The 55,930-nt window shown below is 55.5% G+C and carries 56 protein-coding genes, 1 pseudogene and 1 riboswitch (1 of these 58 cut by a window edge); of the genes and pseudogenes, 45 read left to right on the top strand and 12 right to left on the bottom strand.

What is annotated here, in order from left to right; genetic code table 11:
- The 6 genes from NQZ67_RS02660 to NQZ67_RS02635 all read left to right on the top strand — a co-directional run.
- Positions 1–112, top strand: the final stretch of a protein-coding gene (locus NQZ67_RS02660) for a VanW family protein (protein ID WP_257442495.1). It extends 722 nt beyond the left edge of the window; 112 of the gene's 834 nt are visible here — the last part of the coding sequence; the start codon falls outside the window, past its left edge; the stop codon is at positions 110–112.
- An 11-nt stretch (positions 113–123) separates the two neighbouring features.
- A complete protein-coding gene (locus NQZ67_RS02655; protein ID WP_257442494.1) occupies positions 124–621 on the top strand; it encodes a GNAT family N-acetyltransferase in 498 nt (165 codons plus the stop codon).
- A gap of 18 nt (positions 622–639) precedes the next feature.
- Entirely contained in the window at positions 640–1,155 is a 516-nt protein-coding gene (locus tag NQZ67_RS02650; protein WP_257442493.1) for a GNAT family N-acetyltransferase, read from the top strand.
- A gap of 15 nt (positions 1,156–1,170) precedes the next feature.
- Complete coding sequence (locus tag NQZ67_RS02645; RefSeq protein WP_257442492.1) at positions 1,171–1,764, top strand: AAA family ATPase; 594 nt, start codon at positions 1,171–1,173, stop codon at positions 1,762–1,764.
- A gap of 17 nt (positions 1,765–1,781) precedes the next feature.
- A complete protein-coding gene (locus tag NQZ67_RS02640; protein ID WP_257442490.1) occupies positions 1,782–2,528 on the top strand; it encodes a class I SAM-dependent methyltransferase in 747 nt (248 codons plus the stop codon).
- 90 nt (positions 2,529–2,618) lie between these two features.
- Positions 2,619–3,182, top strand: coding sequence for a CBO0543 family protein (locus tag NQZ67_RS02635; protein WP_257442489.1), 564 nt, complete (start codon positions 2,619–2,621; stop codon positions 3,180–3,182).
- Positions 3,183–3,246: 64 nt separating this feature from the next.
- Here the strand turns inward: NQZ67_RS02635 and NQZ67_RS02630 are convergent, their stop codons facing one another.
- Positions 3,247–5,061 carry a stalk domain-containing protein gene (locus tag NQZ67_RS02630; protein ID WP_257442488.1) on the bottom strand — a complete coding sequence of 605 codons (1,815 nt, stop codon included), beginning with the start codon at positions 5,059–5,061 and terminating at the stop codon, positions 3,247–3,249.
- A 135-nt stretch (positions 5,062–5,196) separates the two neighbouring features.
- On the opposite strand from NQZ67_RS02630, the gene NQZ67_RS02625 reads away from it, so the two are divergent.
- The 6 genes from NQZ67_RS02625 to NQZ67_RS02600 all read left to right on the top strand — a co-directional run bounded on the left by NQZ67_RS02625 (position 5,197) and on the right by NQZ67_RS02600 (position 10,187).
- A complete protein-coding gene (locus NQZ67_RS02625) occupies positions 5,197–5,640 on the top strand; it encodes an organic hydroperoxide resistance protein (RefSeq protein ID WP_257442487.1) in 444 nt (147 codons plus the stop codon).
- 172 nt (positions 5,641–5,812) lie between these two features.
- Positions 5,813–6,532 carry a YebC/PmpR family DNA-binding transcriptional regulator gene (locus NQZ67_RS02620; RefSeq protein WP_257442485.1) on the top strand — a complete coding sequence of 240 codons (720 nt, stop codon included), beginning with the start codon at positions 5,813–5,815 and terminating at the stop codon, positions 6,530–6,532.
- 80 nt (positions 6,533–6,612) lie between these two features.
- Complete coding sequence (locus NQZ67_RS02615) at positions 6,613–7,581, top strand: NAD(P)H-quinone oxidoreductase (protein WP_257442483.1); 969 nt, start codon at positions 6,613–6,615, stop codon at positions 7,579–7,581.
- A gap of 78 nt (positions 7,582–7,659) precedes the next feature.
- Positions 7,660–8,604 (top strand): helix-turn-helix transcriptional regulator, encoded by a 945-nt coding sequence (locus NQZ67_RS02610; protein ID WP_257442481.1) that lies wholly within the window; start codon positions 7,660–7,662, stop codon positions 8,602–8,604.
- 22 nt (positions 8,605–8,626) lie between these two features.
- Positions 8,627–9,511: a hypothetical protein gene (locus NQZ67_RS02605; RefSeq protein ID WP_257442480.1), complete on the top strand. Its 885-nt coding sequence runs from the start codon at positions 8,627–8,629 to the stop codon at positions 9,509–9,511.
- A gap of 148 nt (positions 9,512–9,659) precedes the next feature.
- The gene (locus tag NQZ67_RS02600; protein WP_257442477.1) at positions 9,660–10,187 is read left to right on the top strand and encodes a YfiT family bacillithiol transferase; all 528 of its coding nucleotides are present in this window, start codon (positions 9,660–9,662) and stop codon (positions 10,185–10,187) included.
- 109 nt (positions 10,188–10,296) lie between these two features.
- On the opposite strand, the gene NQZ67_RS02595 is transcribed toward NQZ67_RS02600, so the two are convergent.
- A complete protein-coding gene (locus tag NQZ67_RS02595; RefSeq protein ID WP_257442476.1) occupies positions 10,297–10,656 on the bottom strand; it encodes a c-type cytochrome in 360 nt (119 codons plus the stop codon).
- Positions 10,657–10,868: 212 nt separating this feature from the next.
- Here NQZ67_RS02595 and NQZ67_RS02590 point away from each other — a divergent pair, with 212 nt between their 5' ends.
- Genes NQZ67_RS02590 through NQZ67_RS02570 form a run of 5 tightly spaced genes read left to right on the top strand, consistent with a single transcriptional unit; the run spans position 10,869 to position 14,736 of the window.
- Positions 10,869–11,258, top strand: coding sequence for a hypothetical protein (locus NQZ67_RS02590; protein WP_257442475.1), 390 nt, complete (start codon positions 10,869–10,871; stop codon positions 11,256–11,258).
- Positions 11,255–12,604: a right-handed parallel beta-helix repeat-containing protein gene (locus NQZ67_RS02585; protein ID WP_257442474.1), complete on the top strand. Its 1,350-nt coding sequence runs from the start codon at positions 11,255–11,257 to the stop codon at positions 12,602–12,604. The genes NQZ67_RS02590 and NQZ67_RS02585 overlap by 4 nt, the downstream gene beginning before the upstream one ends.
- Positions 12,601–13,200 (top strand): nitrous oxide reductase accessory protein NosL, encoded by a 600-nt coding sequence (locus tag NQZ67_RS02580; RefSeq protein WP_257442473.1) that lies wholly within the window; start codon positions 12,601–12,603, stop codon positions 13,198–13,200. Before NQZ67_RS02585 ends, NQZ67_RS02580 begins: the two co-directional genes overlap by 4 nt.
- Entirely contained in the window at positions 13,197–14,018 is an 822-nt protein-coding gene (locus NQZ67_RS02575) for an ABC transporter permease (protein WP_257442471.1), read from the top strand. Before NQZ67_RS02580 ends, NQZ67_RS02575 begins: the two co-directional genes overlap by 4 nt.
- Entirely contained in the window at positions 14,011–14,736 is a 726-nt protein-coding gene (locus tag NQZ67_RS02570; RefSeq protein WP_257442469.1) for an ABC transporter ATP-binding protein, read from the top strand. Before NQZ67_RS02575 ends, NQZ67_RS02570 begins: the two co-directional genes overlap by 8 nt.
- A gap of 100 nt (positions 14,737–14,836) precedes the next feature.
- Here NQZ67_RS02570 and NQZ67_RS02565 read toward each other — a convergent pair whose 3' ends face one another.
- Positions 14,837–15,340: a FixH family protein gene (locus tag NQZ67_RS02565; protein ID WP_257442468.1), complete on the bottom strand. Its 504-nt coding sequence runs from the start codon at positions 15,338–15,340 to the stop codon at positions 14,837–14,839.
- 16 nt (positions 15,341–15,356) lie between these two features.
- Positions 15,357–16,766, bottom strand: coding sequence for a PepSY-associated TM helix domain-containing protein (locus tag NQZ67_RS02560; protein ID WP_306812674.1), 1,410 nt, complete (start codon positions 16,764–16,766; stop codon positions 15,357–15,359).
- 215 nt (positions 16,767–16,981) lie between these two features.
- Between NQZ67_RS02560 and NQZ67_RS02555 the strand changes: the two genes are divergently transcribed.
- The 3 genes from NQZ67_RS02555 (at position 16,982) to NQZ67_RS02545 (ending at position 20,096) form a co-directional block, all read left to right on the top strand.
- Entirely contained in the window at positions 16,982–18,157 is a 1,176-nt protein-coding gene (locus tag NQZ67_RS02555) for a serine hydrolase domain-containing protein (protein WP_257442466.1), read from the top strand.
- Between the two features lie 151 nt (positions 18,158–18,308).
- Positions 18,309–18,755, top strand: coding sequence for a DUF6376 family protein (locus NQZ67_RS02550; RefSeq protein ID WP_257442464.1), 447 nt, complete (start codon positions 18,309–18,311; stop codon positions 18,753–18,755).
- Positions 18,756–18,917: 162 nt separating this feature from the next.
- Positions 18,918–20,096, top strand: coding sequence for an MFS transporter (locus NQZ67_RS02545; RefSeq protein WP_257442462.1), 1,179 nt, complete (start codon positions 18,918–18,920; stop codon positions 20,094–20,096).
- 57 nt (positions 20,097–20,153) lie between these two features.
- Here NQZ67_RS02545 and NQZ67_RS02540 read toward each other — a convergent pair whose 3' ends face one another.
- Both NQZ67_RS02540 and NQZ67_RS02535 read right to left on the bottom strand, forming a co-directional pair.
- Positions 20,154–20,693: an NADPH-dependent FMN reductase gene (locus NQZ67_RS02540; protein WP_257442461.1), complete on the bottom strand. Its 540-nt coding sequence runs from the start codon at positions 20,691–20,693 to the stop codon at positions 20,154–20,156.
- A gap of 103 nt (positions 20,694–20,796) precedes the next feature.
- A complete protein-coding gene (locus NQZ67_RS02535; protein WP_257442459.1) occupies positions 20,797–21,915 on the bottom strand; it encodes a mandelate racemase/muconate lactonizing enzyme family protein in 1,119 nt (372 codons plus the stop codon).
- A 99-nt stretch (positions 21,916–22,014) separates the two neighbouring features.
- Here NQZ67_RS02535 and NQZ67_RS02530 point away from each other — a divergent pair, with 99 nt between their 5' ends.
- Positions 22,015–22,233, top strand: a complete 219-nt coding sequence (locus NQZ67_RS02530) for a hypothetical protein (RefSeq protein ID WP_257442458.1) — start codon at positions 22,015–22,017, stop codon at positions 22,231–22,233.
- Between the two features lie 63 nt (positions 22,234–22,296).
- Here the strand turns inward: NQZ67_RS02530 and NQZ67_RS02525 are convergent, their stop codons facing one another.
- Positions 22,297–23,592, bottom strand: a complete 1,296-nt coding sequence (locus NQZ67_RS02525; protein WP_257442457.1) for an MFS transporter — start codon at positions 23,590–23,592, stop codon at positions 22,297–22,299.
- A 285-nt stretch (positions 23,593–23,877) separates the two neighbouring features.
- Here NQZ67_RS02525 and NQZ67_RS02520 point away from each other — a divergent pair, with 285 nt between their 5' ends.
- The 9 genes and pseudogenes from NQZ67_RS02520 (at position 23,878) to metE (ending at position 32,095) form a co-directional block, all read left to right on the top strand.
- The gene (locus NQZ67_RS02520; RefSeq protein ID WP_257442456.1) at positions 23,878–24,261 is read left to right on the top strand and encodes a hypothetical protein; all 384 of its coding nucleotides are present in this window, start codon (positions 23,878–23,880) and stop codon (positions 24,259–24,261) included.
- Positions 24,262–24,471: 210 nt separating this feature from the next.
- Positions 24,472–25,722 (top strand): MFS transporter, encoded by a 1,251-nt coding sequence (locus NQZ67_RS02515; RefSeq protein WP_257443342.1) that lies wholly within the window; start codon positions 24,472–24,474, stop codon positions 25,720–25,722.
- Between the two features lie 16 nt (positions 25,723–25,738).
- Positions 25,739–26,209, top strand: coding sequence for a GNAT family N-acetyltransferase (locus NQZ67_RS02510; RefSeq protein ID WP_257442454.1), 471 nt, complete (start codon positions 25,739–25,741; stop codon positions 26,207–26,209).
- 33 nt (positions 26,210–26,242) lie between these two features.
- A pseudogene (locus tag NQZ67_RS02505) lies at positions 26,243–26,374 on the top strand (polyketide cyclase); the annotation flags it as partial.
- A 57-nt stretch (positions 26,375–26,431) separates the two neighbouring features.
- Positions 26,432–26,872, top strand: coding sequence for a hypothetical protein (locus NQZ67_RS02500; RefSeq protein WP_257442451.1), 441 nt, complete (start codon positions 26,432–26,434; stop codon positions 26,870–26,872).
- A 147-nt stretch (positions 26,873–27,019) separates the two neighbouring features.
- Entirely contained in the window at positions 27,020–28,078 is a 1,059-nt protein-coding gene (gene spoIIP, locus NQZ67_RS02495) for a stage II sporulation protein P (RefSeq protein ID WP_257442450.1), read from the top strand.
- Positions 28,079–28,190: 112 nt separating this feature from the next.
- Positions 28,191–28,775 (top strand): rhomboid family intramembrane serine protease, encoded by a 585-nt coding sequence (locus NQZ67_RS02490; protein WP_257442449.1) that lies wholly within the window; start codon positions 28,191–28,193, stop codon positions 28,773–28,775.
- A 15-nt stretch (positions 28,776–28,790) separates the two neighbouring features.
- Positions 28,791–29,696, top strand: coding sequence for a LysR family transcriptional regulator (locus tag NQZ67_RS02485; RefSeq protein ID WP_257442448.1), 906 nt, complete (start codon positions 28,791–28,793; stop codon positions 29,694–29,696).
- A gap of 107 nt (positions 29,697–29,803) precedes the next feature.
- Positions 29,804–32,095 carry a 5-methyltetrahydropteroyltriglutamate--homocysteine S-methyltransferase gene (metE, locus tag NQZ67_RS02480; protein WP_257442447.1) on the top strand — a complete coding sequence of 764 codons (2,292 nt, stop codon included), beginning with the start codon at positions 29,804–29,806 and terminating at the stop codon, positions 32,093–32,095.
- 94 nt (positions 32,096–32,189) lie between these two features.
- On the opposite strand, the gene NQZ67_RS02475 is transcribed toward metE, so the two are convergent.
- Positions 32,190–32,999 carry a helix-turn-helix domain-containing protein gene (locus tag NQZ67_RS02475; protein WP_257442446.1) on the bottom strand — a complete coding sequence of 270 codons (810 nt, stop codon included), beginning with the start codon at positions 32,997–32,999 and terminating at the stop codon, positions 32,190–32,192.
- A gap of 167 nt (positions 33,000–33,166) precedes the next feature.
- Between NQZ67_RS02475 and NQZ67_RS02470 the strand changes: the two genes are divergently transcribed.
- The 7 genes from NQZ67_RS02470 (at position 33,167) to NQZ67_RS02440 (ending at position 42,651) form a co-directional block, all read left to right on the top strand.
- The gene (locus NQZ67_RS02470; protein ID WP_257442444.1) at positions 33,167–33,976 is read left to right on the top strand and encodes a phytanoyl-CoA dioxygenase family protein; all 810 of its coding nucleotides are present in this window, start codon (positions 33,167–33,169) and stop codon (positions 33,974–33,976) included.
- A 206-nt stretch (positions 33,977–34,182) separates the two neighbouring features.
- Positions 34,183–35,619, top strand: coding sequence for an SWIM zinc finger family protein (locus tag NQZ67_RS02465; protein WP_257442443.1), 1,437 nt, complete (start codon positions 34,183–34,185; stop codon positions 35,617–35,619).
- A gap of 32 nt (positions 35,620–35,651) precedes the next feature.
- Complete coding sequence (locus NQZ67_RS02460; protein ID WP_257442442.1) at positions 35,652–37,454, top strand: HEAT repeat domain-containing protein; 1,803 nt, start codon at positions 35,652–35,654, stop codon at positions 37,452–37,454.
- Entirely contained in the window at positions 37,430–38,521 is a 1,092-nt protein-coding gene (locus tag NQZ67_RS02455) for an ATP-binding protein (protein ID WP_257442440.1), read from the top strand. Before NQZ67_RS02460 ends, NQZ67_RS02455 begins: the two co-directional genes overlap by 25 nt.
- On the top strand, positions 38,479–40,851 hold the full coding sequence (locus NQZ67_RS02450) for a DUF5682 family protein (RefSeq protein ID WP_257442438.1): 2,373 nt from the start codon (positions 38,479–38,481) through the stop codon (positions 40,849–40,851). Before NQZ67_RS02455 ends, NQZ67_RS02450 begins: the two co-directional genes overlap by 43 nt.
- Before the next feature lie 3 nt (positions 40,852–40,854).
- On the top strand, positions 40,855–42,063 hold the full coding sequence (locus tag NQZ67_RS02445; RefSeq protein WP_257442437.1) for a VWA domain-containing protein: 1,209 nt from the start codon (positions 40,855–40,857) through the stop codon (positions 42,061–42,063).
- A 6-nt stretch (positions 42,064–42,069) separates the two neighbouring features.
- The gene (locus NQZ67_RS02440; RefSeq protein ID WP_257442435.1) at positions 42,070–42,651 is read left to right on the top strand and encodes an RNA 2'-phosphotransferase; all 582 of its coding nucleotides are present in this window, start codon (positions 42,070–42,072) and stop codon (positions 42,649–42,651) included.
- A gap of 42 nt (positions 42,652–42,693) precedes the next feature.
- On the opposite strand, the gene pdxR is transcribed toward NQZ67_RS02440, so the two are convergent.
- Positions 42,694–44,121, bottom strand: coding sequence for a MocR-like pyridoxine biosynthesis transcription factor PdxR (gene pdxR / locus NQZ67_RS02435; RefSeq protein WP_257442434.1), 1,428 nt, complete (start codon positions 44,119–44,121; stop codon positions 42,694–42,696).
- 146 nt (positions 44,122–44,267) lie between these two features.
- Between pdxR and NQZ67_RS02430 the strand changes: the two genes are divergently transcribed.
- Genes NQZ67_RS02430 through NQZ67_RS30570 form a run of 3 tightly spaced genes read left to right on the top strand, consistent with a single transcriptional unit; the run spans position 44,268 to position 45,661 of the window.
- The gene (locus NQZ67_RS02430; RefSeq protein ID WP_257442433.1) at positions 44,268–45,254 is read left to right on the top strand and encodes an aldo/keto reductase; all 987 of its coding nucleotides are present in this window, start codon (positions 44,268–44,270) and stop codon (positions 45,252–45,254) included.
- Positions 45,255–45,291: 37 nt separating this feature from the next.
- Positions 45,292–45,501: a GTP-binding protein gene (locus tag NQZ67_RS30285; protein WP_371825265.1), complete on the top strand. Its 210-nt coding sequence runs from the start codon at positions 45,292–45,294 to the stop codon at positions 45,499–45,501.
- A 28-nt stretch (positions 45,502–45,529) separates the two neighbouring features.
- Complete coding sequence (locus NQZ67_RS30570) at positions 45,530–45,661, top strand: hypothetical protein (protein ID WP_371825264.1); 132 nt, start codon at positions 45,530–45,532, stop codon at positions 45,659–45,661.
- 68 nt (positions 45,662–45,729) lie between these two features.
- Here NQZ67_RS30570 and kimA read toward each other — a convergent pair whose 3' ends face one another.
- On the bottom strand, positions 45,730–47,553 hold the full coding sequence (kimA, locus tag NQZ67_RS02420; protein ID WP_257442432.1) for a potassium transporter KimA: 1,824 nt from the start codon (positions 47,551–47,553) through the stop codon (positions 45,730–45,732).
- A gap of 135 nt (positions 47,554–47,688) precedes the next feature.
- Positions 47,689–47,841: riboswitch (cyclic di-AMP (ydaO/yuaA leader) on the bottom strand.
- 225 nt (positions 47,842–48,066) lie between these two features.
- Complete coding sequence (locus NQZ67_RS02415; RefSeq protein ID WP_257442430.1) at positions 48,067–48,324, bottom strand: excalibur calcium-binding domain-containing protein; 258 nt, start codon at positions 48,322–48,324, stop codon at positions 48,067–48,069.
- A 143-nt stretch (positions 48,325–48,467) separates the two neighbouring features.
- On the opposite strand from NQZ67_RS02415, the gene NQZ67_RS02410 reads away from it, so the two are divergent.
- The 3 genes from NQZ67_RS02410 to NQZ67_RS02400 all read left to right on the top strand — a co-directional run bounded on the left by NQZ67_RS02410 (position 48,468) and on the right by NQZ67_RS02400 (position 51,589).
- The gene (locus NQZ67_RS02410) at positions 48,468–49,733 is read left to right on the top strand and encodes an erythromycin esterase family protein (protein WP_257442429.1); all 1,266 of its coding nucleotides are present in this window, start codon (positions 48,468–48,470) and stop codon (positions 49,731–49,733) included.
- A gap of 138 nt (positions 49,734–49,871) precedes the next feature.
- On the top strand, positions 49,872–50,972 hold the full coding sequence (locus tag NQZ67_RS02405; RefSeq protein ID WP_257442427.1) for a glycosyltransferase: 1,101 nt from the start codon (positions 49,872–49,874) through the stop codon (positions 50,970–50,972).
- Positions 50,969–51,589 (top strand): glycerol-3-phosphate acyltransferase, encoded by a 621-nt coding sequence (locus tag NQZ67_RS02400; protein WP_257442426.1) that lies wholly within the window; start codon positions 50,969–50,971, stop codon positions 51,587–51,589. Before NQZ67_RS02405 ends, NQZ67_RS02400 begins: the two co-directional genes overlap by 4 nt.
- 3 nt (positions 51,590–51,592) lie before the next feature.
- On the opposite strand, the gene NQZ67_RS02395 is transcribed toward NQZ67_RS02400, so the two are convergent.
- Positions 51,593–52,687: a CapA family protein gene (locus NQZ67_RS02395; protein ID WP_257442424.1), complete on the bottom strand. Its 1,095-nt coding sequence runs from the start codon at positions 52,685–52,687 to the stop codon at positions 51,593–51,595.
- 214 nt (positions 52,688–52,901) lie between these two features.
- Here NQZ67_RS02395 and NQZ67_RS02390 point away from each other — a divergent pair, with 214 nt between their 5' ends.
- Both NQZ67_RS02390 and NQZ67_RS02385 read left to right on the top strand, forming a co-directional pair.
- Positions 52,902–55,292, top strand: coding sequence for a polyprenyl synthetase family protein (locus tag NQZ67_RS02390; RefSeq protein ID WP_257443340.1), 2,391 nt, complete (start codon positions 52,902–52,904; stop codon positions 55,290–55,292).
- A 118-nt stretch (positions 55,293–55,410) separates the two neighbouring features.
- Entirely contained in the window at positions 55,411–55,905 is a 495-nt protein-coding gene (locus tag NQZ67_RS02385) for a sigma-70 family RNA polymerase sigma factor (RefSeq protein WP_257443339.1), read from the top strand.
- Positions 55,906–55,930 lie beyond the last annotated feature (25 nt).

Below are 55,930 nucleotides of genomic sequence, written 5' to 3'. Positions count from 1 at the left end.
GAATGAAATCATTGCGGACGAGTTTATTGCCGAAAATCACGCGTTAATGATGTATGAGCCTTTGCTTGCAGAGCCGATGGCGGACAAACGATATGCTACTCGGAATAAATAGGAGTGGATGAAGTGAACTATCAAATTAGAGAAGCTACTAAAGAGGATATCTCCTTTCTGTGGGATATGCTCTTCGAATCCTTATACGCGCCGGAGGGACAGGAGCCTTTCACAAGAGACATCCTGAACGATCCCTATTTGGCCAAATACGTCGAGGGATGGGGCAGAACGGGGGATATTGGTTATCTCGCGATCGACGAGGCAGGCAATCCGATGGGTTCCATTACGGCAAGGCTGTTCGATTCGTCGAACAAAGGATTTGGTTACGTTGCCGACGACGTGCCGGAGCTTGGGATGGCCATTCTGCCAAGTTATCGGGGCAAGGGGCTTGGCAACGCGCTGATCCGGCAGCTCATGAACGGACTTAAGGAGCGGGGCTTCCGCAAAGTTTCGCTTAGCGTAGACCCGGGGAATACGGCTGCCGTCAAATTATACGAGAAGTTTGGCTTTGCCGAAGTTGGCGTCGTAGGCACGTCGATTACCATGGTCGCCGACGTCGAACAATCCTAATCCAGATAGGAGATTGCCATGACGATTATCCGCACGATAACGATGGAGGAAGCCGAGCCGTTCTGGCGTCTGAGGCTAGAGGCGCTGCAGACAAATCCGGAAGCTTTCGGCAGAACCTACGAGGAAGCCTCCCGATTGACCAACGATGCCATAAGAGGCAGATTAGCTGCCAATGAGAACCAGTTCGTGCTGGGAGCGTATGACGACGATGGCAGCCTGGTCGGAATGGCGGGACTAAAGAGGGAGACCGCGGTCAAAATGTCCCACAAAGCCATGATTTGGGGAATGTACGTCTCGCCGGGCTGCCGCAAGCAGAAAATAGGGCATCGTTTGCTGCAAGAGATCATGAGCCGGGCTAAAGAAATGGCAGGCCTTGAGCAAGTGACGCTGGCGGTCGTAACGGGCAACGAACAAGCGCGTAACCTTTATTTATCGATGGGCTTCGAGGTTTATGGACGGGAGCGGAATGCTTTGAAGCATAACGGGATTTCCTATGACGAGGAGCTTATGGTTTATTTTATCCAGAACTCATAATTAGCGAGGTAACAGATGATCATTTGGATTAATGGCGCTTTCGGGGCAGGCAAGACGCAATCGTCACATGAGCTGCATCGCCGGCTTCCGGGCTCCTTCTTGTATGACCCGGAGAACGTCGGGTATTTCTTGAGGAATAATACACCGAAATCCTTGCGTGAAGGCGATTTCCAAGATTTATCGGCGTGGCGCGAATGCAATCTCTCCATTCTCCGAATGCTCCATGCCAAACATGACGGGCCGATTATCGTACCGATGACGCTTGTTCATCCGGCGTATTTTGATGAAATAATTGGAGAATTGCGCCAATCCGGCGTAGAAGTCAAACATTTTGCCTTGCTTGCCTCGAAGCCGATCATTCTGGAAAGGCTGCGAAAGCGGAGGGAGGGGCCGAATTCCTGGGCTGCCCGGCAAATTGATCGCTGTATGGCTGCGCTGTCAACGGAAAAATTCGCGCAGCATATCGAGTCGGATCATCTGTCCATCGATCAGGTTGTCGAAAAGATCGGGGAGCTCGCCGGCCTGAAGCTTACGCCGGATCACCGCGGCGCCTTCCGGAAGAGAGTAGATCGCATCCGAACGCAGTTGAAGCATATTCGCTGGCTGTAAGGTTTCGGAGCGGTATCATGTATAGAGGGGAGATCGGCATGACGGACGTAAGCAGGCTCGAGAGAATTCGGGCCGAAGAGAGGGCTTATCATGATGAGTGCTACGCGCGGAACGAATTGTTCGCGCCGGGCTCTTGGCTGCAGAAGCCCGTGGCCACGGTTATGAATTTGCTGCCTCGGCTTGATCGGCGCTCCAGTCTGCAGATGCTGGATTTAGGCTGCGGAGTAGGGAGAAACACGATCCCTATGGCGCAATATATTCAGAAACAAGGCAAGAGCGGTCAGGTTGCTGCCGTGGATTTGCTGGAATCGGCGATTAATGGTTTGGGGCGATATGCGCAGCAATACGAGGTGGCTTCTTCTATTCGGCCCGTTCTTTCCGATATCGAATCGTATAAGTTCGAACCGCATTCTTTCGATTTGATCGTGGCGGTCTCGACGCTCGAGCATCTCCGTTCCATTCCTATCTTGAAGCATAAGCTGAACGAAATGGCCGCTGGAACAAAACCCGGAGGAATCGTCTGCATCGTGATGAGCTCGAATATTCAGGAGAAGCGGGTGGCAACGGGGGAAAGCCTCGATCCCATGTTCGAAATCAATCTCAATACGGAAGCTCTAATCCAGATGCTTGACGACGCCTTTACAGGCTGGACGTTGTTGGACAGGCAAGTGAAGGCCTTGCAATTCAAGATTGAGCGAAGAGGCGAGCCTGTCTGGCTGGGCTCGGATTGTTTGACTTATGTGGTTCAAAATCCTGATCTATGAACATGGATCAGGTTTTTTGTATGTTTTTTACATTTCGGGAGAAGCCTACGGCATATATGGTATGTTTGCGCTAGGGGAGGCAGCGGCTGGATGGGCATTCTCTTTCAAAGCAATCCGAGGACGCAAGAAATCTATAAGATGGTTCATGAAACCTATGAGCTCAAGAAAGCTATGTGGCTCGAGGACGTCTTTCTGACATGGCAGTGGTGGCTGGGCGTGGCGTTAACGGTTTTGCCTTGGATCTTCTGGTTGTTCGTAAGGAAAAAAGAGCATACGCACCGCTTTCTCTATGCGGCCTTCTTCGTCATGGTAATCGCGATCTGGCTCGACAGCTTCGGCGTGCAGCTCGGGCTATGGCATTATAATTACGAGGTATCACCGTTTTCTCCGAACTATAAGCCCTGGGACATTACGTTAATACCTGTCATGACCATGCTGACCATTCAGTGGTTCCCGAAAGCGAAGGCCTGGATCAAAGGCGCGATCTATGCCGCCTTGATCGCTTTTGTCTTCGAGCCGCTATTCGTCTGGATCGGCTTTGTTCACTATCCGCAATGGGAGTTCATCTTCTCCTATCCCGTTTATTTCCTGATGTATGTCATTGCCTCTTATCTGTACCGCGCCAAAACGTTTAACGCGAGGATGCCCGAGTGAGGCATCGAACACAAAAAAACGGGATGCGGAGCAAGCAAATCCGGCATCCCGTCATGTCCATTCATTACGGCAAAAGCTTCTCGAGTTCCGCGATCATCGCCTTGTACGTCTCCGACTTCTGGAGCTTGTTGATATAGGCGTTCCACTCTTCCAGGCTCATCTCGCCAGTAATGAACTGCACTTTATTTCTCATAAGCTCTTGATTCAGTTCATCGTATGTCCACGAACTCCGTAAGACGCCGGCTTCGGGCAGGAGGCTGTCTTCGTAGGATATTGTCCTCCATTCCTTGACCGCCGCCTCGTATTGGTCCCGTACCTTTGTAGGGAGCTGCTCCAGCGACATGTTGTTCTGAAGCATATCGGGCTTGCCGAACAGGCTGTCCACCGCTTCCTGATCTGCGCGCTGCCAGCCTTCCAGCTCGGACCATTTGTTCTCCAACGTCATCTCGATGTCGTAATCCAACCACTTCAGCAGTTCCGCCGGATCGTCTTTCGTCATGGCTGACACGATATAGGCGCCTGAGCCATTCGTCAGCCAAGGTGCAATCGGTTTGCTAGTCGAGGCGGCTTTTAGCGTGCCGAGCGGCAGCCAAGCTGCTTTATCGCCGGTTAGGCGCGCGGCTTCGTCGATCGTCATGGCGGCAAGGCCTGCTTGATTATTCGTCAATCGCTGTTCGGTCTGACCGGCCGACATGACGGCGAAGTCTTCGTCGAGCAGACCGTCCGCATACGCTTTGGCCAGCCATTGCAAAGCTTCGGTCAGCTGAGCGGTGACCGCATGGTCGATCAGCTTGCCGTCCTGGACGCTGAAGCGTTCGGGGCTTCCCGTGAACGCGTGCTCGACCCATCCGAGGGAATAGGCTCCGCTCATCGTTCCGGTTAATCCCCTCGTATTATTTTTCTCATCGCCGTCTGGATCCTGCTCGGTGAACGCTTTCATAACCGCATAAACTTCGTCCATCGTCCGCGGCGCGGACAGCCCGAGATTATCCAGCCAATCCTGTCTCACGGCAGGGAAGGCGGCATGATGCGGATCGCTCAGGCGGGGGATCGTATAAATTTGTCCGTCGATCTGGCGCGTATGTCGGTTATCTTCCGCGTATTTCCGCAGACGATCCAGCTTGTCCAGATGCGGCTCGAGATCGAGCGAGAAGCTGCTTGTCAATTCGTCGTCGAGGAAATACGGATCCGGGAATAACATCAGATCGGCCATATCTCCCGCCGCGATCATCACCTTCGCTTTCTGCTCGTAATGCTCCGGTTCGACCCAGGTCAACTCCACATCGGCTTGCCATTCGCTCTTCAGGTGCTCGAGCAGAACGGAAGGCGTAAGGGCGGTGGAAGCGCGCGGAACCTGCGTCATGACCCGGAACCTTGGAATCGCCTGCGGATCCGTTACGAAGGCGACTCTGCTGGGAGCGTCCCACTTGACGTGTAGCCCTGCGGCTTCCGCCGCCGCGCGAAGCGGAATCCACATCGATCCTTCCTCAATGAACGGCGCCGATTGCAGCGGGAGCGGCGTCGTTCCGCCCAGCTCCCACTGAAGGGACTGATCGGTGAAGAGAAGCCCGGGCCGGTTCTTATGTATGGCCGTAATGCTGCGGCTGCCTTGGTTCCACTGCAGGGAGTAGCCTAGGCCTTCGAGCATGTTCCTGGCTTGTACCATCATAACGCCGTCAACAAGCCGCGGAGGGGCCGTGAGCGAGACCGGCAAATCTTCAAAGCTGACATAGACCATGCTCCGAAGCATTTCCTCCCATTCGGACAGCGGAGGCGGCGCATCATTCGCGTGTACGCCGGCACTTCCCATAAGAGCGGAAGTCAGAGTAACGGCGGCCATGCCGGAAAGGGCGGATCGGCGAAGCTTCTTTTTTCCCATTGTTTGTCCTCGCTTTCTAATCGATTTCTATTTATCCTAACGTCAAACGTTGGAAAGGAGTTGCAATTGACGCGCATATTTCCATCCATTTGAAACCATCCTTTAATTGTTCAACATTGAAAGGAGAGAACAAGGATGAGCGTACTATATACGGCTTCCGTCACCGTGACGGGAGGAAGAGAAGGGCAAGTCGCGTCCAACGACGGGGCGATTCATTTGAAGCTGTCCATGCCGGAATCGCTCGGGGGCAAAGGGGGCAGCGGCACGAATCCGGAGCAGTTGTTCGCGGCGGGTTACGCTTCCTGCTTCGACAGCGCCTTGCAGCTTGTCATTCAGCGCCAGAAGGTCAGCGACGTGAAGGGAACCGAGGTGACGGCTCATGTCTCCCTGTTGAAGGACGAGAGCGACAGCGGTTATAAGCTCGGCGTTAAGCTGAATGTGAAGGTTGCCGGCGTCGATCAGGCGACGGCGAGCAAGCTAGTGGAAGCCGCGCATCAAGTATGTCCTTACTCCAAAGCGACCCGAGGCAACATCGAGGTCGAGACGGTAAGCGCCGTGGAGGCCGCGGCAGGAGTTTAACGGTAGCGGAATAACCCGTCGCGCTATAGGCGCGCGCGGGTTATTTTCATTGTAAGGCATGATTCGATTTCATACATTCCTTCCGCGAGTGCCTGTCCAAAATCAAGTAAAATCGGTTATAATGGTTGAGGTATGCAAGATTCGAATCCTTATAGACGAAAGTGGGAGCAGTATGGGACGTAAATGGAATAACATCAAAGAAAAGAAAGCGTCCAAAGACGCGAATACGAGCCGAATATACGCCAAGTTCGGCGTTGAAATTTATGTGGCCGCCAAGAAGGGCGAGCCCGATCCGGAATCCAACCGCGCGCTGAAGGTGGTTCTGGAGCGTGCCAAGACGTATAACGTGCCGAAAGCGATCATCGACCGCGCGCTCGACAAAGCGAAGGGCAGCAACGACGAGAACTACCAGGAGCTCCGCTACGAGGGCTTCGGGCCGAACGGCTCCATGGTCATCGTGGACACGCTGACGAATAACGTCAACCGCACGGCGCCGGCCGTACGCGCCGCATTCAACAAGTGCGGCGGAAGCATGGGCGTAAGCGGGTCCGTCGCTTATATGTTCGATGCGACGGCCGTCATCGGCATCTCCGGCAAATCGCTGGACGAGGTGATAGAGCTCATGCTGGAAGCGGACGTCGACGTTCGCGACATCGTGGAGGAAGAGGAGTCGGTTATCGTCTACGCGGAGCCGGATCAATTCCATGCCGTTCAGGAAGCGTTCAAGCAAGCTGGCGTTACGGAGTTCGATATTGCCGAGCTGACGATGCTCGCGCAAAACTACGTCACGCTGCCGGCCGACGGCCAAGCGCAGTTCGAGAAGCTGATCGATCTGCTCGAAGATCTCGAGGACGTGCAGCAAGTGTATCATAACGTGGAGCTGGAAGACTAAACCGACAGCGACCAGCCAGAGGAGCCGCGACGAGTCGCGGCTCTCTTTTATTAAAAGGTAGGATGGGAGGGGGAGCATGCATGAAGGCGATTCAAGTTCACGAAGAGACGCGCAGGCTGTATATTGACGAAGTCGACGGGCCGAGCCTTACGGACGGCGAGCTTCTGGTCCGTGTGCGGGCTACGGCGCTCAACCGGGCCGATTTGCTCCAGAAGCGCGGCTTGTACCCGCCTCCGCCAGGCGCAACGGACATACTCGGACTGGAGATGGCGGGCGTCGTCGAGGAAGGGGCGGGGGAATGGAAGAAAGGGGACCTCGTCATGGCGCTGCTGCCCGGCGGCGGTTACGCGGAGCGCGTTCGGATCCCCGCGAATATGGCCATGTCGGTCCCGGAAGGTTTCACCTTCGCGGAAGCGGCCGCGATACCGGAGGTGTTCCTCACGGCGTACCTCAACCTCATCCGGCTAGGAGCATTGACATCCGGGCAAACGGTGTTGATTCACGCCGGGGCGAGCGGAGTGGGGACGGCCGCGATCCAGCTTGCGAAAGCGCGCGGGGCAACCGTGATCGTCACCGCGGGTTCACAAGCGAAACGGGAGGCTTGTCTCGGGCTAGGGGCCGATCTTGCGCTGGACTATCATGAAGGGCCGTTTCTGCCTGCCGTTCGGGAATATACGCAAGGCCGCGGGGTCAACGTGGTCATGGATTTCGCCGGCGCGTCTTATTGGGAGCAGAATGTATCGGCGCTCGCGCTGGACGGGAAGCTCATTCTCGTAGGTTTGCTGGGCGGCTCCAAAGCGAAGGATATCGACTTGGGCGTGCTGCTGTCGAGAAGGCTGCAGGTGATCGGCTCGTCGCTTCGCACGCTCAGCGCAGAGCGCAAAGCGGAGCTGACCGCAGCCTTCGCTTCCGATGTGCTGCCGTTATTCCGGGATGGGCGGATGAAGCCCGTCATCGACTCGGAATGGGATTGGAGCCGCGCCCAGGAAGCGCATGAGCATATGGAGCAGAACCGCAATATCGGCAAAATCATTTTAAACATTTCGTAGCTGCCGCTTGGATTGATGACACGCAAGCTGTCACCGAAGCTATGGTAAGCTAATCGTGCATGAGGAGGGATTCGGTTCATGAAGCGGTCGGATCGGTTAATGGCCATCCTGGTGGCGCTGCAGCAGAGGTCCGAGACGGCTCAGGCGTTGGCCGATAAGCTGGAGGTATCGAAGCGGACCATTCTGCGGGATATGCAGGCGCTGTCCGAAATCGGAATTCCCCTCTACGCGGTCTCGGGTCCGAACGGCGGCTTCCGGTTAATGGACGGTTATAAGCTGCCGCCTCTTCACTTCGATGAGAAGGAGGCGCTCACGATTCTCTTCGCGCTGGAGACGGTTACGAAGCTGAAGGATTCGCCGTTCCGTCAAGCCCGCTATACGGCTATGGACAAGATCAGGGCAACGCTCCCAGCCGCGGTGCTGGAGCAAGTAGAGCCCGTGCTCGGGCATCTTGCGATCGAGATACCGGAACGTCCGCAGCGCGCGCCGCATCTCGAGTCTCTGCTAGAGTATGCCGCCGCATCCGCTTGGGTCGTTGCGGAATATCGTTCGGAGCGCCGCCAAAGCCGGCTTAGAATTCGGCCAACAAAGGTTTACAGCGCGCACGGCTTCTGGTATTGCGAAGCTTACTCGATGGAGCATGGAGAACACAGGACGTTCCGCGTGGACCGGTTCGTTCAATTGGAGGAGTCGGCGCCTCCGGAGGAGAAGGGCTTCGCGAAGGCAGCCGATACGCCGGTCCTTCAAGCGCCGCCTATACGAATCGCGGCCAGACTGACCTACAGAGGAGCGCTGCTCGCCGAACAGGATACGCATGTCGGACATCAAGTCAGACAGATCGACGACGAAGTATGGGAGCTGGAATTCGACTGTCCGGCGAGCGAATGGGGCTGGGCAGCCCGATTCTTCTATTCCATGGGCCCGGACGCGACCGTTCTTGAGCCGGTCATGCTTCGCCGAACGCTTCATGACATGGGACGTGAGCTTAGGGATAAGTATGCCGAATCCGTCCGTCATTCATGATCCCGATTAAGGAGGACTTACGATGATGCAATCAACAGTTTTCGAGAAGGCCAGGACGTTTGTATACCAGAATGCGCGGCTGCTTGACCACAAGCGGTTTGCTTACTTCTTCGAGGGCGGCTCGAAGCAGGACGTGCTTGAGGCGCTGAAGGCTTATCAGAACGAGGATGGGGGCTTCGGCCATGCGCTGGAGCCCGACATTCGGTGTCCTCATAGTCAGCCCGTCCCTACGGAGTATGCGCTCCATGTCATGGACGAGCTGGAAGCGTTCGACGAGTCGCTATTGAAAGGGGTTATCCGGTATGTGCGCGGTATATCGCTCCCGAATGGGGGTGTGCCCCTCGCCTTCAAGAGCTTGATGGAGTACCCGCATGCGCCTTGGTGGAAGACGGAAGACGACACGATTGCGAACATCAATCCAACAGGTCAGATCATGGGCTACTTGTTGAAGCAGAATACGATCACAGGCTTGGAGCGGGAAGAGTGGTTCGGGCGCAATCTGGACTTCATCTGGCGAGCGATCGGGGAGGGCGAGCCGGAAGGCTACCATGACGGTGTTCAATGGATCACATTTCTTGAGCATGCCCCGGTGATGGAACGCTCGGAGGCAGCTCGACGCCGCTTGGACAAGTGGCTGGCCAAGCCCGGCGTTATCGAAAGGAATCCCGAAGCGCAAGGCTACGTGCACAAAGTGCTGGATTGGATCGCGAGTCCGCGCAGCTACGCATCCAAGTTCGTTGCCGAATCGGATGTCGAGCTCCACTTGGACGCGATGCTTGAACAGCAGCGGGAAGACGGGGGATGGGCTATCACCTTCCCCGCGGTAAGCCCGATGGGAGAGCTGGAATGGCGCGGCTCCTTGACCGTGGATCGGCTTCGGACGCTTCAGGCGTTCGGAAGGCTGTAGTAGCGGAGCTTCGCGAAGCGAAGATGGACCTCAATCAGCCACTTTCTGCAAACTTTCTTCCGCTTCCTTCATTGGCGTCGCGAACGCGCTGGGATACAATGAGGACATCGCGACGGAACGAAAATCAAAAGCTGAAGGAGATGCGGACATGGACCTCAAATATCCGATTGGAACGTTCGAGCACATCGGAGACATATCGTTGGAACAGCGGGAGGCTTGGATACGCGATATTACGGAGCTGCCCTCGCTTATGAGGCAAGCCGTGCAAGGCTTGACGGAGGAGCAGCTGCGAATCCCGTACCGTGAAGGCGGCTGGACGATCCGTCAGGTCGTTCATCACGTGGCGGACAGCCATATGAACAGCTATATTCGCTTCAAGCTGGCTCTGACGGAGGACAACCCGACGATCCGGCCCTATCACGAAGACCGCTGGGCCGAGCTTCCCGATACCGAGCTGGAGCCGATCGAAACCTCGCTGCAGCTGCTCGATTCCCTCCACCGCAGATGGGTCCGGCTGCTGGCAGTCATGACGGACGAGCAATTCGCTCGGACGTTCTACCATCCGGGCTCGCAGGAGACGATGAGACTCGATATGACCGTCGGCAGCTATTCGTGGCACGGCCGTCATCATTTGGCGCATATTACGATGCTTAAAGAGCGATTGAATGGATTTTAACCAAGCTTAATCCTAAGGTCTGCACACCTGCAAAACGAATGTAAGCCCCGCCAACGCAGCCGCACGTGCTGCCCGGCAGGGCTTTTTTTCGACTCTTTTTTCACCGGGGTTACTTAAAGTCCTCCAGCCAGTTGGCGAGCCCCACAATTTCATCTTCGGACAGCCGCCCCTCGAATGCAGGCATTCCGCCGCCGCCTTTCGCGATTTTGGCATAAAGACGCTCACGGTCGAGCGCCGAACCGACCTGACTAAGCGCCGGTCCCATCGCTCCTTGATAGTCGCTTCCGTGACAGCCCATGCAGTTGCTTTTGTAGATCGTCTCCATGCTTGCCGCGTCCACCTCTACTTCCGGCACGGATGCCGAAGGCTGCTCCGGGGCGGCCGCTTCCTTCTCCGGAAGCTGGAACAATAAGAGCCACGCTGCCAGCAAGCCAGCAAGTCCAACCCCGGCTGCCATTATCCATTTCATGAGATCCTCTCCTCTGCACAACGTTGACTCTATCTTACCCTTACAACGCTTGTCCCAGAATGACTCTTTCGAGTCATTATTGTGGCGAAAGGCGGACATCGATTAGTTGCATCCGACAACTTTTGTTCACGATAATAGCTCTTTCGAGTCATCCTGACAGACGAACCGTATGGCTACAATAAGTAGAGTGCAAAAGAAAGGGGGGATCTAGCATGCTCAAAAAAATATTCGTCTACGCAGCGCTGGCCACGAGCCTAATTATACTGTCCGCGTGCTCCGGCGCGACAGCGGAGCCCGTCGAACGACTGGACCCGCTTGCGCTGGAAGCAGCCGTGCAGACGGTACCGGACGCGCCTGTGGCTGGGAGTCCCGTTAAGCTCTCGGCGATTTTCTCAGGCGGAGGGCAGCTTCCGGATTCCGCCCGGATGGAGTTCGAAATCCGGCAGGAGGATCAATCCGTGCGAGTCCAGGGCGAGAATGCCGGCAACAACACGTTCGAGGGCATCCATTCGTTCTCGGCGCCGGGAGAGTTCGAAGTCTATGTGCATCTGTACGGAGGCGATTTTCACGTGACGAAAATGCAGAAGGTGACCGTGCAATGAAAGTTGCCGCATCTCTTGCCGTGATGCTCATCGCGCTTCTCTGCTCGAATGCCGGAATTCTGAATAGCGTCGAGGCGGCAAAACAAAACGAAACGGATTCGGACCTGCAAGCGCGCATCGATCAAGCGAAGGCTGGCGACATCATTACGCTTGCCAGCGGCGAGTATGAAGGACCGTTGACGATTTCGAAGCCGCTGACTCTGGAAGCGGAGCCTGGCGCCGAGGTTACGATCGCGAACAAGTCGGAGCAGCCCGCCGTTACGGTTGCATCCCATGATGTCACCTTAACCGGATTTCGAATTAATGACGCTGCCATGAAGGAGCAGCCTTCGATTCTCATTAACCGGTCGCAATCGTTCCGCCTTGCCAATCTCGAAATTGAGACCGGCTCGTACGGCATCCGAATGGCGGATTCCAACCAAGGCGAAATACGAAACACTCTAATTGAATGGGCTGGAGAACGAGCGGACGCACCGGTCAAACTGTCGGAGAAAGGAAACGGAATCGACCTGTATCAATCGCATGATAATGTTTTGGAGGGCAATACGATCATCGCCATGCATGACGGCATTTATATGGAGAACAGCGACCGCAATACCGTAGCGGCGAACCGCTTTGAGCGACTGCGTTACGGCGTTCACTGCATGTACACGGTCGGCACCGTCATCCGGGACAATGCGGGCGAGTACAATATCACCGGCGCCATGATCATGGCGGTTCGCGAGGTAGAAGTCAGCTCCAATCGATTCGCCAAACAGAACGAAAACGTAAACTCGCAAGGAATTCTGCTGTTCGACGCGGAGTCCAGCGTCATTCGCGACAACGTGACGGAAGGCAACCGGGTAGGGCTGTACGTGGAGCAATCGGCCCGGAATACTATAACGGGCAATCGCGTCATCGGCAATTACATAGGGCTCCAGCTGCTCAAGGCGGAAGACAACCAGATCACCGATAACTTGTTTGTCGGCAACGTCGTGCAGGCCGAAGCCAAACAAAGCGTCCGGAACGAGCTTAGCGCCAACTACTGGGATGCGTTTCAAGGCATCGATACGGACGGAGACGGAGGGAGCGACATCCGTTATGCGATCAGCCCGTTCTTCCAGAGCGTGGTCAAAGCGAAGCCGGCGTTCCAGCTGTTCTTCCAAGCTCCAAGCTTTCAGTTCCTGGAGCAGTTGTTCCAATCGGATAAGGAGGCGTGGACGAAGGATGCCGAACCATTGATGGCTCCGAGCGGAGCAACAGCTGTTCAAGCGGCAGGCGAAGATCATGGGCTAAGCATGGCCGTCAGCATTATGCTGCTGTGCGCGGCCGTCGCGATTCTAATAAAGACGGGGGTAAAGAAATGATGAAAACAAAATCCAGCTTACTATATGGGACGGTTCTCCTATTGGCCTTGCTGCTCAGCGCATGCGGGAGCAAGGAATACAAGCCGGAGCCGATTAACGAAGACGTGGACAAATGCGTCATGTGCAACATGGCGGTGAAGGACGATCCGTACGCGACTCAGATCATTACGGTTGACGGTCAATCTCTCAAATTCGATGATATCGGCTGCATGAACGAATGGAAGACCGAGAACGGCACGGATGCGATCGGAGCCGAATTCGTCCGGGATCATAACCATGGCGACTGGGTGAAATACGAGACGGCTTATTACGCGTATCATAAGGACTTCAAAACGCCGATGGCTTATGGCATCATCTCGTTCGCAAGCAAAGCCTCCGCGGAAGCGTACGTGCAGGAGCAGGGCAAAGGCGTCGTGCTTTCTTCGGGGCAGCTGGCCGACCATACATGGGAGGTTAACCGGGACATGATGGATATGGAAATGATGAAGATGCACGAAGAGCAGCACCATTCCGCGGAAGGCGGCGGCTCCGAAGAGGAAAGCGGCGCTCATGGCGAGTCGGATTCCCATTCCAGCGAGGCGGGGTCCCATTCGTGAGACACTTGATCCAAGTTGCGGCAAGGGAGACCAGACTAGGGTTCCGTAATCCTTGGGCTTATTCCTTCATGGCCTTGTTCGCCTTGTTCATGCTGGGACTTCTTCTTATAAATGCTCAAGGGTACGTGCAGGGATATTCCGGAACGACCGGCACGCTTCTTAACCTGAGCGTTTATTTGCTGCCGCTCATGGCGCTCTTGCTCGGCTCGTTTTCGCTCGCTACGGAGAAGGAGGAAGGGAGCTGGGAGCTGCTTTCCGTGTATCCGCTAAGCACGGCATCCTTTATCGTTGGCAAATACGGCGGGCTCGCTCTCGTCTTAATCGTGATCGTGTCCGTCGGCTTCGGGCTATCCGGGTTAATCGGCTCGCTGGCGGGCGCAAGCTTCGGATTTCAGACATACGTTCAGCTTCTTGTTTTTTCCGTCAGCGTTTCGCTGCTTTATCTGGCCGTCGCGATGCTCGTCGGAACGATTGCCAAGAACCGCTGGCAGGCGCTGACGATCGGAGTTTCCATCTGGTTTTTTACCGTCATCGGCTGGGCGCCGATCTTGCTCGCGGCGCTTGGTTTCCTGCCTTATCCTTTAATTAAGCCCGTATTGTCCGTATTGACATTGCTCAACCCTGCCGAGCTGGCCCGATTGTTCACGGTGGTCAAATTAGGCGGGGGATCGATCATGGGGCCGGAGTATTACGAGTGGATGCTGTGGGTGAAACGCCCGACCGGCACCATAGCCTATATCGCGGCGGTCACCGTGTGGATCGGTGCTGCCGTTGGAGCATCGCAGTTGATCTGGGAGAGGAGGCGTTCCCGTGGCTGAGCCATTCGTAGAGTTAGCGGGTGTCAACAAACGAATGAAGCGACAAACGGTTATCGAAGGGCTTCGCTTGAATATCCGGCAAGGAAGCATCGTTGCTCTGTGCGGGGGCAATGGAGCAGGGAAGAGCACGATTCTGAAGATGATCGCGGGTATTCTGCAGCCGGACAGCGGAACCATCACGATTGGAGGCGTCAGCTGGAGAGGCGAACGGAGGCGTTATGCGGAGCTCATCGGTTATATGCCGGATGACTTCCGCTTCTCACCAGGCTTGACGGCATTCGAGACGCTGTCGTTCTGGGCCTCGCTGCGAGGGCTGCCGAAAAGCACGGCGCAGGAGGCGCTTGAGAGGGTAGGTCTAGCGGATACCGGCAGCAAACCGGTCGCCTCTTTCTCGAAGGGGATGCGGCAACGCGTCTTGTTCGCGCAAGCGATATTGGCAAAGCCGCCGCTGGTGCTGATGGATGAGCCGACGAACGGACTCGATCCGTATTGGATCGATACGTTCGTCCGCCAAGTGAAGGAGCTGTCCGCCGCCGGGCAGACGGTCATCTTCTCGACGCATCAGCTGCAGGTAGCCGAAGCGCTTGCCGATCATATCGCGCTGCTGCGCGGCGGCCGTATCGAGCTGGAAGGCGATGCCACGGAGATCAGGCAGAGATTGGGCGCCGCCGGACTGCAGGCTGCTTTTTCGGAATGGTTCGGTATTTCATCCGGTTGATAAGCATAGCGTTAATCCATAAAAATGGCGGTACAGGTGATCCCTGTACCGCCATTTTTGCAAGAGATGAGTTTGCACTTACTTGCAGATTAAGTATCCGTTAGTGGTGATGTCCGCCTCCCGCTGCTGCCGGCGCGTCGTTCTTCTGAGCTTCTTCCAGCTGGATCAATAGATCGACGGCTTCGGGACCGATCGCGAACCGCTTGGCGGGCATTATGATTTCGCCTGCCGAGCGCAAGCGGGACTGTACGACGTAGACTCCTTCCTCCCGGACAGTGTACGAGGCTGCATATTCGCCAGGCGATATTTCTTCGGCAGGCACAATGACGGCAGCATCCTTATGGCCCTCCGGCCAGAACACAAACTCGGCGCTGTCGGCGTTCGCCAGAAGCTCGCCGTTCTTCTTCGCCTCAAGCGTGAACTTCGCGTCCCGACCAATCTCGAACGTCTCCGGCAGCGACATTTCCACCGTCACATGAGGATGAAGCCCGTTCTCGTCGGCTCCGGAAGGGGTACGGGCCGTGCAACCGCAGAGCAAGCCAAGAAGGAGCAGGCTGGCGGTTCCTGCTAGGATAATCGTTTGGTTTCGTTTTCGCTTTATCATGTGCAAACTCCTAACGTTACACCGAGAACCAGGCCTGAAGCGGCTTGATCCGGCGCAAAATGAATAGATCCAGAACAAGAACAACAAGGATCGAGATGCCGACGAGCGGCATAATCGCCCCGCACAGCATCATGATAAGGAGCACGCCTATTGTCGCTTTGCGGTTCTTCGCTTTGGCCGGGGCGCCAAGCTTGCCTTCGGGCTTCCGCTTCTTCCACATGACATAGGAGCTGCAGGTGACCAGGATTAGTCCCAGACAAGCGACGAGACCAAGGATTTGATTCGGAAGTCCGAACAACCGGCCTTCGTGGAAGGCAATGCCGAGCGTAATCGCCTTTGCAAGAATACCATAGTCATCGTATCGCACATCGGTAAGCACGGCCCCGCTGTATGCATCGAGATGAAGCGTGGCGTTGTCGCCCGGCTTCACATGGGACGTCGCTACCGTGTAGACGCCTTTCTCGCCGCTCGGCATCGTGATCGTATAGGGTTTGCCGATTTGCTTATAATCGGCAATCCGCGCGATATCGTCTACGCCGAGCCGCATATAGCCGCCAGGCGCCGACTCGGGGACGGGGAGGCTCTCTGCCGCCCATGGCAAGTCCTCGGCAATGTCGCTTGCAACGGTCACCGATTCGGGCTTGGCTTCGAAGCTGTAAGCGAACGGCGGCGTGCCCGTGTCCGTGGCATTTGCCAGCTTATCGATCCGAGGTCCCATTATCCCCGACCACGGTAAACCTCCCATAATTATCAATATCAAAACGATCGATATCCAAAAGGCCGGAACGGCATGCAGATCGCGCCAAAACAGGCGTGAACCCGGCTTGCTGAGGCGCGGCAGAACCGTTCCCCAGATGCCGTCTTTTCCTCGCGGCCACCAGAGATATAATCCCGTAAGCAGCAAAATGAGGGACCAGCAAGCAGCTAACTCTACGATACGGTTGGCTGCCGTACCGCCGACGACAAGCTCGCTGTGCAATTTTTTGAAGAAGGCCGAAAACGTCTTGTCGCTGTTCATCATGCCGAGCACGTTGCCCGAGTAAGGATCCACGTACAGCGTAGTTGCTATTCCGCTCCGCCTGGCGGACAGTTTGTAGGAATCGGAAGGGGATGCCGGAAGCGTAATCGAGGACACGCTTGTTCCGGGATAAGCTTGGACCGTCTTCGCGATAATCGAATCCGCGCTCGTCGGCGTATCAAGAACCTCCCGCACCGTCAGCATATCCTTGTACATCATGCTTTCGATCTGCGGCTTGAACAAATAGACACCTCCGCTGAAAGCGAGAATGATCAGGAACGGGGCGAAGATTATCCCCGCATAGAAGTGCCACCTCCATACGGATAGATATAAGGCTTGCCGTATCGATGCTTTGGCTTTCGCTTTGACTTCCGAATCTTGCAATTGTTCTGCAGGCATTGCGCTCATGCGATCACTCATTCCTTTCGTCGTCAGCCGAACAGCGCAGAGCTGAACGGGCATAGGAACATTTTAGAGCATGCCGCCCCGCCGCACATGACTCGATCGAGCTATCGGGAACGAGATTTTTTTGATAGTTATTAACGAAATATGACAGTTTGCAACGAATCCGCCGAACGCTGCTGGACGTTGGAAAAAGCCTCATTTACAATCGGTTCTAGTAGATGAAGAAGGGGATGGGTGAAGCGATGGGCGAGCTGGGTTTGACGAGGGAATGGAGAGTGATCGAAGGACTGATCGACGCGTCGCCGGGGGCGGTCGGCATGGATCCTTCGCAATTGAACAAGCTGGATCGACACTTTAAAGCCTTGCAAGAAGATGGAAAGATACAGGGAGCCGGCTATATCGTCTCCCGGCATGGACAGATCGTGGCCTGCCGCACGATGGGACCTCTGACTGGAACGACCGGCGAAGGCGAATTCCGGCCGGACTCGCTGCGCAAGCTGTCGTCGATAACGAAAGCGTTCACGAGCGTCGCGGTCGCGAAGCTCATCGAAGACGGCATGCTGTACGCCGATCAGCCCGTTTCCTCCATCTTAGGCGAATTCGATAATCCCACGCATGGCGGAATTACGATATTCCACCTGCTGACGCATACCTCCGGCCTCATGCCGGTTCCCGGTTATTATAACGAGCCATACCCGCGAGAGAGGCGGGGGAAGGACAGCGTGAACGATTGGATTCGCGAAGCGCTGCAGGGGACGCCTGTATGCAAGCCGGGGGAAGCGTACAACTATTCGGCGGAAGGCTTCAAGCTGCTAGGGGAGATTATCGGTCGCGTTTCGGGGATGCCGTACGAACAATATGTAAAGCTGAACCTTTTGCAGCCGCTGGGGCTGAATCACACGTTCTTCCGCGTTCCGGAGCACCTTCGCGCCAAAGTGATGACGGTTGATCAACATGACTTGGACAGCCTCGCCCTATCGCGCGAAGCCGAACCCGGAAGCCCTCCCCATTCGGACAGCGGGCTCTATTCGACCATGTACGATCTGTGGAAGTTCGGGCAAATGCTTCTGAATGGAGGAAGATTCGGCGATACTCGGATTTTAGGGAGAAAAACGGTGGAGCTGCTCACGAAACGCCATCTGTTTCAAGTGCCGGCCTTCCACTGGGGCGGGGAGATACGAGACAAGGGCCATGCGCTGGGGCTTGATCTCGCCATCGATCATATGTCATTCGAATCAATCGGCACCTATCAGCTCGAAGGTGCCGGTCGTTCGGCCTTGTTCGTCGATCCGGCGGAGCAGATGGTCGTCGTTCTATTCGTGCCGTCGATTTATTCGTGGATTCCGCATTCGATTCTAGGAACGAAACAAATCATTTGGTCTAGCCTGATTTAATTATCGAATCGACTCCTTCGACTTGTAGCTTCCGTTCATCACGAACACTTCAAATATTTACGAAACCGAACGCTTCCGTTTCCGTAAAGCAAGGTACGGGTAATAAGAAATAAACATCGACAACGGAACGGTTACAAAGGAGAGTCTAGTGATGAAGAAGAAGCTAACAATATGGTTAATGGCATTAAGTTTGTTCGTTCTGCCGGGCTGCGGCATCTTGGAGACGGTGGACAGCAGCATAAACTTCGCGACCGAAACAACGAACTATATGAATGAGCTGACCACATTCGGTCAGGATATGAATGAGATGGCCCAGCAAGCTTTGACCGATCCCGAAGCGCGCGCCGCTCTGGAACAGCAGCTAACGGATCTGAAGGATCAAATTGCGAGCTACGCGGATATCCAAGTGCCTGATTACGCCAAGGACCTCCACGATCAGATCGTCGCCTACAACGAGACGCTGCAGCAGAATCTTGATCAAGCGATAGCGAATGTCGAGCAGGGCAAGGCGGCATTCGAAGCAACGGGCATTCCCGAAACGTTGAACAAAATAAACGAGCTGCTCGGACAATTAAACGCCTTAAATCCGAGCAGCTAACCAGCGGCTAACCTCCGTCCCTACCAAGGGACGGAGGTTTTTTCTGTTTATTAACGGCATGAAATAACGGTTGTCGCTGACAGCCGCTTACAGTTGCCAAGCGGTAGCCGACCAAGTAAAATGTGTGAGGGCATTATTACATCCAAGGAGTGTGCAACCGTTTTGTCTTCGCCGTCTATCGCATCCGCTTTGCCTTTATCTAAATTTCGTCTTATCGCTTTGTTATTGGTCGTCATCGTCGCCGGCATGAGCCAGGGCCTGCTGCTTCCGCTGCTGTCCATCTTGTTGGAAGACGCGGGCGTCTCTTCGGACATGAACGGCGTGAATTCGGCCGCTATGTATATCGGTATCTTTTGTACGATGTTTTTCGTAGAGAAGCCGGTAAGCCGCTTCGGCTACAAGCGAGTAATCGTCGCTGGCATAACGTTAGTCACGATCTGCACGCTGCTGTTTCCCTTATCGCAATCGCTTGCGGTCTGGTTCGTGCTCCGGCTGCTTGTCGGGGTAGGGGACAGCTCGCTCCATTACGCGACCCAGCTGTGGATCGTCAGCTCTAGTCCGCCGGATCGCCGCGGGAGGTACATCTCCCTCTACGGCATGTCGTACGGAATCGGTTTCAGTCTTGGACCGCTTGGCATCAACCTGCTTCCGCTGGGCCGGGCTGTTCCTTTCGTTGTAACCGCAGCGTTTTTTGCCATCGTGCTGCTAATGGTGCTGCGAATGAACAATGAATTTCCGGAGCGCGCTCCGAAGGAGGAGACGCGCGAGAACCGTTTCTTCCGAACCTACCGGATCGCTTGGTTCGTTCTTATACCGGGATTCCTATACGGCTTAATGGAATCCTCCATGAACAGCAACTTCCCGTTGTACGGGCTTCGAATCGAGCTCAGTCACCATTGGATTTCTCTGCTGCTGCTGGCGTTCGGCTCGGGCAGCTTGATCCTGCAGCTTCCGCTCGGCATATGGAGCGACCGGATCGGACGCAAACCGATCCTGATCGCGTGCGGCGTCGTCGGGGCGCTGGCCTTCTTGGCCATACCGGCGGCCGGAGGAGAAATCGCGCTTCTGTTCCTTCTGTTCATGATTGCGGGGGGCGTGGTCGGCTCCTTCTATTCCTTGGGGCTTGCTTTCGCGGCGGATCTGCTACCAAAGCCGATCCTACCGGCCGCAAACGTCATCGCGTCCATCCATTTCAGTATCGGAAGCATTTTGGGACCTACGCTTGGCGGGTTCGGCATCCGATATCTTTCGATCCACAGCATCTTTTTGTTTCTTGGCGCGGCGTTTTTGGTATTCGCACTATTAGGATTTATTTTCCGTCCATCGCGGCAAGCGGCATAAAACAAACAACAACCCCAGTGTCTACAGGAGACACTGGGGTTGTTTGCAATTAGTCGCTTAAGACCGAAGCGTCTTCAGCGCGCCGCTCCAAGCAAGCACTTGATCGAGCATGCCGTTCACGTTCGTCAGATGAAGATCGGCCGGCTGGAATACGCCGTCTTTGAAATCCGTGAAGATGGACAAAGCGGGATGGACGCGCACGTCCGCGACGGACAGCTCGCCCAGGATGCCTCTGAGATGCTCGGCTGCGCGGGCGCCGCCGACCGAGCCGTAGCTCACGATGCCGGCCGCCTTATCGTTCCACGCTTCGCGGGCGTAGTCCAGCGCGTTTTTCAGCGCGGCGGTGATGCTGTGGTTGTATTCCTGTACGATAAACACGAATCCGTCAAGACTCGCTAGCTTGGCATTCCAAGCGGCCGCTTGCTCCGACGCGTCCGTCTCGCCGAACATCGGAAGCTTGTAGTCCGCGATATCTACAATTTCGTATTCGGCGTCCCCGCGTTTATTCGCGACGCTTTGCACCCATTCTCCAACTTGGGGGCTCATGCGCCCTTGACGCGTACTGCCTAGAATAATACCGATCTTTAATTGAGACATAATGATCCTCCTTTGATTTGTGAACGTGGTTTCAAAACAGATATTCGGCAGATTAGTAACTTTTTCCTGCTATCTCTCGTTATTGGAATTGTAAAAAGGTTTCCTAACTGTAGATGCTGCCGTCCCACTTATACGCCGATAATTTCTCCCGGTCAATCTCCACTCCGATGCCGTGCCCCTGAGGGACGGTTATTTGCCCATGGACAGGCTGAATCGGCAGAAGCCCGTTTATCGGATTGTCCATCGCATCCCATTCGACGGGATCGACAACATCAGGCTTCATTTTGTTCCAAGGAACGAGACAGGCTTGCGCGAATATGGCATATAACCGGGTTAAAGCACCGTCATAACAATGCGGGGAGACGCGAACGCCGAAGCTTTGCGCCAAACGGATGGCGCTCCAATATTCATCGAGCCCCGTCAGATGCAGGATATCGGGAGTCGCAATATCCAAGGCATTATCGGTAAGAAGGGGCAAATATTGAACGGCCTTCTTGAAGTTTTCTCCACCGGCTATGGGTATCGGGAGCTTCTGGCGCAGCAATCGGTAAGGATTCGCCTGATGGATCGGCATAGGTTCCTCCAGCCACAGCAACGATGGGGTCTCCATAATGATAGGCCCCCAACGAAGGGTCGTTGATAAATCGTAGCTTTCGTTGGCATCGAGCGCGGCGTATGCTTGATCTCCAATTAGCTTTAGGGCTTGAGCGATATGCTGCTGGTCTTCCTCGACCGGTTTGCCTCCAATCTTCAGCTTGATCAGGCGGAAGCCTGCCTGCAAGGCGTGATCGATCGCTTGCCACGATACTTGCCTCCAATTCGGTCGCTCGCTATAGGATTGAAAGGACGCATACACGGGTATTGTATCCCGCATGCGGCCTCCCCATAACTGGCAAACGGATACTTGGCTGTGTTTGGCGAAAATTTCAGTTAGAGCCATGCTGACGGCCGAAGCCGACCGTTTATGCCATTTCGCTATTTCGCCCACCAGTCGGGTTCGCTCGCGTGCGTCTTGGCCGAGAAGATAGGGAATGATTCTTGCTTCGAAGCCCTTCTGCAGGGTCGGCAGCCAATCCGAGCATTCGCCCCAGCCATCGATGCCAGAATCGGTTAGGATGCGGATATAGAAGGCGGTTCGATAGGACTTGATACCGTTCGCATCTCCATAAGGCTCTGGAAGCTTGTAGTACAGGGGATACGTTTCAATGGAATGGATGAGCACGACAAGGCCTCCTAAGTTAACGTTATGGGAGAGGAAACGGGAATAGCAGCAACTCGCCCGACAAACAATAAGTGATGATCAAAAAGGAAGGGGTGCACCATGAGCCGGCTATCGGAAATCATCGAAAACCATCACAGCTTAGACCAGCTTTTTGCCATCATCAAGCATCACGGAGTGAACGCGGAATACGTCTCAACCGCGATCTTGTCGCAATTCGAGCAGCGTTTGGAAGAGAGCGAAGAGGACGAGTCGCAAGAGGAGCAGACATGCTCGCAGGCGTTTATCGATGATCTGAAGCAATTCGGCGCACGCTTCTAGCCTAGCCAAGCAAAGGCGCGTTAACGAGAGCTTTCTCGGGAACGCGCCTTTCGCCTTTTTGGCTTAACCGACTTGAGCCGGCGGTTTGATAAGGAAGAATACAAGCGCGAGCGTGAGAAGCGCCAGCGAGGATACCGAGATGAAGACAAGCCGATCCGACTTGTCCATCATCCAACCGAAGAGCGGCGGTCCGAACGCGACGCCTAAGAAGCGCAGGCAATTGTAGAGAGAAGTAATCATGCCTCGTTCGCTTTTTTTGACGGCGCCGGTAATCATCGTGTTCAAGCACGGAAGGAGCAGCCCCGTCCCGATACTGCTAAGCGTAAGCAGGCCGATAAACACGTAAATGTTTTGAAAGAAAAAAATCGTGGCCCCAAGCGTTACGGTCATGGCGAGCAGCCCGATATTCATCAGAAGGCGGATGAGCTTTCCGTTCTTCTTAATCAAGCTGCCGGTTGTGAAGGAAGTAATAACCATGCCCAGCAGCGGGATCGAAAGGATTAAGCCTTTTTTGACGCCGTCAATGTTGTAGGGCTCCTTCTCCAATATATTGGATAAATAGAAGAGCACGCCGAACAATATAAACAATCCCAGCGAGCCGGCGAAGAAGGAGGTGATCAGCCAGCGTCCCTTCTCCTTAAAAATCTGGCCGATTTTTTTCAAATATTTGCCGAGCTTCTGCTTGTGGTCATGCTTCGGCTCCTTGATGAGGAACAGGACGGCAACCAGAGACAATGCGCAAAATACAGGGAATGCAAAAAACGAAGCATACCAGACAATCAAAGCCAGCAGCGAACCGATGATCGGGCTTAATACTTTGCCTGCGCCGTTCGACGCTTCCGTAAGACCTAGCGCCTTGCTCTCCGTGCCGCCGTCGTACAAATCGCCGACAAGCGCCATGGCGATTGGGGCGGTGCCTGCCGCTGCCATGCCTTGAATGGCCCTTGAGATGATAATGATCGTATACGAGTTCCATATCGCTCCAATCCCCGCGAGCACGCCGGCGCCGCCGTAAATGATAAGAGCGGGAATAATGATCGCCTTTCGGCCGAGCTGGTCGGATAAGTACCCGATAACCGGGATGAAGAGGCCGGCGGCAAGGGAGAAGATCGAGATGATCAAGCTGCTTTGAAATTTCGATATTTCGAGCGCTTTCTGCATCTCGGGGAGTACCGGAACAAGCATTGAATTGCCGAAGACGAGAACCATCGGAATCGTTGCAATCGCGATAAATTCCAGGAGATGACCTTTTGATCCTTTAGAGGATTTGGAATCCTTTCCTTTGGCAGCAGCGATTTCGCGAAATTCCATTTCGCTTTCAAAGGAGATGTTCAGTTTTCGGGACTTCGTTTTCTGCATAAGCCGAGTAGCACCTCTTATCCATGGAGTCCGGTTCGATCTCATTAGGATGGATAATCGGGGATGCCTGTATGCATGACGATTATCGGATGCGTCCTCATACATATTGGCCGATTCGCATGGACAGAATGAGGTTGAACGACGGATTAGCAAGGAGGGATTAAGATGGCAAGAGGAACCGTGAAACGCAAAGGCAACCCTGGCAATAACAAAGATTCCGAAGTGGCGGAATCCAAGAAGAACAACAAATAATGAGGGCGTTCTATAAGCGAGGGATCCTAGAGAATGGCAGAACATGAATATGAAACAAACATCTTGGCTTTCTTCCATCGTCCCGATCAAGCCGATCAGGCAATGAAGAAGCTGGACCCGCAAAACGTCGTTGCCAGCTCGATAAATACAATTGACGGTTATCCGGGAGACGGGAATGTGGAAACAAGCAATCCGCTTACCGGCAATTTTCCGGGCCTTGGGTATTTGACCTTGGGCGGCGATTTCGAGCATAATGCAAGCGTTCTGGCGGCGGCCAGCGTCAGCGCAAGCGGCCTTAGCTCCGGGGGACCGGACAACAGGGTGACGGGACGCAATATCTTGCTCACGGTCATCGTGAAGGACGAATATGCGGAGGAAGCCGCACGCATTCTAGAAGATGAAGGCGCACTGATCTAATGATTTCACCTTATCCGACTGCAGAACCGCGCGAGCGGTTCTTTTTTTGCATTTTATTTGAAAAGCGCGGTATTGACATTGCGTTATGGCAGGCTTACGATAACGATTATCCATCATAGAGATCGATAGCGATTAACCATAAAAGAAAGGTGGGAGAGGCATATGGAGAGCCAAATCGAACCTTTGGCGGCGCAGCGGAGGAAGTCTTCCATGAACGGGCTTGCCGTCTATGGGCCGGAGCATAGGGAGCGGTTATATCGCCGGACATTATGGACGGTGGTCTTCTCGCAGCTGTTCGGAGGAGCGGGACTAGCGGCCGGCATTACGGTAGGGGCTTTGCTCGCGCAGGATATGCTCGGCACGGACCGGTACGCCGGGATCCCGACGGCGCTGCTTACGCTCGGATCGGCCATCGCGTCGCTGCTCGTCGGCCGCATGTCAGGCAGGCACGGAAGGCGGAACGGCCTGGCGGGCGGCTTCTTCGCGGGAGCGCTCGGCGCAGCCGGGATCGTAACCGCTGCGGTTCTGGACAATGTTGTTCTTCTGTTCTTATCATTATTTATTTATGGCTCCGGAACGGCTTCCAACTTAATCGCACGATATGCGGGAACGGATTTAGCGCTGCCTAATCAACGGGCGACAGCCGTAAGCATCGCGCTAGTGTCGACAACGTTTGGTGCGGTAGCCGGTCCCAACCTGGTGGACGTGATGGGGCGTTTCGCGGCATCCGTGAACGTTCCGCCACTGGCGGGACCGTTCTTGCTTGCGGGAGTCGCTTTCCTGCTCGCGGGATCCGTTCTGTTCATATGGCTAAGACCCGATCCGCTTATCGTGGCGAAGGCCCTGGCCGAAGCCGACCGGGAAGCGGCGCGGCAGAACCCCGGAACGACTCGGCCTCTTATCCAAACCTCGAGGAAGGGGATTATCCTCGGGGCTTCGATTATGGTGTTGACCCAGCTCGTCATGGTGGCAATCATGACGATGACCCCCGTACATATGCGGCATCACGGACATGGATTAAGCGAAGTCGGCCTCGTGATCGGCATCCACGTCGGTGCGATGTTCCTGCATTCGCTTGTGACGGGCAGGCTGATCGACAAGCTGGGCAGACTGGTTATGGCAAGCGCATCCGGCGCGATCTTGCTTGCGGCTGGCTTGCTTGCCGCATTTGGACCGGCGAATTCGATGCTATCGCTTATTATCGCGTTGGCTTTGCTTGGGCTAGGCTGGAATCTAGGCCTAATTAGCGGCACCGCGCTCATCGTAGATTCGACGACGCAAGCGGAGAGGGCCAAGACGCAGGGAAGCATTGACGTGTTTGTCGCGCTTGCCGGCGCGTCCAGCGGGGCTTTGTCCGGCGTCGTCGCGGCCTATACAAGCTACGCGACGTTGTCGCTTGCCGGAGGTTTGTTGTCGCTGCTGCTCATTCCCGTTGTCATCTGGTCGAAGAAACACAGCTAACTTGGAGGGAACGCAGTTGTTTATTAGAGTATTGGAAGAGGCCGATAACGCGGCCATCGAGAAGGTTATTAGAGAATGCTTGATCGAGTTCGGAGGTAATAGAGAAGGGCTTGCTTGGGCGGACGACAGCATGAGCAACCTTTACGGTTATTACGGCCGTGAGGGCAGGGCTTATTGGGTCGCGCTTCAGAACGGGGAGATTGTCGGCGGTTGCGGAATCGCGGAGTTCGGGGACAACGGCGAGGTCTGCGAGCTGCAGAAAATGTATTTGCTCCCCCGGGCCAGAGGAACGGGTATCGCGCGGGAGCTTCTGGAGAAGGCTTTGGCCTTTGCCAAGATGCATTATAAGCTCTGTTATCTCGAAACGCTGTCGAACATGATAGCGGCGGGCAGGTTCTATGAGAAGAACGGATTCAAGCCGTTGGATGAGCCGCTTGACGGATCGGAGCATTTCGCTTGCGACGCTTGGTATTTGAGAGAGCTCTAAATCATAAGAAGGAAGGTTGTTCGTATGGGAAATGTGAGCATAGCGATCGATTCCATAGGCGGGTACACGATGGTTCTGTGCGGCTGCAAGGCGTTCCTGGAGCATAACATTCGTCTGAATCTCGTCGCGGACAAGGCGCCATACGCTCACGTGGCGCAATCTTAATGCAGCTGCAACTTGACCTTTGTTTTCGTCGTCATAGTTAGGTAGAGGTGATACCTAATGAACAAGATCAGACACTTCGCGTGGAGCTGGTTAAGCTGCCTTCTCGTAGTGCTCGCCGGCTGCGGCACATCGGAACAATCGGCTGGTGAACCTTCGAGGCCGCCGCTGACCGAAAACGAGGCGATTCGAACGGTGATCGAGGCAAGAAACAACGACTCCGATCATTTTCCTTTGATTCCCGGGACAACGAAATTCGTAGATGAGGCAGGCGGAAAGCTTGGAATGGCGCTGAACGTGGAGTGGACGACGGCAGTAACGCGGACCGAGCAAAATCATTTTGTCGTCAAGCTTGTCAAGGATTGGAATGTAACGATAAGCGACCGGGAGGTCGTCAGCAGTTGGACCTATGAAGTGAACGAGCAGGGTGCCGCTCTTGTGGAGAGCGAAATTCAAGATCATAAGGTCGCGCTGATCAAAAGCGGCATTGCCGCGAAATAGAAGGATCAAACAGCCTCGGGTCATGGGACATTCCGGGGCTGTTTTTTTGTGCGGGTTCGGTGTTTGGGGCCTTCCTCCCATTCTAAAGCTTGTCCGGCGCACATAAGTATAGGAATCTCTCAAAGTTTCGCAGTTTAGGAGGTTACTATGCATCGAATCAATCGGAAATCATCATTCAGTTTAAAAGCCAGATGGGCTTTGTCGTCAGGGAAAGCTTTTGTTCTGATCTGCCTGGCGTCCGCGATGCTGTTCATATCGATCACGTTGCTTAACTCCGACCACCCTGCCGCACAATCGTTAATGGGATTAAATAACCCTGAGCCAACTCCAAACGCCGCCACGGAGCTGCCTATCTTCCTTCAGCAGCAGAAGGCTTCATCCGCGGCGCAGATAGAAGGTTTGCCGAATCGCTCCGTCATAAGCACGGAGCTGGAGCAATCGGACAAGCCTGACAAGCCTGAAGAAACGCCGTCCGTCGATGAGCGACAGGCTGCCGAGGAATCGAATAAGCCTGCACATTCGGAGCCGCCAAAGAACGAGGAGAAGGCGGAGACCAAGGTCGAGACCAAGCCCGAAACGAAGCCGGAGCCGAAAGTGCTGGTCTATCACACGCATAACCGAGAATCGTTTTTCCCCGAGCTTAAGAAAGGGGCGAAGGACGCCAGCTCCTCGACCAAAAATATTACAAACGTAGGGAAAAGGCTGTCGGAGCAGCTCACGAAGCGGGGCATCGGGACCATTCATTCGAAAACGGATTATCCGACGACGGTGAAGGGCTTCCACTATTCGTATTCCTACAAATACTCCAAAACCACCGTCGCGGAAGTGATGGCCAATACGGAAAGCGTCGACTACTTCCTGGACCTACACCGGGATTCGCAAAAGTGGAAAAAAACAACCGTGGGCATCAAAGGCAAAAACTATGCCAAAGTGATGTTCGTTATCGGGCAAAAAAACAAAAACTGGAAGGAAAACGAAAAGCTCGCCCTCCGTCTGGACAAGCTGTTGAACGAGAAATATCCGGGCATATCGCGGGGCGTGCTGAACAAAGGTCCGGGAACGGGCAACGCCGAGTTTAACCAGAGCTTGTCTCCGAACAGCCTGGTGGTCGAGGTCGGCGGAGTCGACAACTCCTTCGAGGAGCTGAACCGGACGGCTGACGCGCTCGCCGAGGTGATGGCCATCCTCATCGCGGAAGAAAGCTAAGTTTGGATAAGGCCGAAACTCCTAGTATACTAGGTCCATACCCGATTACCGGGTATGGACCTTTTTTTTCGTCAGTCCACCCTCATCTAGTCATACAGGAAGGAAGATGTGCATGTTTCAGCGAAACGAAAGCTTGAAAGAGTATGTCCGACATTATCCCGTCGTGAGCCTACTGCTGGCGATAAACATCGCGCTATTCGTCGCCATGGAGGTGACAGGCTCCTCCAAGAGCGTCCTGACGCTGCTCCAATTCGGCGCGGTCACCAATGAACCGGGGTTTCTGGAGCCATGGGACTTCGTCAGCGCGATGTTCCTGCATATCGGGTTTATGCATCTGCTGATGAACGGGTTCGCTTTATATATATTCGCGGCCCCGCTCGAAACGTTGTTCGGCAAGTGGCGTTTCCTTCTCTTGTACCTGGCTTCCGGGCTGATAGGCAACGTAGTCAGCTTATACCTGCATCAGGATCCCTATGTGGGGGCTGGCGCGTCCGGAGCGATCTATGGCGTCTATGCTTCTTATATTGCTTTGACGTTATTCCGCAAGAGCGCCGTTGGCCATACGATTCGCAAAACGTTTCTAACCATCTTCGCCGTCGGCGTCATCTACTCGATTATTACGCCTAACGTCGATCTGTACGCGCATCTAGGCGGGTTTATCGGCGGATTCCTCGTCACGATGCTGTACAGAAGATAGAAAGGAGTGAGGCATGTGACCCTGCAGCAACTGAAATACGTGATCGAGGTCGCGAACCGCGGCTCGATCAACGAGGCGGCCAAACGGTTATTTATATCGCAGCCCAGTTTATCTAATGCCATTAAAGATCTGGAGGAAGAGCTGGGCATTTCGATTTTCGAGCGTACGAACAAAGGCATTACGCTGTCCAAAGAGGGCGTGGAGTTTCTGAGCTACGCCCGTCAGGTCGTGGAGCAGGCCGAGCTGCTGGAGAGCCGCTATTTGAACGCGAAGCCGTCCAAGCAGCATTTCTCGGTATCGACCCAGCACTACGCGTTCGCGGTGAACGCCTTCGTCCAGCTCGTCCGCCAATACGGGCACGACGAATACGAGCTGATGCTGCGAGAGACCAAAACCTATGAAATTATCGAAGACGTGAGGACGATGCGGAGCGAGATCGGCATCCTCTATCTGAACGAATTCAACGAGAAAGTCATTAATAAGCTGCTGAAATCGGCGAATCTGCAGTTCACGAGATTGTTTACGGCGAAGCCCCATGTGTTCATCAGCATTCATAATCCCTTAGCCAAGCAAGCCGTCGTCACGATCGAGGATCTGCAGGATTTCCCTTGTCTCAGCTTTGATCAGGGGGAGTACAACTCCTTTCATTTCTCGGAGGAAATATTAAGCACGCTAACGCACAAGAAGAGTATTCAAGTCAACGATCGCGCCACGCTGTTCAACTTGCTGATCGGACTGAACGGTTATACCATCTCGACGGGCGTGCTGAGCTCCGATCTGAATGGCAATGAAATTATTCCCGTGCCGCTGGCCATCGACGAGAGCATGCACGTCGGCTGGATCTCCCATCGCAACATGACGCTGTCGCTGCTCGGAACGGCTTATATCGAAGCGCTTAAGGAAGCTACTATGCAATCATAGGTCCGATATAGCTTTTGGCTATAGCGGGATATAGTTTTATACAGTTACTTCCATCCGGCCGGATCATGTTATCTTTCTTGTAACAAATCGATTGGGAGTGTTGCAAGATGACGACGAAGAGCAGCGTGCTGGGATATCCGCGCATTGGCGCGAATCGGGAGTGGAAAAAAGCTTTGGAGGAGTTCTGGTCTGGCAAGCTGGAGGAAGGGACGTTCGAATCCCGGCTTCGCGAGCTTAGACTTCAGCATTTGCGCAAGCAGCAAGCGAAGGGGATCGATATTATCCCGGTGAACGACTTCAGCTATTATGATCAAGTGCTGGATACGGCCACGATGTTCGGCCTCGTGCCGAAGCGGTTCGCTTATGATGGCGGCCCCGTCTCCTTACCGCTGTATTATGGAATCGCGCGCGGCACGAAAGAAGCGACGGCCAGCGAGATGACGAAGTGGTTCAACACGAACTATCACTATATCGTTCCGGAGCTGGACGGCGGAGAGCCGGCTTTGACCGAGAACAAGCCGCTGCAGGCGTACCGCGAAGCGAAGGAAGCTCTGGGCATCGAAGGCAGACCGGTACTGATCGGGCCGCTGACGTTCGTCAAGCTGTCCAAGGGCTACAAAGCGGACGAGGCTGGGGCTTGGCTGGACCGGCTGCTGCCGCTGTACGTCCAGATCCTTGTTGAGCTTGAGGCGGAAGGCGTGAAGTGGGTTCAGATCGACGAGCCTATCCTTGTGAACGGATTAAGCGCCGACGAGCTCGGCCGGCTGCATGCCGTCTACGAGAAGCTAGTCGCCGCAGCTCCGAGCTTGAACATCCTGCTGCAAACCTACTTCGAATCGGCGGAGCATTACGGCGAGCTCGTGAAGCTTCCGGTTCAAGGAATCGGCCTGGACTTCGTGCACGGTCTCGAAGGCAGCATGAAAGCATTGAGAGAGCATGGCTTCCCGCAGGACAAGGTGCTCGGCGCCGGCGTTATTGATGGCCGAGGCATCTGGAAGGCTTCCTTGCGCGAAAGGTTAACGTTATTAAATGAATTGCAGACCTACGTATCCGCCGATCGCCTCATTATTCAATCCTCCTGCAGTCTGCTGCATGTGCCGGTGACGGCAAGCGTCGAAGATCGTCTGCTGCCGGAGCTGAGAGACGCGCTTGCGTTCGCGGACGAAAAGCTGGACGAGCTGGTGCTGCTGGCCAAAGCGGTTAATGAAGGCGAGGCAGCCGTGAAAGAGCAGCTGGATCAGGCCGAGCAAGCGCTTCAGGCGCTGGGACAGTCCCGCGATCGAAATCGCGGCGATGTGCAGAAAGCCGTAGCGGCGATTCTCGCGCAAGAGCCGGCCAGACAGCAGCCTTTCGCGAAGCGTTACGAAGCCCAGCAGGAGAAATGGCGGCTGCCGCTTCTTCCGACGACGACGATCGGAAGCTTCCCGCAGTCGGCCGAGGTTCGCAAGGCCAGACAGCTGTGGCGGAAGGGAGAATGGAGCGAGGAACAGTACGCGTCGTTCATCCGGGAGCAGATCGATACGTGGGTCGGCCTGCAGGAGGACATCGGAATTGACGTTCTCGTTCACGGCGAATTCGAGCGGACGGACATGGTTGAGTTTTTCGGCGAGAAGCTGGAAGGCTTCGCTTTCACAAGCTTCGGATGGGTGCAATCGTACGGCTCCCGCTGCGTGAAGCCGCCGATTATTTACGGCGACGTCGCGTTCGATCAACCGATGACGACGGTGGAGACGGCATACGCCCAATCGAAGACGAACCGTCCGGTGAAGGGCATGCTAACAGGACCGGTCACGATCATGAATTGGTCGTTCGTCCGGGACGACATTCCGCGCGAGCAGATTGCTTATCAGCTGGCGTACGCGCTGAGGCAAGAGGTAGAGGCGCTCGAGAAAGCCGGCATCGGCTTGATCCAGGTTGACGAGCCGGCCGTGCGCGAAGGGCTGCCGCTGAAGAAGGAAGACCAAGCCGCTTACCTCGATTGGGCGGTCAAGGCATTCCGCCTGACAACCTGTACGGTACAGGATACGACGCAAATTCATACCCATATGTGCTACTGCGAATTCCACGACATGATCGATTCGATCGAAGCGATGGACGCGGACGTTATCTCGATCGAAACGTCCCGCAGCCACGGCGAGCTCATCCACAGCTTCGAGGAGAATACGTATCGCCTTGGCATCGGGCTTGGCGTCTACGACATTCACAGCCCTCGCGTGCCGCAGGTGGAAGAGATGACGGCCATGATCGACCGCGCCTTGCGCGTGCTCGATCCGAAGCTGTTCTGGATTAATCCGGATTGCGGACTGAAGACGCGAGGAACGGAAGAGACCGTCGCGGCTCTGCGCAACATGGTCGAAGCGACGAAGCTCGCGCGTTCCAAGCACGCGGTTTATGTATAAGAGCCCAGCTGGGCGATGTCCAAGAAACGGAAAAACAGGCGGCTTGCGCCTGTTTTTCTTTCGTTCGTCGAATTTTGCGCCGGGACGATCGGAGTCATCGACCGCGTTTCGACTTCCGATACGATGTCGGGCTCATGCCCTGCCACTTGTGGAATTGGTTAATGAAATGATTGTAATTGTGGAACCCGACATCGAAAGCGATCTCCGAGGAGCCCCGCTCTGTATGCTCGAGCAGCAGCGCGGCTTGGCGGATACGCATCCGATTCACCGTGTCGACGATGGACAAGCCTGTATTTTCTTTGAACAGATGAGACAAGCGTGAAGGGGAAAGACCGACGGCTCTGGCGATCCGCTCGATCCGGACGGGCTCGCGCATCTGTCTGGAGAGCAGGTGAAGCGTCTCCTCGACGCGTCCGTCCATGCGGCTCTGCCGTCTTCTCGTCAGAAGGATCATCATTTCGGTCAATGATTGTACGCAAAGCTCGTTCCAATAATCCCCTCGTTCTCTGGAATCGGACAATATTTTCATAAACGCACGATGAATTCGTTTGCGAACGGATTCATTGTCGATGGATAGGAGAAAAAGAGGCGAGTCCGGGAGCCATTGTCTCGGGATCATCGCATCGTCGAAATGCGCCCAGAAGAAATGCCAGTGCCCGCCTTCCGCCGTTCCGTACCGATGCGGCGTGCCCGTGCGTAGAATGACAATATCATGGGACTTGCAGGCATGTCGTTCGTTCGGCACTTCGAAATAGCCCTCGCCGTCGATCGTATACGCGATCAGCCAATCCTTCATGCCGGCAGGTCTGCTTGTGGAATAGGAGTCATTCTCGCGGAAGTGACCGGCGAGCACGAAGCCGCTGTCCGGCTGAATGCTGTCCGCAGGCGATTCGTTCTCTTTCATGTGTGTCCCTCCATGCGATAGGTATACGTTTAATCTATCATAGACCTTAGCGGTGGAGAAGAGGCGCAGCAGGATTGTATGATAAATCAGCTTCATTGTTACTTCATCGCTCCCGCGCGCCGCTTTATACTGAACCTGTGAAGACAAACGCGAAGGGGATGAACGAAATGACGGCTGCGCTGCGTTATTTGACAAGCGAACAGAAAAAGCAATTCGAAGAGCAAGGTTATTTGATCGTGGAAGGGTTGTTCCGCGAAGAGGAAATACGGGAAATCGAAGACACGTTCGAAGAAATCAGCCACCAGACGATCCCGGGGTATTTCGAGCCGAAGCTGGACGGGGGAGATTCCGATCCGCTCAGCCGGTATCCGCGCGTTATGCATCCGCATCGCTTCAATAATACGGCCATGAAGTACATGCTGCACCAGCCCGTCATGGAAGTGCTGGCCGATCTCTACGGCGAGGAAGCGCTGGCGGCGCAAAGCATGTTCTACTACAAGCCGCCGGGCTCCCGGGGCCAGGCGCTCCACCAGGACAATTTCTATCTGAAGGTCGAGCCGGGCAACTGCATCGCGGCATGGACGGCGATCGATCCGGCCCATGAAGAGAACGGCAGCCTGCTGGTCGTACCGAATACGCAGGATGAAGAAATCGTCTGCCCGGAGCTTGCAGACGCGAAGGAATCGTTCACGACCCATTTCGTCAAGCCGCCGAAGGATAAGAAGGCGATGCCCGTCATTATGAAGAGAGGGGACTGTCTCTTCTTTAACGGCAACCTGATACACGGATCGTACCGGAACAAAACCAAAGACCAGTTCCGGCGTTCCTTCATCTGCCATTACGCGAACGAATCGGCCTCGAAAATTTCCGGCTTCTATAGACCGTTATTCCGCGCGAACGGGGAGAGCATCGACTTGGAGCTGAACGGCGACGGCGGCCCTTGCGGCGTCACGTTCGACAACGCTTACCCGCATTAATGAAATCGACTGCCATAACCGGAGAAGCAAGCGCCCGCGCTTGCTTCTCCGGTTATTTTTTTGGACCCGCAAGTGCCATCATGTGGTAATCTTGTACATAGAAGGTTATGGCGGAACGGCGGAAGACGAAGCATGTAGTCATGTTTGGCCGTTCGTCCGAATAGTTGTGATCTAGACCCATACTATCGATGAGAGGGACTAAGGCGATGAATGTAACCGAAGCTTATGTGGACGGCCTGGCGCTGAACGCAGGCGCCATCAAGAACGGCCGGGACCTGATGAAGAAGAACAGCTTCCCCTTGCTGTGCGTCTCCGAGGATGGCGCGGTTATCTTCGGCGAATGCAAAGGAAGCGGCAAGGAGCCTTACCGCTGCTCGGTGGACTTCGCGAACCCTGCAAGTCCGGTGTTCCGGTGCTCTTGCCCAAGCCGGCAATTCCCTTGCAAGCATATTCTGGGACTGCTGTACGCTTACGCGGACGGGCGAACGTTCCAGACGGCGCCGATCCCGCCGGATTTGCAGGAGAAGAGGGACAAGGCGGAGAAGCGCGAGGAGAAGAAGAAGGAGACGGCCGCGGGGGGAAGCGGTTCGCCGGCCAAACGGAAGACGAACAAATCGGCTCTCGTCAAGAAAGCGGCGGCGCAGCTGGAGGGCATCGAGATCGCGGAGAAGCTTATCCGTCATATCGCGCATTCGGGACTCGGCAGTCTGGACCCGAAATCGCTTCAGTTGCTCGAAGATCAAGCGAAGGAGCTCGGCAATTATTACATTCCCGGAATCCAGATAGCCATGAAGGAGCTGTTATTCCCCCTCCGTTCGGACATGGGCAAGGAAGAACGATATTCTCTCGCCATGGAGAAGATGCTGACGCTTCACGTCCTTCTCAAACGGGGCAGGGAGCATCTCGGGAAGAGGGCCGAGAATCCTGATACACCTTTGGATTTGGAGACGACCCTGGAAGAGAGGATCGGCCATGCCTGGCAGATGGCGGAGCTTAGAGAGAACGGCCTCTCGCTGGGAGAGACCGGGCTGCTTCAATTGGCCTTCCGTTCTTACGCGGACGAAGCCCGAGGCGAATACGTGGACGAAGGCTACTGGATGGAGCTTAAGAGCGGCAGCATCTATACGACCCGAACCTACCGGCCTTTCCGCGCGGCCAAATACATACGCGAAGACGATTCGGTATACGAAGTGGTACTGGCGAGCGATCCGGTCCGGTACCCTGGCGATATGAACGCTAGAATCCGCTGGGAAGAAGCCGTAGCCAGGCAGCCTCAAGACTCTGACTACGAGCTTATCCGCGGTCGGGCCAAAGCTTCCATTCCCGAAGCCGTCAAGCAGGTGAAAAACCAGATCAAAAATCCGTTATCGGATAAGCATCCGGTACTTCTCTTGCGATACACGGCAATCCTGCAGCAGAATGATCAGTTCGCCATCGTCGACGAAGCAGGCAATCGGCTCGCGCTGGCCGATATCCGGCATCTTGCCCACCCTACGACAGGCTTGCTGCCGATGCTGAACGAGGGCTGGCTGAAGGATCAAGCGATGCTGCTCATGTTCGAGCACGACATGGAGCAAGGAAGGCTGGCCGCCCAGCCTCTAAGCATCGTGACCGGCCAATCGCTTATTCGGCTGATGTACTAATAGCAATGGATTATGGATGAGGAGACGAGGGCATGAGCATAGACATTCTGTATGAACTACGCGGCGAGGTCAGACGCATATTCATCGCCGGGTGCGGACTTGCCGCCGGCGACATAAGGCTCGGCAGCCTGCTGCCCCGATTGGAGAAGCTAGGGGAATCCTCGCCGGTCTTCCAGCGCATCGGGCAGTCGGTTCAGAAGCTGCTGCAAGCGGAGCCGGCTCAGGCCGCGAACGCGCTGATGGAGCTCGGGGCGTTGCTTCAATCCGTTCTGTATACGCAAGGGAAGACGGATACGAAGGAAGAGCTTATGCCTCTGGCAGGCACTTCATTCATGCCGCATACCTCCGTGCCGTACCGGAAGCTTCAGCCGGTGCTTGCGGCCCTGACGCAGAAGGGACAAGGACGGCTGGAGCAGCTGCAGCAAGCCGACGGGCAGGGCTTGTTCGCGGATTTCCGAGTGCTGCCGGCCGCGGTCGGCGCTCTTAGCGATTCCTATTCCGAAATTCCCGAGCTTCTGCAGCGCAAGGTACTGCCCAAGTATGGGATGCAAGCCCTCCACGAATTGCGGAAGCAGCTTGATCTGCAGGGAGGCAAAGGCGATGCCCGCAGGCTGGAGCTGATACACGATCTGCTGGAGGAATCAGCGCAGGACTTGCTCGTTCAAGCGGCAACGGAAGGATCGACAGACGTTCGATCCACGGCAATCATGCTGCTGGGCCGGTACGAATCCCAAGAAGAATTCCTTCTCGAGCAGGCCGACGACAAGAAGAAGGACATTCGCGCGGCGGCTTATACCGCTTTGTCCGCCCTGGCAACGGATAAGGCGCTGGATCGTCTCAAGCAGGCGCTGTTCGGGAAGGATCGCGATATCGCGGTCATCCCTGTCCGCGAATGCCGCTCGGATGAGCTCGCGAAGACAGTCATCGACGAAGCGGATCAGCTGCTTCGCCGCCTCTCGGCATGCGCGGCGAACGAAGCCGAGAAGCTGTCCGCGCAGCTCCAGGCTTATTTGCACAGCTTGACGGGGAAACGGCATCCCGGCGTGCTCGAGCTGCTTAAGAGCTTGTTCTCCTCCCAGCAGGCCGTTCGCCATATGACCGAGCCGGTCCAAGAGACGGCGGCGGACTTGCTGCTGGACTTGCGTCTGCCCGAGGCGGACGCCTTCGCGGTTACTTTAGACGAACCTTACAAACGGAGGTTCATCGGCACCAGCTTCCAAGCGGCAGCCCGCGTGATGTCCGCGTCCGAGCTTTACGAGCGATATGCGCCGATGCTTCAGGACGGCAGACAGGCCGGAGCCAAAGAGCTGCGGAGAACGCTCAACGTACTCTCCCCCGACGATCTAACCGAGCTGCTTGGCGGAAGGGAGCCGGGGGCGGAATGGGATCCGCGATGGGCGCGCTTATTCGCGAAGCTCGACGAGCAGGAGCTCGTCTGTCTGACCGCGAGCGGCCCGGATTCCGAGATCGAGGCGTATTTAATCGGCAAATGCCGGAATAAAGCAAGGTTCTCCCATTACAACACGGTTCAGTCGCTAATCGCGTTGTTCAGGATCGGCAGCAAGGAAGCGCCGGAGCTGCTTATGAGCTTGCTGGAGGACGGGGGACAGAGGCATCTCTATTATTTGGACGAGACGCGAGCGGCCCTCCTGACGCTGCTGCCCAAATCCTATGAACCGAGATTGCGGGCTTTTGCGGAGACGCTTACCTACGAGAGCGTCAAGGAGCAGGTGCAGAGAGCGGCCGACGTAGTGGCCGGCAAGGACGAAGCGGCGGAGCAAGCCGAAGAGAAAGGAACGGGGATAAGAGAATGGATCAAAAGCAAAATGCGTTGAGGCTGCCGGCGGAGAAGCTGTACGAAGCGGAATTGCAGGCGCTTAAGGAAACCGACAAGGAATCGAGGCCGGCCGGCTGGCAGCTGTCGCCCAAGGCCGTTCTTACGTTTCTGACCGGAGGGCAGGCTGGCGGCACTGCGATCACGCCTAAGTATATCGGCAATAAAAGGCTTGTCGAAATGGCGATCGCCACGCTGCTGACGGATCGCGCGCTGCTGCTGATCGGCGAGCCGGGCACCGCCAAGTCGTGGCTGTCCGAGAATTTGACCGCCGCGATTCACGGCGATTCCTCCAAAGTCATCCAAGGCACGGCCGGAACCAGCGAGGAGCATATCCGGTATTCCTGGAATTACGCGATGCTGCTCGCGCAAGGCCCGTCGGACGCGGCCTTGATCAAGAGTCCGGTCTTCCGCGCCATGGAGACGGGAGGAATCGCCAGGTTCGAGGAGATTTCGCGCTGCGCCTCCGAAGTGCAGGACGCGCTCATCTCGATCCTGTCGGAGAAGACGATCTCGATTCCCGAGCTGGGCCGCGAGGTGTCGGCAACGCGAGGGTTCTCCGTCATCGCGACGGCCAATACGCGCGACCGCGGAGTGAACGAGATGTCCGCGGCGCTCAAGCGGCGGTTCAACATTATCGTGCTGCCCGCGCCGTCCGACATCGAAACCGAAATCGAAATCGTGCGCAAGCGAGTCGCCGAAATTTCGGGAAGCTACGAATTGAAGGCGGCGCTTCCGGATGATGAAGCCGTGAGGAAAGTGGTGACGATCTTCCGCGAGCTTCGCAGCGGCGCGACGCTGGACGGCAAGGAGAAGGTGAAAGGGCCAAGCGGCGTCATCTCCACCGCGGAAGCGATCTCTCTGCTAACCGGCAGCATGGCGCTTGCGGGCAGCTTTGGCAACGGCGACATCACCGAAGAAGACATCGCGGCGGGCTTGCAAGGCGCTATCGTGAAGGACGACGAGAAGGACCGAATCGTATGGAAGGAATATCTCGACAATGTCATGAAGAAGCGGGGAGCGACATGGAGAAACTTGTACCACGCATGCTCGGAGATGAACCAGTAACCGGCGGCCGGCCGTTTCATGTGTTCGGCATTCGGCATTTGTCGCCCGCAGGCGCTCATCACTTGTTGGCCTTTCTCGATGACATCAACCCAACGGCGGTGCTCATAGAAGGTCCTGCGGACGCCTGCGGCTTAATCGGCCAGCTGACGGCCAGAGGCGTCGTCCCGCCGATAGCGATACTGGCGTATACGGACCATCTCCCCGTTCGCACGCTCCTCTATCCGTACGCCGAATATTCGCCGGAGTACCAAGCCTTCGTCTGGGCGGCGAGCAACGGGGCGGAAGCCCGCTTCATCGACCTGCCGACCGAGGTCTCCTTGGCCTTGTACGACCGCCGGAGAGGCGTCCCGATTATGAAGCGGCCAGACGGCGGACCGGAAGATCCGGATTCGCGCGGCGCCTTCCGTGCCGAACAGAGCCGATTGTTCGAAGACGTCGTCAAGCTGGCCGGCGAATCGGACTTTGAATCGTTCTGGGAGCGGCAGTTCGAGCATAACGGACGGAAGGACGCCTACCGCAAAGCCGTAGCCCGTTATTCGGAGCTGATGCGAAGCCGGACGGAAGCGATGGAATGGGAGCACAGCCCCGAAGAAGCGGCGTATAACGAAGTGCGCGAATCCTACATGCGGCGTAGAATTCAGGATGCGATCGACGCCGGCCACGAGCCGGATCGGATCGTCGTCGTGACGGGAGCGCATCATACTTCCGCGATGGATCTCCGCCTGCCGCCGATCGGCGATAAGGAGATTTCCTCTCTGCCGAAAGTATCGACGAAGCTTACGCTCATGCCTTATTCTTACTATAAGTTATCCACTCGTTCCGGATACGGAGCAGGTAATCAGGCGCCTGCTTATTATGAGCTGCTATGGGATTGCATGAAGCGGGGAGACGCGGCCAAGCTGCCTGCCTACTATTTGTCCCGCATCGCGGAGCATCTGAGAGCGCAGGGGACATTCCGCTCGACCGCTTCGGTCATCGAGGGAGTCCGCCTCGCCGAAGCGCTCGCCGCGCTTCATGACGGCAGTCAGCCGACATGGCGGGACTTGCAGGATGCCGCGGTCGTCTGTCTGGGCTTCGGCGAACGTTCCGTCATTGCGGAAGCGCTTGCCCGGACGGACATCGGTACCGCGATCGGCAGCTTGCCGGAGGGGGTCAGCCAGACGCCGGTTCAGGACGATCTGAATCGGGAGCTGAAACGGCTGAAGCTGACGAAATATAAGACGGCCGTCGCCGAGACGCTTGAGCTCGATCTGCGGGAGAATCGCAGAGTGCAGTCCGAGGAGGCCGCGTTCCTCGACTTGAACCGTTCCGTACTCCTGCATCGGCTTGAGCTGCTGGGCATCGGCTTCGCGAAGCGGCAGCGGGCAGGGCAGCAATCCGCGACTTGGGCGGAGCGCTGGGATCTGCAATGGACGCCGGAATCCGAAATTCAGACGGTCGAGTCGACGCTGAAGGGAGAGACGGTCGAGCTGGCCGCCGCATTCGCGCTGGGCGAGAAGCTGGAAGGCTGCGCCGATCTGGCGGAGGCGTCCCGGCTCATCCGGATCGCATGCGACTGCTCTCTCCATAAGCTGATGGAAGACGCGCGCTCCGTCCTGCAGCAGCTGGCGGTCGATGCCGGCAATTTCGAACAAATCGCCGCGGCCGTGCACGAGCTGTCCGTATTGGCGCAATACGGATCGATCCGGAGGCTGGATACGGCGCCGCTGCTTCCGCTGCTTCAGCAGCTGTTCCTTCGCGGTTCGCTCTTGCTCCTGGATGCCTCCGGATGCAACGACGACGCGGCGGCGGCCATGGCCTCTGCCATTCAGATCATGCAGGGAACGGCTTCGGAGCATTACGATACGGTTGATGCCGGGCTGTGGCGCGCCAAGCTCGAAGAGCTGGCCTTCCGCGACGACCGCAACGCGAAGCTGTCGGGGCTTGCGTTCGCTATTCTGCTGGAGAAGAACGAGATTTCGGAGGAGCAGTGCTCCCGCGAAGTGGCAAGACGGCTGTCGCTCGGCATTCCGGCCGATCTGGGCGCAGGATGGTTCGAAGGGCTGGCCCAGCGGAACCGGTACGCGCTATTGTCGCGAAGCTTCCTCTGGAAGCAGCTGGACGATTATATCGCCACGCTCACGCCCGAAGCGTTCCAGCGGTCGCTCGTGTTCCTGCGCCGGGCTTTCGGGGCGTTCGAGCCGAGGGAGAAGGCGGCCGTCGCCGAGATGATGGGGGGATTCTGGGGCGTATCGGCCGAGGATGCCGCCATCGCGCTGCAAGAGCCGCTGAGCGAAGAAGAAAAGGAGAAGCTCGATGAACTTAACGAATTCGACTTTGGAGATTTGTAGCCTATGACAGCCGCGAATCAAGAACAATTGAGGCGATGGCGGCTTATCCTCGGAGCGGCTTCGGAGAGCAAGCTTCAAGAGCTTGGGACGGGTCGCTTGCTCGACGAGGAATCGCGGCTTCTGGACGAAGCGCTGGCGGCGATTTACGACGAGACGACGGAAGGCGGCGGGCAAGCCGATTCCGGCGCGGGCAAAGCCCGTTCCGCGGGGCTTGGCTCTTCGTCGCCGAAGCTCGCGAAGTGGCTGGGCGACATCCGCTCGTTTTTTCCTCCCGACGTCGTCTCGGTCATTCAAGCGGATGCGATCGAACGCAAAGGCCTGAACCAGCTGCTGTTCGAGCCCGAGCTGCTTGCCCAGGTGAAGCCGGACATCCAGATGGTTGCGACGCTGATGTCGCTGAAGGGCAAAATTCCGGAGCGCACGAAGGAAACGGCCAGACAGCTGGTGAAAACCGTCGTTGATGACATCATGAGAAGAATGGAGCAGGATTTGCGTCGGGCGGTGACCGGCGCTCTGAACAAGCGGCGGCATTCGCCGCTGCCGAATCTGTCCGGGCTCGACTGGAATACGACGATTCGCAAAAACCTTAGGCATTACGACCAGGAGCGAAAGCTGCTCATACCGGAGAAGGTGTATTTTTTCGACCGCGCCCGCAAAAGCAAGGAATGGACGATCATCCTCGATATCGATCAAAGCGGCTCGATGGCGGGCTCCGTCATCTACGCGTCCATCATCGGATCCATCTTCGCCAGCATGCCCGCCTTGAGCACGCGGGTCGTCGCTTTCGATACCGAGGTCGTCGATTTGAGCGAGCAATGCGCGAACGATCCCGTCGACATGCTGTTCGGCATTCAGCTTGGCGGCGGCACCGACATTAACAAGTCGATCAAGTATTGCGAGCCTTTTGTTACGGAGCCGAAAAAAACGATCTTCATACTGGTTTCCGACCTGTACGAAGGAGGAAATCGGACGGAGATGATCCGCAGGCTGACGGAGATGCATCAGGCGGGAGTGAAGGTGATCGCGCTGCTCGCTTTGTCGGATGATGGCGTCCCGTCCTACGACGAAGCTGTCGCGAAGAAGCTGTCCGGATACGGCATTCCTTGCTTCGGCTGTTCGCCCGGCAAGCTCCCGGAGTTAATCGAAGGAGCGCTCAAAGGAATCGACCTTGGCGCGCTTGCCGGACGCGTTCAAGCGAGCAGCCATCCATAAATAACCATGCAGATAAAAGAAAGGGGGAAGGCCATCTTGCAGAAGCCGGACTACGCGAAATTAAGCAAAGAAGTATCCTACGCGCTTCGCCATGCGCCCTGGGTTTACGAGCTGGAGCTCGATGCCGAAGGCTGGGTTGCGGTCGGCCAGCTCGTTCATTCGCTGCGGACGGACCGGCAGTGGACATTGCTCACCGCAGAAGATGTATCGGCCATGGCGGAGTTATCCTCCAAAAAACGATTCGAAATTCAAGATGGCAAAATTAGAGCGCTGTATGGGCATTCCATCCCCGAAAAAATCGTAAAAAAAGCCGAAATGCCGCCAAACGTCGTTTTCCATGGAACAGCGGGCCAGCTGGTAAAGGAAATATTGAAGTCGGGCTTAAAACCGATGGCCAGACAATACGTGCACCTGTCGGCGGACAGGGAAACCGCGCTGGTCGTGGGCAAGCGCAAGGATCCCGTCCCCGTGCTCCTGTGCATTGATTCCCGAAGAGCGTGGCAGGAAGGCATTCTTTTCTACAGAGGGAACGAGACGGTTTGGCTGTCCGATCACGTACCTTCGTCCTACATTTCTTTGGCGGAATAACCGGGATTCCTACTCTTCATGAAATCGATACAAGGCTGCCGATTATGGCAGCCTTATTTGCGCGCGGACGAAGCTCGCCAGCCTTCTCACGCCTTCCACGATACGCTCTTCGTACAGATTGCCGTAGCCCAGCACGATCCGCGGCTCGGATTTGCCTGGCTTCCGCAATCTGTAATCGTCTGCGGGGTCGACTCTCACTCCGAACAAGACCGACTTCTCCCAATCGATTCCCGAATATAAAGATGCAGGTTGAAAGCATACTTGCAGATGCATGCCGGCTTCGTCGCCGAGCAGCGCCGCGTTTTCCCCGAAGGCTTGACGGAGCTGCTCCTTCAGCAAGGCTCTGCGCTTCCGGTATTCTTTTTTCATGGCGTGGATATGCCGGTCCAAGTGGCCGCCGCGAATAAACCGGCTTAAAGCCTTCTGAATGACGAAGGGCGTATAGAGATTCAGCATTTCTTTGGTCTCGAGCAATCTTTCGGTCAGATGGGGCGGGACGATCGCGTATCCGATTCGGATGCTTGGCGTTAACGTCTTGCTGAACGTCCCCACGTGCAGGACCCTATCGGGCGCCAGCGTCTGAAGCGGAGGGACGGGAACGCCTTTGAGCCGGAATTCGCTGTCGTAATCATCTTCGATCAGATAGGCTTCCGATTCGGCCGCCATTCGGATGGCTTGCTGTCTCCGTTGAATGGACAAGAGGCTTCCCGTCGGAAACTGATGAGATGGCGTCAGCAGCATCAGGTGGCAGGCTTCGAGCCGGGACAGCGTGTCGACGGCCATTCCATGCTGATCGACTTCTACGGGAATCACCGTGTAATTCAACGCTCTGAAAATATCTTGCGTAAAACCGATCGTCGGGTCCTCGAGATAGACGGACCGGAATTCGGAGGCTAACGAATGGGCGATAAGCATGATGGCTTCCGATGCGCCGGAAACGATGATGATTTGATCGGCTTCGCAGATGATGCCTTTGGTTCGGAATACATAGTCCCGTATCACCTCTCGAAGCTCCATGCTTCCCTGAATGGAGCCGTATCCCAGCGAATCCTCGCTTATCGACTCCGCCGCATAGCGCAGCTCCTTCGCCCAGGCCGACCGGGGGAACGATTCGTCATCGGGAACGCCGGAGGCGAAGTCGATTAGGTCGCGTGTCCGAACCCCGTCGCTTAGAGCCGCTTTCGATGGCGCGGGAGCAGGTGCTTCGCTCTTCCTAGGGACTGGCGTTATGCCTTCCGCGACATAGGTTCCGGCTCCGACTCGTCCTTCCAAATAACCTTCGGCCGTTAATTGCTCATAAACCTCGATAATCCCGTTGCGCGCGATTCCCCATTCCTTTGCAAGCACCCGCGTAGGCAGCAGGCGCGTGCCGGCGGGCAAGCGTCCCGATTCGATCATTTGCCGCAGCAGATCGCAAATTTGCCGGGTTACGGACAATTCGGCGCGACGGTCAATCGATATGCCGTACATGTCTATGTGAAACCTCCCCAAATTTTTATCAGCAAACCTGACTTCGTAAGTATTGGCTCCTCAAAATAACGAATAATTGGATCTCTTCGAGGACCATCGCTCTCATTATAATCAAGGAGAATCGACTTGAACAGGAGGCATGACTTATGAATCGAAAACAAACGCTGGGAGCATCCGGGATTGCGATAAGCCCGCTCGGCTTAGGCTGTTGGGCGATCGGGGGACACTTCACGCTGGGAGGGCTGCCTGACGGATGGGGGGAAGTCGACGACCGGCAATCGATCGAGGCGATCCATGCCGCGATCGATATGGGGATCAACTTCTTCGATACGGCGGACGCATACGGGGCCGGACACAGCGAGACGGTTCTGGGAAGCGCCGTCAAGGGTCGGAGAAGCGAGGTCGTTATCGCCACGAAGTTCGGCTTCACGAACAACGAAGCGGCCAAAGAGGTATACCTTCGCCATGACGTGTCTCCGGCTTATGTGCGACGCTCCTGCGAGCGGTCGCTGCAGAGGCTCGGCACGGACTATATCGACCTCTACCAAATCCACGTCGGGTCGTTAACCGCCGGGGAGATCGACTCCGTCATCGATTCCTTGAACCGGCTGAGGGAAGAGGGATTTATTCGGGAATACGGATGGAGCACGGGGGACCCCTTGCTAGCCGAGCATTTCGCCAGACAATCCCAGGCAGCGGCTTTCCAGCATTCGTTAAACGTCCTGCGCGACGATCCCGAGATGCTCTCCATATGCGAAAAGCATGGCTTAATCAGCATTAACAACTCGCCGCTGGCGATGGGCTTGCTAAGCGGGAAGTTTACCCAGGGCTCCCAGCTTCCCGCGAGCGATGTTAGGGGCAGCAGCCACGAGTGGGTCCAATATTTCAAGGACGGGAAGCCCGTCACGGATTATTTGGAGAAGCTTAGAGCCGTCAAGGAGATATTAACCAGCGAGCGTCGTTCGCTCGTGCAGGGCGCCCTGGCATGGATTTGGGGGCGAAGCGACGCAACGATTCCGATTCCCGGCTTCAAGACGAAGAAGCAAGTGCAAGAGCTGCTCGGCGCAACGGCGTTCGGTCCTCTAACTCCATCGCAAATGGAGGAAATCGAGCGGATCCTGCAGCCCGTGTGACAGAGAGAATCATCAGCCGGAGACGGAGGAATACGGCATCGGCTCCTTCGTCTATCGAAGCAGACGACCGCTTCATCCGGAGAGACTCGCGAGATGGTTCGAGGAGTGGCCGGAGGAAGTCGTACGCGCCAAAGGCTGGCTCTGGATCGCCAGCCGGGCCGGCGGGACGATGGCTGGCCTCGCTGCCCGCCGCGGAGAGGGAGCAGATTCTTGCGGACGAGCCCGAGCTGCTGCGGAATTGGGATGAGAGCACGGGAGACCGTCAGAGCGAAGTCGTGTTTATCGGCGTGGACATGGATCGCGAGGGTATTCGAACCGCCCTGAACGACTGCATTCTGACGGAGGAAGAGATGACGCAAGATTGGAGCCTCTTCCCGGATCCGTTGCCGGCTTGGCCGACGGCATAATAAGCCGCGCGGCGCTCGGTTTCAAAATTAAAAAGCTTGGATTCCGTGAACGGAATCCAAGCTTTCGTTTATTTTTTGAGATGGTACGGGACGGTTGTTAAGACGATGTCCTTGCGGTAGAGAAGATGTGCTCGAATCAACAGGCTGCTCTGGTTATGAAGCAAGTTATGCCAGCCTTTCTTCGGGATGAACTGCGGGATGACGACCGTTACCTGGTAGTTCGATTCATCCGCTTTGCGCTTGACGACATCGATGAATTTGCCGAGCGGCTGTATGATGCTCCGGTACGGAGAGTGGAGCGTGACGAGACGGATGTCCGGCTTCCAGCTGCGCCATTTCTCCTCGAAGCGGGCTTCTTCTTCACGGTCGAACGGGATGTGGACCGCAATAATCTGCTCGGCGCCGAGAGATTGGGCATAGTTAAGCGATTGCTCTACGACATGCGTAATTCCGGATACGGGCACGATCATCACGTTGCCTTCGATCGGAACGGCAGGCTCGCAGGTCGCGAGACGAAGCTGATCGCCGACGGCTTCATAATGCTTCTTGATGCGGTGGAACAGGAAGATGATGATCGGCAAGAATATCAGAACCGACCATACCTGCGCGAATTTCGTGATGAAGAACATCAGGGTTACCATGAGGCTGATGACGGCTCCCGTCGTATTAATAGCCAGCTTGGATACCCATCCGGCCGGCTTCTCCCGGATCCACTTGACCATCATCCCCGTCTGGGACAGCGTGAACGGTATAAACACGCCAACGGCATACAGCGGAATTAACTGCTCCGTCTGTCCTTGGAACACGATAATCAGCAGGATGGACAGCAAGCCCAGAATGATGATCCCGTTCGAATAGCCGAGCCGGTCGCCGCGCACCGTGAACATTCTCGGAATGAATTTATCGTTCGCCAGATTAACGGCAAGCAGCGGGAACGCGGAATAGCCGGTATTGGCGGCAAGAATCAGGATAAGGGCCGTTGTGCCTTGGACAAAATAATACATAAAATTCCGACTGAACGTTTCTTCCGCGATTTGGGAGACGACCGTCACCTCGGCAAGCGGCGAAACGCCGTAAAAATAGGCCAGCGCCACAATGCCGGAGAATAAGACGGCTAACAAAATGCCCATCGCGGACAACGTTTTGGCCGCGTTATTAGGAGCAGGGCTCTTGAAATTCGGGATGGCGTTCGAGATCGCCTCGACCCCGGTCAGCGCCGAGCTGCCCGACGCGAAAGCTTTCAGCAGCAAGAACAGACTAATGCCCGCGATCGGCGTGCCCACCGGCGTATGCAGCTCGGGGGATACTTCGCCTGTCATCACGCGATAGATGCCCACGCCGATTAGAACAAGAAGCGCCAGTACGAATAAATAAACCGGATAGGCAAGCACGGACGCGGATTCGGTCACCCCCCGCAAGTTGAGCAGCGTGAGCAGAAGCACGAACACGACGGCGATGACGACCGTATATTCATGCAGCGCCGGGAAAGCGGAGGTAATGGCGTCCGTACCCGCCGATACGCTGACGGCAACCGTCAGAATATAATCGACCAGAAGCGAACCGCCTGCCACAAGACCGGGATATACGCCTAGATTGTTTTTCGAGACCACATAAGCTCCGCCCCCTTGAGGGTAGGCGAAGATGATCTGACGATACGAGAGAATAAGCGCCGTTAGCAGAAACAATACGCCGATCCCGATCGGGATCGAATACCAGAACGCCGCGGTGCTCACCGTAATCAATACCAATAAAATTTGTTCCGGACCGTACGCGACGGAGGAAAGGGCGTCGGACGATAAAATCGCGAGCGCTTTTCTCTTATTTAGCTTCTGCTCGCCCAGCTCCGTGGATTTCAAAGGCCTGCCGATCAACAATCGTTTAAAAGCTGCCATAGCGCAAATCACTCCAATTCCGATGATTGCAGCCCATGCCAAATCGACGATTACCCTTAATTTTCCCATCGCAAGGCCAAAAAAAGCCGCAGGAAAGGGGGACCTTCCCGCGGCTTCTTCAAAAAAAGCGCGATGAGTTCCTCTTTCGAGACGCTGACGAGGTTAGCTGACGGATTCAGGTCTGAAAGTAACCTTACGCCGAACAATTCGGCGATTCACCCCTGGGACGGCTAGCCGTCCCGATGGTTCCCCCGCTTCCGCAAGCGCGGAATTAAGCGATCAAGGATTCATTTCGTATAGCGAGCTTGCATGGATACATCTTACTCCTGCTTTTACTTGATGTAAACAAACAAGGAATGAAGTCTGGAGCGAAATTGCCGTACATTCTACTAAAAATCCGTTTACATCCGCACGAATCTTGGCGATTCTCTTTATTCCTAAGTTATGCTCGTGTTAAACGTATCCGGAAGCACACGCGAGCCGCCGGGTTATTCCGTGCCGCGGCTCGTTCGATTATTTCTCGCAAGCAATGCCGTCCTTGTCGCGATCACTCTTCTTGTTTGCTTCGTATAGTTCCTTGGACGCATGCGGTTTATGTTTCGTTTTGCCGCCCTTGTTTTTAGTAGTTGAGGATTTGGCCACTCCACCGGGGTAATCTTTATTGAGTTCCGTGCAGTTTTTGTACGTTTTTGCTTTTGCTGCAGCGTGTTCCGTCATGGAACTGCTGAAGATAAGAGCGGCAGCTAATAACATAATCATCATTTTCTTCATTAGATTTTCTCCTACTCTCTTCTAGTCAATTAAACCTATTATACCAAATGGCCCATTAGCTGGGTCAATATGAATAGTTTAACCGGCGGCGGGCAAACTTCGTGTGACGGCATACGAATTCTTGTTTTGAAGCGAGGGGAAATATGGAAAGTTTAGTGCTGGAAACCATTGAAAATCAAACCATGCCGTACCCATCGGACGAGAGCAGGAGGGCGCTTCTCGGGAAAATGAGTCAAGCGAAATACGTGTTGCTCGGGGAAGCTTCTCACGGCACTGCGGAATATTACAAGGATCGGGCCGAGTGGTCCAAGCGCCTAATCAGCGAGCATGGATTCCGCTTCATCGCGGTGGAAGGGGATTGGTCGGCCTGTTATGCGCTTAACCGTTATGTGAAAGGCCGCGAGGATGCGGGAGAGGATGTCCGTGAAGCGTTGAGCGAATTTGCGAGATGGCCTTCCTGGATGTGGGCGAACGAAGATATACTGGAGCTGGCCGAATGGCTAAGAGCTTACAACAAGGATAAGCCGGAAGCTGAGAAAGCGGGCTTTTACGGCATCGACGTCTACAGCCTGTGGGAGTCCTTGGATGAAATATTGCGTTATCTCGAGACGCAGCCGGGAACGGATCTGGACGCGGCGAGAAGAGCGTTCGAATGCTTCGAAGCGCATGAAAGAGACGGTCAGCGTTACGGCATTTCTGCGACCTTCTATGGAGAAGGCTGTCAAGATGAGGTCGTGGCGTTGCTGCGCAAGCTGCAGGATAAATGGCGGCAGACTGGCGCGGACGATCGAGAGGATGCGTTAAGCGCGGAGATGAACGCGCTTGCGGTTCAAGGCGCTGAAGCGTATTACCGCACGATGATCCGCCACGACGCGGAATCCTGGAACGTAAGAGACCGCCACATGGTGAAGGCGCTGGATAAGCTGATGGACTATCATGGCGAAGGAACGAGGGTCGTCGTGTGGGAGCATAACACGCATATCGGGGATGCGAGATGGACGGATATGGCGGCGGACGGAATGGTCAATGTCGGTCAGCTGCTTCGCGAGAAGTACGGCAGCGAGGTGTTCGCCGTTGGTTACGGCACCTACGAGGGTACCGTCGTCGCGGGTAGAGCTTGGGGGAGTCCGGCTCAGGTCATGAAAGTCCCGTCCGCCATCCGAGGCAGCTGGGAGGAGCTGCTGCACCGGTCGGGCGCTCGCGACAAGCTGCTGATATTCGATGAACAAACGGCTGTTCTGGACGAGATGTGGCTGGGGCATAGGGCGATCGGCGTCGTCTACCATCCCGAACGCGAGCGCGGCAATTATGTGCCGACCGTCGTATCGAAGCGCTACGACGCGTTTATTTATTTCGACGAGACGCGCGCGCTTGTTCCATTGTCGCTGGAAGCCGCAGTCTCCTACTAAACGAATCCCCAGGGAAGTCCACGGTTCGAGAACCCGTGGACTTCTTTTTTTGGCAAGGGGAAAATCGCCGCTCATACAAAGGCCGGGCAGCGCCATATCTATTACAAGGAGCCAAATTCCTCTTGCGGGGGCGATTCCATGGAATACGCGATCCTTGTCCTATTGATTGCCGCATGCGCGGCGGGAATGCTATTGTTCCGCAGAAACACGATTCCCCCGGTCAGCGATGTCCGAAGCCTCGGAGGCAAGCTGTCCGTCATTATTCCGGCCAGGAATGAAGAAGCCAACTTGCCCAATCTTCTGGCGTCGCTTCAAGCTCAAACGCTCCAGCCGTTCGAAATCATCGTCATCGACGACCACTCGGAAGATCGGACGAGAGCCATAGCGGAGAGCTTCGGCGTGACCGTCATCGGAAGTCCGGAGCTTCCCGATGGCTGGACAGGAAAAAATTGGGCGGTCTGGAACGGGTATCGGCATTGTTCCGGTAAATTAATCGCGTTTCTCGACGCGGATGTGAGGCTGACTCCCGGCGCGCTGCGGTCGCTCCTTAACGCGAGGGAACGGTCCGGCGGCGTCATCTCCATCGTGCCTTACCATGAGACTGAGCAATTCTACGAGAGGCTGGCACTTATCCCGAACGTGCTCGGTTTATTGACGTTCACCTCGCCGTTCGAGCGCCGTAATGCCGCCCAAGGATTATACGGAGCCTGCATCCTGACGACAAGGGGCGATTACGAGAGAGCAGGGGGGCATCAAGGCATTAAGGGCGAGATGCTCGATGATCTGGGATTGGGCGCGCAATACAAAAAAGCCGGCATTCCGGTTAACAATTATATTGGCCGCGGAGTAGTCTCCTTCCGCATGTACCCCGGCGGCATACGCAGCGAAATCGAGGGCTTCGGCAAGGGGGCCGTGCTCAGCACGGGCAAGCTGGACGCACGAACGATTGGGCTAATCGCTATATGGCTGATCGGTCTTCTGGGGGCGGAAGCCGCGCCGTTTGCCATCGGGACGGCATGGTTCGTTCCGCTGCTCGTCGCTTACGTTCTTTACACCGGGCAAATCTATTATTTCGCCCGTTACGCCGGGCGATTCGGTTTTTGGCAGCCTGCGCTCCATATGCTGAGCTCTATCTTTTTCTTATTGGTCATGCTGTATTCGGCTTATCAGGTCGTGTTGTTCGGAAAGGTCTCTTGGAAAGGCCGTAAAGTCGAGGTCGGAAGGCGGGATGCGCCATGATCGCGGCATGGATCCTGTTTGCTTTCCTTTGCGGCTCCCTCATGTTCTCGTACTGGCTTGGATTGCTGGCGAATCGAGATATTACGGAAGTTGGAGACGGCAATCCCGGCGCCATGAATTTGTGGCGTTCTTCCGGCTACAAATACGGGGTTGCCGGCATCGCTCTTGATTTCTCTAAAGGATTTATTCCCATTTTATGGTTTGTCGCCGAATCCAATGCCGCCGAAGGCTATCCGATCATCCTGCCAGCCGCCGCCGCGCTGCTTGGCCATGCATTCTCGCCCTTTATGAAGGGACGCGGCGGCAAGGCGATCGCGGTGACGTTCGGGGTTTGGAGCGCCATGATGTTTGCGGCCGCTCTCGCATACGCCGTCATTCTGGCCGCTCTTATGGCCCTGCATCGCTTACTGCGCCGCGGCCATCGTACGACGCCGGCCTCGGACGGCTTGCAGGTGGTGACCGGCATGCTGCTTTTGAATTTGTTTATGACGCTTGTGGGTTATAGGCTTGAATGGATTGCGTTAGGCATCTTTAATCTAGTTCTGCTCGCGTTTACGCACCGTAAGCTATGGAGCGATCGGTACGGAAGGACCAAGCATAAACATCGGGGCTTATAACCGTTAGTCCAGGGGCGACATCACGCCTTCATACATGCGCAAAGTACGCCGAAATGCCCGTTGAATGCGGTTCAGCTGCCGGGAGTCGAAGTCCTCCGGTTGGGCAATAGACTTGTGGATCGGAATGATCCGGCACTTAGGCTCCTGTTTATCGTTCGATAGCCATACCCAAGTCGGTACGTAGTTTATTGCGGAGAGCAAGAAGGAGCCGCGTTTATTTTTTTTGATCTTTATTAGCGCAATAATTCCGGTTAAAGCCTCATCCTTTCCGTGCAGTCTCGTCGAGATGAAATTGCCAAGCGAATAAATGGCAAACCGTTTTCTCGTTCTGCCGAATTTATCCTTTACCTTAAGGCAAATGGCGGGCTGGAGAACATGCGGATGGCTTCCGAGGACAAGATCGGCCCCTTCGTTGAATAAGAAGCGCACCCAGCTTTTCTGCGGATCAGACGGACGGGAATCATATTCGTACCCGTTATGCATGCAGACGATAATGAGATCGGAAACGGCTCTGAGCCGCTCCATGTCTTTGCTGATCGCGTTGCGGTTGAGCTTTTTCACCCCGGCAGGTTGTCCCTTCGGAACAGGTATTCCGTTCGTGCCCCTTGTATAAGCCAATATGCCTACGCGCATTCCCTGCACAGTCTTGAGGCATAGCGAACGCGCTTCGTTCTGATCCCTGAAGGTTCCGACATGCGTGATCCCGAACTTATCCAACGTCGCGAGCGTACGCTTCAGGCCGCGAATCCCATAATCCATGCAATGATTATTTGCCGTCGCTAGTACATCGAAGCCTGCTTCTTTCAGTGCGGGGGCCAATTCGTCCGGACAATTAAACAGCGGATTGCGGTTGCTTGCGTGTCGGTGCGTTTGCGTGTAATCCGAGGCCCCGCCGGCAAAATTCGTTTCCAGATTGCCTATAGTTAGATGGGCTTGCTTCAAGTAGGGGGCGACAGCTTCAAACGCTTGCCCAAAATCATATTCGACCTTGGGATGACCGCTTGCCTCGTTCGGCTTGCGAACGGTACGCATCGCTTTGATCAATTGAGGCTTTACCAAGAGATCGCCCACTGCCGCAATGGTCCATTCATTCGACACAAGCATTCTCTCCTTCGTGTGTAATTTTTATAGCCGCTTATCCATTGTATGCGCTTAGCCGGGATGGTTAGCGTAATAAATAAAGTTCTCGAACAATATCGGATTCATTGTTATAATCTATATCCAATGATATACAACCAGTTGATCCGTAACCCAAAGGGTCTATTCCACGTATACAGAGAAACAAACGACAGAAGCTGAGGTAATGGCGCAGATGATAATCGAAATAACAGATCAAGCGGGAGCTTGGTATCAACAAGCCGAACGGAAAGCGGCGGAATATTTCGAATCCCTGTACAAGCAGGTTATGGATCAGTCTTACGTCACGAACCTGACGCAAGACTTCGCGCAGTGGAGCAAGCAGCATGTCCGGAACCAGACATGGATCTCCTTGTATTCGCGCGTGAACAAGAAGCCTTCCTCCAAGCATTACCATCTCTACCTGAGGTGGCTGGAGCGGAGAGGCGAATTGGACGATTATTTGGATCGAAGCGTCTCCTATATGTACATGAGGGATTTGGGCAAGACGCTCGATTCTTCGGACACGGCGGTCCGCATTCAGCGGCTGGTCGGGTTCATCAAGAAGCATATGATCGAATCTTCCGGACCGGGAGAAGGCGAACTGCCCGCATTCCTAAGTCTGGCCGGCGTATACCGGTGGGCGAAGAAGGAAGGCGTGGAGGAAGCCGCGATCTGGGTTATCCACAAATTAAAAACCGTAGGCTCGCACATTCCGGATGGGATGAGCGCCGATCACGGCATTCGCAAGCTGATCAAAATCATCATCGGCGTCGTCCTGCACGTCATCGAAGATATGGATGACGACGTGCCGCAAGAGGAACGCTCGCGAAGACTTGACGCCGCCATTCGGTTGGGTTACTCCTATGGCTTGACCTATCCGTTTATCGACGATTTGCTGGATTCGGGCGTTCTGAACCCGGAGGAAAAAATCATGTACTCGCAGATGATTCGCACCACGCTTCTCCAAGGCTCCGTGCCTGCATTTCATAGGCAGTCATGGTCCGAAGCGAATGCGGATCTGATCGGGTTCGTCCACTCCGAGCTAGGAGAAGCGTTTGATTATATGAAACGGCATCAGAGCGCGGAGACGCGGCAAACGTTTTTCGAGCAATCGTATGTATTCTTCGAATCGCAGGACGTTGATCGGGTTAAGCAGCTCTCGAACGCTTCCTATAGGAACGAAGAGTTATTCTTGCCGATTATTATTAAATCCGCGTCTTCCCGCTTGATCGTCCGGTCCGTGATCGGAGCGGCCGTGGACGAAGGCTTCGACCACCGGACCTTCTATTACGGCATCTATAATCAGTTGGCCGACGATTTCGCCGACATGCATGACGACCTGCGGGATGGCGCGGTGACGCCTTATACGTATTATTGGACCTATCAGGGCACCCGCGAGGACTTGATCAATCCATTCGAGCTGTACTGGACGGTCATCTCCCATCTGATCCACGATGTCTATCATTCCGACGCGAAGGCGCGCGACGTCATTCTGAATCGGGCCATTAACGGGCTTAAGCGAAGCCAGGAGAGGCTGGGCAAAGACAAATACGCGGAGATGATGGCGGTATTCGCGCCCCGCGATTCGGATTTTCACCAGCTCTTGGAGCAGATGGCGAGCAAAGCGGATCGGGTTGAATTTTTCGACAAGCTGCTGCGCGATCAAATGATCCATATGCTGCGGAACGACCGGACGGAGAAGGCGCAGTTCAAGGAAACGGTGCGCGCCGTCAGGAATCAACTGAAAGGCCTGATGCCGATACCCGTTCCGGGGGAAGAGCTGCCTGTTCGGGAATCGTTGATCGAAGCGGCGAATTACAGTCTGGAAGGCTCAGGCAAACGGCTGCGTCCGATTATGGCTTGGGTAATGGGCGTGAGCGAATACGGATTGCCGGAGTCTTCGATCGCCCCTCTGGTCCGATCTCTCGAATACATGCATACCGCTTCGCTGATCTTCGACGATCTGCCTTCGCAGGACAACGCCGCGTCCCGCAGAGGCCGTCCGACCTTGCACGAGATTCACGACAGCGCGACGGCTGAACTGACCGGGCTGTTCATGATTCAGAAGGCGATGGAAGAACAGTCGTCGCTCACCTCGTTCGACCCGAAGGCGGTTCTGTCATTAATCCACTATTCGTCCAGACGAGCGGCGGATATGTGCAGAGGACAGGCGATGGATCTAGGCAGCAGGGGCAAAACGCTGACGCTCGAGCAGCTGAACACGATTTGCTTCTACAAAACGGGCATCGCCTTCGAAGCTTCGCTCGTCATGCCCGCGATCCTGGCGCAAGCCCCGGAGGCGGAGATTGAGCTGCTGAAGTCGTACGCCTACCACGCGGGAATCGCGTTCCAGATCAAGGACGACTTGCTCGATCTGGAAGGCAGCCTGCAGCTGCTCGGCAAACCGGCGGGCAAGGACGCGGAGAACAATAATTCGACTTTCGTGACGCTGCTTGGCCGGGAAGGCGCCAGCAAGGCGATGTGGGAGCATTATTGCCTTGCCTCGGAGGTCCTGCACAAGATGCCGCGCCGCTCGGCGTTTCTCCATCATTTGTTGGATTATTTGATTAACAGGGACTATTAAACTATTTATGGCAAGCCAAGATCCGCGCGTTATGCGCGGATTTTTTTAGTGCCGGGAACGGGAACCGAATGGTCAGCTGTCCGGTCTAATGGATTAGAGGTGACGACAATTGGATGATGTGTGGGATTATTTCAAGGCCTTGGCTCCGGGCTACGACAAAGACGCGGTCCTTCGGGAGCTGATGGAAGCCTTCGGCAACGATGTTTGGCGCTTTGCCTATTTCTTGACCCGGCGCAAGGAGGCGGCGGACGATATTTCGCAGGAGGTGTTCCTCTCCGCCTACAAAAACATGTATGCCTTCCGTGGGGAATGCACCGTCAAAAGCTGGCTGCTTACGATTACGCGGAACAAATCCATTCATTATTTGCAGAGCGCCTTTATCCGGAGAGTCACTTTGACGGATCGGATAACCCGAAGCGGCGGGATTTCGCCGGCAGCGGAACAGATGGCGTTCGACCGGATGGAGAACAAGGCGCTGTGGGATACCGTCATGAAGCTCCCGCGAAAATATGAGGCCACTGAAGAACTTACGCATTTTCAAGTGAACAATAAAGTTCAAACAAAAAGAAGATGTCCACACCCATATATTGGGATGGGCATCTTCTTTTTGTAGGTTATTTTGCTTGTATTCTCGGGTA

Source organism: Paenibacillus soyae (assembly GCF_024623455.1).
Lineage (GTDB): Bacteria > Bacillota > Bacilli > Paenibacillales > Paenibacillaceae > Pristimantibacillus > Pristimantibacillus soyae.
The sequence above is the reverse complement of the archived record's forward strand: the minus strand, read 5'-3'. Positions and strand labels throughout refer to the sequence as shown.

What these genes read in the sequence shown, in the direction of transcription:
- pdxR (WP_257442434.1), bottom strand. Translation starts at nt 44,121, where the DNA reads ATGTACGGCATATCGATTGACCGTCGCGCCGAATTGTCCGTAACCCGG.
- NQZ67_RS02565 (WP_257442468.1), bottom strand. Translation starts at nt 15,340, where the DNA reads ATGATAAAGCGAAAACGAAACCAAACGATTATCCTAGCAGGAACCGCC.
- NQZ67_RS02635 (WP_257442489.1), top strand. Translation starts at nt 2,619, where the DNA reads ATGGGCATTCTCTTTCAAAGCAATCCGAGGACGCAAGAAATCTATAAG.
- NQZ67_RS02460 (WP_257442442.1), top strand. Translation starts at nt 35,652, where the DNA reads ATGAGCATAGACATTCTGTATGAACTACGCGGCGAGGTCAGACGCATA.
- NQZ67_RS02520 (WP_257442456.1), top strand. Translation starts at nt 23,878, where the DNA reads ATGGCAGAACATGAATATGAAACAAACATCTTGGCTTTCTTCCATCGT.
- NQZ67_RS02555 (WP_257442466.1), top strand. Translation starts at nt 16,982, where the DNA reads ATGAAGAAGGGGATGGGTGAAGCGATGGGCGAGCTGGGTTTGACGAGG.
- NQZ67_RS02390 (WP_257443340.1), top strand. Translation starts at nt 52,902, where the DNA reads ATGATAATCGAAATAACAGATCAAGCGGGAGCTTGGTATCAACAAGCC.
- NQZ67_RS02490 (WP_257442449.1), top strand. Translation starts at nt 28,191, where the DNA reads ATGTTTCAGCGAAACGAAAGCTTGAAAGAGTATGTCCGACATTATCCC.
- NQZ67_RS02590 (WP_257442475.1), top strand. Translation starts at nt 10,869, where the DNA reads ATGCTCAAAAAAATATTCGTCTACGCAGCGCTGGCCACGAGCCTAATT.
- NQZ67_RS02430 (WP_257442433.1), top strand. Translation starts at nt 44,268, where the DNA reads ATGAATCGAAAACAAACGCTGGGAGCATCCGGGATTGCGATAAGCCCG.
- NQZ67_RS02525 (WP_257442457.1), bottom strand. Translation starts at nt 23,592, where the DNA reads ATGCAGAAAACGAAGTCCCGAAAACTGAACATCTCCTTTGAAAGCGAA.
- spoIIP (WP_257442450.1), top strand. Translation starts at nt 27,020, where the DNA reads ATGCATCGAATCAATCGGAAATCATCATTCAGTTTAAAAGCCAGATGG.
- NQZ67_RS02630 (WP_257442488.1), bottom strand. Translation starts at nt 5,061, where the DNA reads ATGGGAAAAAAGAAGCTTCGCCGATCCGCCCTTTCCGGCATGGCCGCC.
- NQZ67_RS02450 (WP_257442438.1), top strand. Translation starts at nt 38,479, where the DNA reads ATGGAGAAACTTGTACCACGCATGCTCGGAGATGAACCAGTAACCGGC.
- kimA (WP_257442432.1), bottom strand. Translation starts at nt 47,553, where the DNA reads ATGGCAGCTTTTAAACGATTGTTGATCGGCAGGCCTTTGAAATCCACG.
- NQZ67_RS02415 (WP_257442430.1), bottom strand. Translation starts at nt 48,324, where the DNA reads ATGAAGAAAATGATGATTATGTTATTAGCTGCCGCTCTTATCTTCAGC.
- NQZ67_RS02405 (WP_257442427.1), top strand. Translation starts at nt 49,872, where the DNA reads ATGGAATACGCGATCCTTGTCCTATTGATTGCCGCATGCGCGGCGGGA.
- NQZ67_RS02595 (WP_257442476.1), bottom strand. Translation starts at nt 10,656, where the DNA reads ATGAAATGGATAATGGCAGCCGGGGTTGGACTTGCTGGCTTGCTGGCA.
- NQZ67_RS02410 (WP_257442429.1), top strand. Translation starts at nt 48,468, where the DNA reads ATGGAAAGTTTAGTGCTGGAAACCATTGAAAATCAAACCATGCCGTAC.
- NQZ67_RS02600 (WP_257442477.1), top strand. Translation starts at nt 9,660, where the DNA reads ATGGACCTCAAATATCCGATTGGAACGTTCGAGCACATCGGAGACATA.
- NQZ67_RS02625 (WP_257442487.1), top strand. Translation starts at nt 5,197, where the DNA reads ATGAGCGTACTATATACGGCTTCCGTCACCGTGACGGGAGGAAGAGAA.
- NQZ67_RS02440 (WP_257442435.1), top strand. Translation starts at nt 42,070, where the DNA reads ATGCAGATAAAAGAAAGGGGGAAGGCCATCTTGCAGAAGCCGGACTAC.
- metE (WP_257442447.1), top strand. Translation starts at nt 29,804, where the DNA reads ATGACGACGAAGAGCAGCGTGCTGGGATATCCGCGCATTGGCGCGAAT.
- NQZ67_RS02645 (WP_257442492.1), top strand. Translation starts at nt 1,171, where the DNA reads ATGATCATTTGGATTAATGGCGCTTTCGGGGCAGGCAAGACGCAATCG.
- NQZ67_RS02500 (WP_257442451.1), top strand. Translation starts at nt 26,432, where the DNA reads ATGAACAAGATCAGACACTTCGCGTGGAGCTGGTTAAGCTGCCTTCTC.
- NQZ67_RS02515 (WP_257443342.1), top strand. Translation starts at nt 24,472, where the DNA reads ATGAACGGGCTTGCCGTCTATGGGCCGGAGCATAGGGAGCGGTTATAT.
- NQZ67_RS02445 (WP_257442437.1), top strand. Translation starts at nt 40,855, where the DNA reads ATGACAGCCGCGAATCAAGAACAATTGAGGCGATGGCGGCTTATCCTC.
- NQZ67_RS02540 (WP_257442461.1), bottom strand. Translation starts at nt 20,693, where the DNA reads ATGTCTCAATTAAAGATCGGTATTATTCTAGGCAGTACGCGTCAAGGG.
- NQZ67_RS02580 (WP_257442473.1), top strand. Translation starts at nt 12,601, where the DNA reads ATGATGAAAACAAAATCCAGCTTACTATATGGGACGGTTCTCCTATTG.
- NQZ67_RS02605 (WP_257442480.1), top strand. Translation starts at nt 8,627, where the DNA reads ATGATGCAATCAACAGTTTTCGAGAAGGCCAGGACGTTTGTATACCAG.
- NQZ67_RS02560 (WP_306812674.1), bottom strand. Translation starts at nt 16,766, where the DNA reads ATGAGCGCAATGCCTGCAGAACAATTGCAAGATTCGGAAGTCAAAGCG.
- NQZ67_RS02530 (WP_257442458.1), top strand. Translation starts at nt 22,015, where the DNA reads ATGAGCCGGCTATCGGAAATCATCGAAAACCATCACAGCTTAGACCAG.
- NQZ67_RS02550 (WP_257442464.1), top strand. Translation starts at nt 18,309, where the DNA reads ATGAAGAAGAAGCTAACAATATGGTTAATGGCATTAAGTTTGTTCGTT.
- NQZ67_RS02640 (WP_257442490.1), top strand. Translation starts at nt 1,782, where the DNA reads ATGTATAGAGGGGAGATCGGCATGACGGACGTAAGCAGGCTCGAGAGA.
- NQZ67_RS02475 (WP_257442446.1), bottom strand. Translation starts at nt 32,999, where the DNA reads ATGAAAGAGAACGAATCGCCTGCGGACAGCATTCAGCCGGACAGCGGC.
- NQZ67_RS02610 (WP_257442481.1), top strand. Translation starts at nt 7,660, where the DNA reads ATGAAGCGGTCGGATCGGTTAATGGCCATCCTGGTGGCGCTGCAGCAG.
- NQZ67_RS02465 (WP_257442443.1), top strand. Translation starts at nt 34,183, where the DNA reads ATGAATGTAACCGAAGCTTATGTGGACGGCCTGGCGCTGAACGCAGGC.
- NQZ67_RS02620 (WP_257442485.1), top strand. Translation starts at nt 5,813, where the DNA reads ATGGGACGTAAATGGAATAACATCAAAGAAAAGAAAGCGTCCAAAGAC.
- NQZ67_RS02650 (WP_257442493.1), top strand. Translation starts at nt 640, where the DNA reads ATGACGATTATCCGCACGATAACGATGGAGGAAGCCGAGCCGTTCTGG.
- NQZ67_RS02615 (WP_257442483.1), top strand. Translation starts at nt 6,613, where the DNA reads ATGAAGGCGATTCAAGTTCACGAAGAGACGCGCAGGCTGTATATTGAC.
- NQZ67_RS02455 (WP_257442440.1), top strand. Translation starts at nt 37,430, where the DNA reads ATGGATCAAAAGCAAAATGCGTTGAGGCTGCCGGCGGAGAAGCTGTAC.
- NQZ67_RS02470 (WP_257442444.1), top strand. Translation starts at nt 33,167, where the DNA reads ATGACGGCTGCGCTGCGTTATTTGACAAGCGAACAGAAAAAGCAATTC.
- NQZ67_RS02585 (WP_257442474.1), top strand. Translation starts at nt 11,255, where the DNA reads ATGAAAGTTGCCGCATCTCTTGCCGTGATGCTCATCGCGCTTCTCTGC.
- NQZ67_RS02400 (WP_257442426.1), top strand. Translation starts at nt 50,969, where the DNA reads ATGATCGCGGCATGGATCCTGTTTGCTTTCCTTTGCGGCTCCCTCATG.